General features: G+C 64.2%; 55 protein-coding genes and 2 pseudogenes (1 of these 57 cut by a window edge). 33 read left to right on the top strand and 24 right to left on the bottom strand.

Annotated features, from left to right (window positions below; genetic code table 11):
- From FG93_RS09105 to FG93_RS09080, 6 genes are all read right to left on the bottom strand, one after another.
- Positions 1-217 carry the 5' end (the start) of an aspartate/glutamate racemase family protein gene (locus FG93_RS09105; RefSeq protein ID WP_043233837.1) on the bottom strand. Its footprint begins 554 nt before the window's first position, so only the first 217 of its 771 coding nucleotides appear in the window; the start codon lies at positions 215-217; its stop codon lies beyond the left edge, outside the window.
- A 17-nt stretch (positions 218-234) separates the two neighbouring features.
- Complete coding sequence (locus tag FG93_RS09100) at positions 235-957, bottom strand: ABC transporter ATP-binding protein (RefSeq protein ID WP_043233836.1); 723 nt, start codon at positions 955-957, stop codon at positions 235-237.
- Complete coding sequence (locus FG93_RS09095; RefSeq protein ID WP_043234025.1) at positions 954-1,739, bottom strand: ABC transporter ATP-binding protein; 786 nt, start codon at positions 1,737-1,739, stop codon at positions 954-956. Before FG93_RS09095 ends, FG93_RS09100 begins: the two co-directional genes overlap by 4 nt.
- Positions 1,740-1,743: 4 nt before the next feature.
- The gene (locus FG93_RS09090; RefSeq protein WP_043233834.1) at positions 1,744-2,718 is read right to left on the bottom strand and encodes a branched-chain amino acid ABC transporter permease; all 975 of its coding nucleotides are present in this window, start codon (positions 2,716-2,718) and stop codon (positions 1,744-1,746) included.
- A gap of 6 nt (positions 2,719-2,724) precedes the next feature.
- Complete coding sequence (locus tag FG93_RS09085; protein WP_043233833.1) at positions 2,725-3,591, bottom strand: branched-chain amino acid ABC transporter permease; 867 nt, start codon at positions 3,589-3,591, stop codon at positions 2,725-2,727.
- Between the two features lie 75 nt (positions 3,592-3,666).
- On the bottom strand, positions 3,667-4,866 hold the full coding sequence (locus tag FG93_RS09080) for an ABC transporter substrate-binding protein (protein ID WP_043234023.1): 1,200 nt from the start codon (positions 4,864-4,866) through the stop codon (positions 3,667-3,669).
- A gap of 325 nt (positions 4,867-5,191) precedes the next feature.
- On the opposite strand from FG93_RS09080, the gene FG93_RS33155 reads away from it, so the two are divergent.
- The 4 genes from FG93_RS33155 to FG93_RS09065 all read left to right on the top strand — a co-directional run bounded on the left by FG93_RS33155 (position 5,192) and on the right by FG93_RS09065 (position 8,922).
- Positions 5,192-5,347 (top strand): hypothetical protein, encoded by a 156-nt coding sequence (locus FG93_RS33155; protein ID WP_162531537.1) that lies wholly within the window; start codon positions 5,192-5,194, stop codon positions 5,345-5,347.
- Between the two features lie 76 nt (positions 5,348-5,423).
- The gene (gcl, locus tag FG93_RS09075) at positions 5,424-7,199 is read left to right on the top strand and encodes a glyoxylate carboligase (RefSeq protein WP_043233831.1); all 1,776 of its coding nucleotides are present in this window, start codon (positions 5,424-5,426) and stop codon (positions 7,197-7,199) included.
- Positions 7,200-7,217: 18 nt separating this feature from the next.
- Positions 7,218-8,096, top strand: a complete 879-nt coding sequence (gene hyi / locus FG93_RS09070; protein ID WP_081881427.1) for a hydroxypyruvate isomerase — start codon at positions 7,218-7,220, stop codon at positions 8,094-8,096.
- Positions 8,023-8,922 carry a 2-hydroxy-3-oxopropionate reductase gene (locus FG93_RS09065; RefSeq protein ID WP_043233830.1) on the top strand — a complete coding sequence of 300 codons (900 nt, stop codon included), beginning with the start codon at positions 8,023-8,025 and terminating at the stop codon, positions 8,920-8,922. Before hyi ends, FG93_RS09065 begins: the two co-directional genes overlap by 74 nt.
- A 70-nt stretch (positions 8,923-8,992) precedes the next feature.
- Here the strand turns inward: FG93_RS09065 and FG93_RS09060 are convergent, their stop codons facing one another.
- Positions 8,993-9,721, bottom strand: coding sequence for a GntR family transcriptional regulator (locus FG93_RS09060; RefSeq protein ID WP_081881404.1), 729 nt, complete (start codon positions 9,719-9,721; stop codon positions 8,993-8,995).
- 200 nt (positions 9,722-9,921) lie between these two features.
- On the opposite strand from FG93_RS09060, the gene FG93_RS09055 reads away from it, so the two are divergent.
- From FG93_RS09055 to FG93_RS08985, 15 genes are all read left to right on the top strand, one after another.
- Entirely contained in the window at positions 9,922-11,112 is a 1,191-nt protein-coding gene (locus FG93_RS09055; RefSeq protein ID WP_043233828.1) for an alanine--glyoxylate aminotransferase family protein, read from the top strand.
- Positions 11,113-11,172: 60 nt separating this feature from the next.
- Complete coding sequence (locus FG93_RS09050; RefSeq protein ID WP_043233827.1) at positions 11,173-12,207, top strand: TRAP transporter substrate-binding protein; 1,035 nt, start codon at positions 11,173-11,175, stop codon at positions 12,205-12,207.
- A 115-nt stretch (positions 12,208-12,322) separates the two neighbouring features.
- Entirely contained in the window at positions 12,323-12,913 is a 591-nt protein-coding gene (locus FG93_RS09045; RefSeq protein ID WP_052513539.1) for a TRAP transporter small permease subunit, read from the top strand.
- 25 nt (positions 12,914-12,938) lie between these two features.
- Positions 12,939-14,231: a TRAP transporter large permease gene (locus tag FG93_RS09040; RefSeq protein WP_043233826.1), complete on the top strand. Its 1,293-nt coding sequence runs from the start codon at positions 12,939-12,941 to the stop codon at positions 14,229-14,231.
- Between the two features lie 68 nt (positions 14,232-14,299).
- Complete coding sequence (locus FG93_RS09035) at positions 14,300-15,655, top strand: amidase (protein WP_244448541.1); 1,356 nt, start codon at positions 14,300-14,302, stop codon at positions 15,653-15,655.
- A 7-nt stretch (positions 15,656-15,662) separates the two neighbouring features.
- Positions 15,663-16,412: a 2-keto-4-pentenoate hydratase gene (locus tag FG93_RS09030; RefSeq protein WP_043233824.1), complete on the top strand. Its 750-nt coding sequence runs from the start codon at positions 15,663-15,665 to the stop codon at positions 16,410-16,412.
- Positions 16,413-16,696: 284 nt separating this feature from the next.
- A complete protein-coding gene (locus FG93_RS09025; RefSeq protein WP_043233823.1) occupies positions 16,697-17,998 on the top strand; it encodes an MFS transporter in 1,302 nt (433 codons plus the stop codon).
- Positions 17,999-18,066: 68 nt separating this feature from the next.
- Positions 18,067-18,837: an aspartate/glutamate racemase family protein gene (locus FG93_RS09020; RefSeq protein ID WP_244448540.1), complete on the top strand. Its 771-nt coding sequence runs from the start codon at positions 18,067-18,069 to the stop codon at positions 18,835-18,837.
- A complete protein-coding gene (locus FG93_RS09015) occupies positions 18,834-19,859 on the top strand; it encodes a LysR family transcriptional regulator (RefSeq protein ID WP_052513537.1) in 1,026 nt (341 codons plus the stop codon). Before FG93_RS09020 ends, FG93_RS09015 begins: the two co-directional genes overlap by 4 nt.
- A gap of 73 nt (positions 19,860-19,932) precedes the next feature.
- Positions 19,933-20,691 (top strand): GntR family transcriptional regulator, encoded by a 759-nt coding sequence (locus FG93_RS09010; RefSeq protein ID WP_081881425.1) that lies wholly within the window; start codon positions 19,933-19,935, stop codon positions 20,689-20,691.
- Positions 20,692-20,716: 25 nt separating this feature from the next.
- Positions 20,717-21,499 carry an aspartate/glutamate racemase family protein gene (locus FG93_RS09005; RefSeq protein WP_043233821.1) on the top strand — a complete coding sequence of 261 codons (783 nt, stop codon included), beginning with the start codon at positions 20,717-20,719 and terminating at the stop codon, positions 21,497-21,499.
- On the top strand, positions 21,496-22,920 hold the full coding sequence (gene hydA, locus FG93_RS09000) for a dihydropyrimidinase (RefSeq protein WP_043233820.1): 1,425 nt from the start codon (positions 21,496-21,498) through the stop codon (positions 22,918-22,920). The genes FG93_RS09005 and hydA overlap by 4 nt, the downstream gene beginning before the upstream one ends.
- 21 nt (positions 22,921-22,941) lie before the next feature.
- Positions 22,942-23,850 (top strand): LysR family transcriptional regulator, encoded by a 909-nt coding sequence (locus FG93_RS08995; protein ID WP_043233818.1) that lies wholly within the window; start codon positions 22,942-22,944, stop codon positions 23,848-23,850.
- A gap of 291 nt (positions 23,851-24,141) precedes the next feature.
- Positions 24,142-24,765 carry a hypothetical protein gene (locus FG93_RS08990; protein WP_043233817.1) on the top strand — a complete coding sequence of 208 codons (624 nt, stop codon included), beginning with the start codon at positions 24,142-24,144 and terminating at the stop codon, positions 24,763-24,765.
- Positions 24,762-25,271: a hypothetical protein gene (locus FG93_RS08985; protein ID WP_043233815.1), complete on the top strand. Its 510-nt coding sequence runs from the start codon at positions 24,762-24,764 to the stop codon at positions 25,269-25,271. Before FG93_RS08990 ends, FG93_RS08985 begins: the two co-directional genes overlap by 4 nt.
- A gap of 199 nt (positions 25,272-25,470) precedes the next feature.
- Here FG93_RS08985 and FG93_RS08980 read toward each other — a convergent pair whose 3' ends face one another.
- On the bottom strand, positions 25,471-25,956 hold the full coding sequence (locus FG93_RS08980; protein WP_081881401.1) for a methyltransferase: 486 nt from the start codon (positions 25,954-25,956) through the stop codon (positions 25,471-25,473).
- Between the two features lie 322 nt (positions 25,957-26,278).
- Here FG93_RS08980 and FG93_RS31715 point away from each other — a divergent pair, with 322 nt between their 5' ends.
- Complete coding sequence (locus FG93_RS31715) at positions 26,279-26,485, top strand: hypothetical protein (protein WP_152579366.1); 207 nt, start codon at positions 26,279-26,281, stop codon at positions 26,483-26,485.
- A 110-nt stretch (positions 26,486-26,595) separates the two neighbouring features.
- Here FG93_RS31715 and FG93_RS08975 read toward each other — a convergent pair whose 3' ends face one another.
- Positions 26,596-27,921: an MFS transporter gene (locus FG93_RS08975; RefSeq protein WP_043233813.1), complete on the bottom strand. Its 1,326-nt coding sequence runs from the start codon at positions 27,919-27,921 to the stop codon at positions 26,596-26,598.
- Between the two features lie 189 nt (positions 27,922-28,110).
- Between FG93_RS08975 and cyoA the strand changes: the two genes are divergently transcribed.
- Genes cyoA through FG93_RS08950 form a run of 5 tightly spaced genes read left to right on the top strand, consistent with a single transcriptional unit; the run spans position 28,111 to position 33,017 of the window.
- Positions 28,111-29,187: a ubiquinol oxidase subunit II gene (cyoA, locus tag FG93_RS08970; protein WP_200878090.1), complete on the top strand. Its 1,077-nt coding sequence runs from the start codon at positions 28,111-28,113 to the stop codon at positions 29,185-29,187.
- Positions 29,188-29,228: 41 nt separating this feature from the next.
- A complete protein-coding gene (gene cyoB / locus FG93_RS08965) occupies positions 29,229-31,229 on the top strand; it encodes a cytochrome o ubiquinol oxidase subunit I (protein WP_043233812.1) in 2,001 nt (666 codons plus the stop codon).
- Positions 31,230-31,238: 9 nt separating this feature from the next.
- On the top strand, positions 31,239-31,874 hold the full coding sequence (gene cyoC / locus FG93_RS08960; RefSeq protein WP_043233811.1) for a cytochrome o ubiquinol oxidase subunit III: 636 nt from the start codon (positions 31,239-31,241) through the stop codon (positions 31,872-31,874).
- Entirely contained in the window at positions 31,871-32,257 is a 387-nt protein-coding gene (cyoD, locus tag FG93_RS08955; protein ID WP_043233809.1) for a cytochrome o ubiquinol oxidase subunit IV, read from the top strand. Before cyoC ends, cyoD begins: the two co-directional genes overlap by 4 nt.
- A 25-nt stretch (positions 32,258-32,282) precedes the next feature.
- Positions 32,283-33,017 (top strand): SURF1 family protein, encoded by a 735-nt coding sequence (locus FG93_RS08950; protein WP_052513536.1) that lies wholly within the window; start codon positions 32,283-32,285, stop codon positions 33,015-33,017.
- Positions 33,018-33,074: 57 nt separating this feature from the next.
- Here the strand turns inward: FG93_RS08950 and FG93_RS08945 are convergent, their stop codons facing one another.
- The 9 genes from FG93_RS08945 to FG93_RS08905 all read right to left on the bottom strand — a co-directional run bounded on the left by FG93_RS08945 (position 33,075) and on the right by FG93_RS08905 (position 42,151).
- Positions 33,075-33,851, bottom strand: coding sequence for an enoyl-CoA hydratase/isomerase family protein (locus FG93_RS08945; protein WP_043233808.1), 777 nt, complete (start codon positions 33,849-33,851; stop codon positions 33,075-33,077).
- Between the two features lie 117 nt (positions 33,852-33,968).
- The gene (locus FG93_RS08940; RefSeq protein WP_052513535.1) at positions 33,969-34,742 is read right to left on the bottom strand and encodes a sulfite exporter TauE/SafE family protein; all 774 of its coding nucleotides are present in this window, start codon (positions 34,740-34,742) and stop codon (positions 33,969-33,971) included.
- The gene (locus tag FG93_RS08935; protein WP_043233807.1) at positions 34,739-35,488 is read right to left on the bottom strand and encodes an SDR family NAD(P)-dependent oxidoreductase; all 750 of its coding nucleotides are present in this window, start codon (positions 35,486-35,488) and stop codon (positions 34,739-34,741) included. Before FG93_RS08935 ends, FG93_RS08940 begins: the two co-directional genes overlap by 4 nt.
- A gap of 3 nt (positions 35,489-35,491) precedes the next feature.
- The gene (locus FG93_RS08930) at positions 35,492-36,865 is read right to left on the bottom strand and encodes an MmgE/PrpD family protein (RefSeq protein WP_043233805.1); all 1,374 of its coding nucleotides are present in this window, start codon (positions 36,863-36,865) and stop codon (positions 35,492-35,494) included.
- On the bottom strand, positions 36,862-38,358 hold the full coding sequence (locus FG93_RS08925) for a tripartite tricarboxylate transporter permease (protein WP_043233804.1): 1,497 nt from the start codon (positions 38,356-38,358) through the stop codon (positions 36,862-36,864). Before FG93_RS08925 ends, FG93_RS08930 begins: the two co-directional genes overlap by 4 nt.
- A 10-nt stretch (positions 38,359-38,368) precedes the next feature.
- Positions 38,369-38,866, bottom strand: a complete 498-nt coding sequence (locus tag FG93_RS08920) for a tripartite tricarboxylate transporter TctB family protein (RefSeq protein WP_052513579.1) — start codon at positions 38,864-38,866, stop codon at positions 38,369-38,371.
- A 50-nt stretch (positions 38,867-38,916) separates the two neighbouring features.
- Positions 38,917-39,879 (bottom strand): tripartite tricarboxylate transporter substrate binding protein, encoded by a 963-nt coding sequence (locus FG93_RS08915; protein ID WP_043233801.1) that lies wholly within the window; start codon positions 39,877-39,879, stop codon positions 38,917-38,919.
- 95 nt (positions 39,880-39,974) lie between these two features.
- On the bottom strand, positions 39,975-41,417 hold the full coding sequence (locus FG93_RS08910) for an MmgE/PrpD family protein (protein WP_052513534.1): 1,443 nt from the start codon (positions 41,415-41,417) through the stop codon (positions 39,975-39,977).
- Between the two features lie 32 nt (positions 41,418-41,449).
- Positions 41,450-42,151: an FCD domain-containing protein gene (locus FG93_RS08905; protein ID WP_043233800.1), complete on the bottom strand. Its 702-nt coding sequence runs from the start codon at positions 42,149-42,151 to the stop codon at positions 41,450-41,452.
- Between the two features lie 286 nt (positions 42,152-42,437).
- Here FG93_RS08905 and FG93_RS08900 point away from each other — a divergent pair, with 286 nt between their 5' ends.
- From FG93_RS08900 to FG93_RS08890, 3 genes are all read left to right on the top strand, one after another.
- A complete protein-coding gene (locus tag FG93_RS08900; protein ID WP_052513533.1) occupies positions 42,438-43,532 on the top strand; it encodes an ABC transporter ATP-binding protein in 1,095 nt (364 codons plus the stop codon).
- Between the two features lie 56 nt (positions 43,533-43,588).
- Positions 43,589-44,650 (top strand): ABC transporter substrate-binding protein, encoded by a 1,062-nt coding sequence (locus FG93_RS08895; RefSeq protein ID WP_043233798.1) that lies wholly within the window; start codon positions 43,589-43,591, stop codon positions 44,648-44,650.
- Positions 44,651-44,762: 112 nt separating this feature from the next.
- Entirely contained in the window at positions 44,763-46,493 is a 1,731-nt protein-coding gene (locus FG93_RS08890) for an iron ABC transporter permease (protein ID WP_052513532.1), read from the top strand.
- On the opposite strand, the gene FG93_RS08885 is transcribed toward FG93_RS08890, so the two are convergent.
- Entirely contained in the window at positions 46,494-47,180 is a 687-nt protein-coding gene (locus FG93_RS08885) for an FCD domain-containing protein (protein ID WP_052513531.1), read from the bottom strand.
- A gap of 122 nt (positions 47,181-47,302) precedes the next feature.
- Between FG93_RS08885 and FG93_RS08880 the strand changes: the two genes are divergently transcribed.
- Positions 47,303-48,721 (top strand): MmgE/PrpD family protein, encoded by a 1,419-nt coding sequence (locus FG93_RS08880; RefSeq protein WP_043233797.1) that lies wholly within the window; start codon positions 47,303-47,305, stop codon positions 48,719-48,721.
- Between the two features lie 2 nt (positions 48,722-48,723).
- The gene (locus tag FG93_RS08875; protein WP_043233796.1) at positions 48,724-49,791 is read left to right on the top strand and encodes an isocitrate/isopropylmalate dehydrogenase family protein; all 1,068 of its coding nucleotides are present in this window, start codon (positions 48,724-48,726) and stop codon (positions 49,789-49,791) included.
- 118 nt (positions 49,792-49,909) lie between these two features.
- Here the strand turns inward: FG93_RS08875 and FG93_RS08870 are convergent, their stop codons facing one another.
- Positions 49,910-51,475, bottom strand: a complete 1,566-nt coding sequence (locus FG93_RS08870) for a rhodanese-like domain-containing protein (RefSeq protein ID WP_043233794.1) — start codon at positions 51,473-51,475, stop codon at positions 49,910-49,912.
- A complete protein-coding gene (locus tag FG93_RS08865) occupies positions 51,475-52,440 on the bottom strand; it encodes an alpha/beta fold hydrolase (protein WP_244448539.1) in 966 nt (321 codons plus the stop codon). The genes FG93_RS08870 and FG93_RS08865 overlap by 1 nt, the downstream gene beginning before the upstream one ends.
- A 77-nt stretch (positions 52,441-52,517) precedes the next feature.
- On the opposite strand from FG93_RS08865, the gene FG93_RS08860 reads away from it, so the two are divergent.
- Together FG93_RS08860 and FG93_RS08855 are read left to right on the top strand one after the other, a co-directional pair.
- Positions 52,518-53,534 carry a PdxA family protein gene (locus FG93_RS08860; RefSeq protein WP_052513578.1) on the top strand — a complete coding sequence of 339 codons (1,017 nt, stop codon included), beginning with the start codon at positions 52,518-52,520 and terminating at the stop codon, positions 53,532-53,534.
- 26 nt (positions 53,535-53,560) lie between these two features.
- Positions 53,561-53,848 (top strand): annotated as a pseudogene (locus FG93_RS08855) (HlyD family secretion protein); the annotation flags it as partial.
- A 144-nt stretch (positions 53,849-53,992) separates the two neighbouring features.
- On the opposite strand, the gene FG93_RS08850 reads toward FG93_RS08855, so the two are convergent.
- The 3 genes from FG93_RS08850 to FG93_RS08840 form a co-directional block, all read right to left on the bottom strand.
- Positions 53,993-54,469 carry a MucR family transcriptional regulator gene (locus tag FG93_RS08850; RefSeq protein WP_043233791.1) on the bottom strand — a complete coding sequence of 159 codons (477 nt, stop codon included), beginning with the start codon at positions 54,467-54,469 and terminating at the stop codon, positions 53,993-53,995.
- 138 nt (positions 54,470-54,607) lie between these two features.
- Positions 54,608-54,817, bottom strand: a complete 210-nt coding sequence (locus tag FG93_RS08845) for a hypothetical protein (RefSeq protein WP_043233790.1) — start codon at positions 54,815-54,817, stop codon at positions 54,608-54,610.
- 232 nt (positions 54,818-55,049) lie between these two features.
- Positions 55,050-55,268, bottom strand: a complete 219-nt coding sequence (locus FG93_RS08840) for a hypothetical protein (RefSeq protein WP_043233788.1) — start codon at positions 55,266-55,268, stop codon at positions 55,050-55,052.
- 366 nt (positions 55,269-55,634) lie between these two features.
- Here FG93_RS08840 and FG93_RS31125 point away from each other — a divergent pair.
- A pseudogene (locus FG93_RS31125) lies at positions 55,635-55,928 on the top strand (YbaK/EbsC family protein); the annotation flags it as partial.
- Between the last annotated feature and the right edge of the window lie 119 nt (positions 55,929-56,047).

Here is a 56,047-nt window from a genome sequence, read left to right as displayed (position 1 = left end):
CCACCACATAGGCGTCCATGTCCGGAGCCTTCCTGATCTCTGCGATCAAGCCGGGCACCGAGAAAGCCTCGTCGAAATAGCCCTCAATGCTGGCCGGGCCGGACTCCGGGTTGACGGCGATGATCTCGGTCCCCGCGGACGCGGCGGCGACGGCCGCCACGCCGATCTTGCGTGTCATCGAAGCGGTGGTGTTCGGATTGATCACGAGAATGCGCATGGCCGTGTTCGCCGATCTCAAAGCTCGCCGCCGAGGTAAAGTTGCTTCACGCGCTCGTCGTCGAGGAGTTCGGCGGAACGTCCCGACAAGGCGACCGAGCCGGTCGTGAGCGCATAGGCGCGCTGCGAAATTCTCAGCGCCATGCGGGAGTTCTGCTCGACCAGGAGGACGCTCACTTTCTCGTCCCGGTTGATGGCGACGATCGAACGGGCGATGTCCTGCACCAGCTTGGGAGCGATGCCGAGGGACGGTTCGTCGAGCAGCAGCAGCCGGGGCTTGGCCATCAGCGCCCGGCTGATGACGAGCATCTGCTGCTCTCCGCCGCTCATGGTGCCGGCGGTCTGGGAATAGCGCTCCTTCAGACGCGGAAATCGAGAGAGAACCATCTCCAGAGTCAGATCGATCCCCGCCTTGTCGGATCGGGTGAAGGCGCCCATCAGGAGATTGTCCTTCACCGACATATAGGGAAAGACGCGCCGGCCCTCGGGCACCATGGCGAGGCCCATCCTGACGATCTCGTCGGGGTCAAGCCCGTCGATCCGCCGGCCCGCAAAATGGATCTCTCCCGCCTTCACACGCTTGAGCCCGGTAATGGCGCGCAGGATCGACGACTTGCCGGCTCCGTTGGCGCCGATCAGCGCCACGGTTTCGCCCTCATGGACTTCCAGCGTTACGCCTTTCAGCGCGTAGACGTGATCGTAGTAAAGTTCGACGTCCGAAAACGCGAGCAACGGGGTCATGGCAATAGTCCGATCGTCTCGTCTTCGCTGCCGAGATAAGCCTCGATTACCTTGGGGTTGCATTGGATTTCGGCCGGCGTCCCTTCCGCGATCTTCAAGCCGAAGTTGAGGACGACGATGCGGTCGGAAATCCGCATCACGGCCACCATGTCGTGTTCGACCAGGAGGACCGTGACGCCGCGCTCGCGCACGGCCCGTACCAGCTCGACCGCCCGTTTCGTCTCGGCATGGTTCATTCCCGCGAAGGGTTCGTCGAGCAGCAGGACCGTGGGATCGGTTGCAAGGCCGATGGCGATGCCAAGGGCACGCAGCAAACCATGCGGCAGGGTGCTTGCAACCTCATTCTTGATGGCTCCGAGGTCGAGGAAGTTCAGGATCTGGTCCGCCGAGCGGCCGAACTCCGCCTCGTCGCGACGCGCGGTGGCCGAGCCGACGAAGAAGCCGGCGAGGTTGGCCTTGGAGCGCAGGTGGTGCGCGATGATGACGTTGTCGCGCACCGTCATGCCCCTGAAGATCGTCGTTTCCTGAAACGTCCGGACGACGCCCTTGCGTGCGACGATGTGGGGAGCGAGGCCTGAAATGCGCTCGCCGCGGAAGCGGACCTCTCCGGCCGTCGGCTTCAGGAAGGACGAGATGACTTTGAAGAGCGTGGATTTGCCCGCCCCGTTCGGGCCGATCACCGAGACGATCTCGCCCTCCGCGACGCTGAAGGAGACATCGTTGACTGCGACCAGGCCGCCGAAGCGCTTGGTCACCTGGGACACCTGCAGGAGTTGCGTCATCGTCTTACCCTCGCTTCTTCGCGGCGGGGCGCAGGCTGAGAAGCCCATTCGGCAGGAACAGCATCAGCGCGATCAGGAGGGATGAATAGATGAGCAACTGGTACTCGCCGGTCTGGAAGAGGAAATCCCAGCCGAAATAGAGAACGAAGGTGCCGATCATCGGACCGAAGACATAGCCGAGCCCGCCGAGGAAGCAGTTCAGCATGAAGTTGACCGAGTCGGTGACGGTGAAGCTTGAGGGGTAGATCGATTGTGCGATCGCAGCGAACATCGCGCCGCCGATGCCGCCGAGAAAGGAGGAGATCGCATAGGCTACGACACGGAGCCACGCGATGTTGACGCCGATCGAGGAGGCCAGTTCCTCGTTCTGCTGGAGAGACAGGCACAGCCGGCCCATCCGCGAATGGACCAGCCTGTAGAGGCCCGCATAGCACAGTGCCATCAGGACGACCGAGACGATGTAGAAGGCAAGGCGCGGGTTCTGGAGCGTGGCGAAGTCCGGGACGAGGGTGACGCCGAACAGCCGGATCGCACCGGGCGCTGGGATGCTCACCATTCCCGAGGCGCCATGGGTGATCGGCAGCGCCAGCGCCAGAAGCCGTGCGACCTCGGTCAGAACCAGCGTGACCATGGCGAAGTAGACGCCGCGCAGCCTCAGGATCGGCAAGCCGATCAGGACGCTCGCTGCCGCGCAGAACAGCCCGGCGATCGGCAGCGTCAGCCAGAAGGAGACGCCATAGTCGACGACGAGGATGGCGGACGTGTAGCCGCCGATCAGCGCATAGGCGCCCTGGCCGATGTTGATGCGGCCGATATAAAAGGTCAGCCATACTCCGGCGCTGGCGATGCTGAGCAGCGCGACCGAGGTCAAGGTGTAGTAGAGGTCATTACGCCCCGTCGCCGCGATCGCCCACGGCACGGCGACGAGGACGCTGGCGAGAAACGCCGCCGTCGCGGCGAGTTTTTTCGTCGGCGACATGCAAGCTTATCCCCAGGGCTTGCCCATGAGCCCGTTCGGACGCAGGCTGAGAAAGACCATCAGTGCGGCGAAAATCACCAGATAGGTGATGTCGCCATAGTCGTGCAGTGCGGAAAGGCCGACCGATTCCAGCATTCCCAAGATGAAGCCGCCGGCGATGGCACCGCCAACGACGCCCGCGCCGCCGATCATCACCATCATGAACGCTTTGATCGAGATTGGGCCGCCAATGCCGGAACTGATGCCGGTGATCGCAACGAGCAATCCGCCGACGACGCCCGCCAGCATCGCACCCAGCGCGAAGCCGATCATCGAATAGCGATCGACCCTGACCCCCATGAGCTGGGCGGCGACCCGGTCCTGGGCGAGCGCCCGCATGGCGCGGCCGGGCTTGCTGTATTGCATGAAGAGCACGAAGGCCGCGATGAAAGCGATGGCCAATATGCCGACCAGTATGCGGTCATAGGGCATGATCAGCGCATCGGAGGTGAACACGCCTTTGACGATCTTCGGCACGCCGCGCTGCTTTTCCCCGAAGAGCAGCAGGATCAGCGCATCGAGGAGGAAGGCGATCGCGGCGGCGAGCAGCATGGTGCTCTCTTCGCGGACGCTCCGCCGGATGACCGGCCGGAACAGGAATTTTTCGATGAGGGCCCCGACGGTCGCCAGCGTCACGCCCGATGCGAACAATGCCACCACGAACGGCAATCCGAGGCGCGCATAGACGGTATAGGTTATGAATCCCCCGAGGACGTACATCTGTCCATGAGCGAAGTTGAGGACATTCATCAGAGCGAAGATCAGCGTGAGTCCGAGGGCGATCAGGGCGTATTGCGCGCCGAGATAGAGCCCGTTGGCGAAAACCTGTTCCATCGAGTCCGCGCCCGGTCAGCGAGGGGGCCAAGACCTAAAGGTTAGGCCCCCGTGCTCCAAAGAATTAGCGACCGTTCAGTCGACTTCCCCAACGAACAGCGTTTCGAACTTGCCGTCCTTGTACGTGTTGACGACCATCGGCACTGCGATTTGTCGCTTCTGTCCGAAGGATGCCGTACCGACATATTTCAGTTTGCCTTCGCCCTTCACATAGGGGTTGGGCGCTGAAAAGGTGTCCACGGTCCTCTTGAATTCCTCGACATTGTTGATGGCCGCCGGATTGGCCTTCAGCGTCTCGAGAATATAGTCGAGGGCATAGACCTTGGTGTTCGACTCGTCATTGTATTCGCCGAACTTCTTGGTGTAGCGCCGGACGAATTCCTTCATCATGTCCGAGGCGATTTCCGGCGTTGATGCGCCGCCGACCGAGATGAAGCCGTCGGCGAGTTCGCCGGCGCCTTCCTGCAGAACCTTCGCGTCATGCGCCGTTTCCGTTGAGATCAGCCCTTTATAGCCGAGTTCCCGAGCGGCACGGATGAGCAGCGGCGCATTGCCGGGCGCCACGCCCGAGAGCACGAGGAGATCGGGCTTCAGCTTCACGACAGGGGTCAGCACCGGCGTGAAGTCGCGCGTGTCATTCTGATAGGTATCCTTTTCCGCCACCACTTGCAGCCCGAGCGCTTTGGCTGCCGCGACTCCACCTTCACGCTGGCTTAGCGGATCGGATTCGTTGGCCGCGACGAAGGCAATCGTCTTCACGCCCTTCTTCTCCTTGAGGAATTTATAGATCGCAGGGCCAGACTGGTAGTTGGCGATCATGCCGAGAATGGCGTTCGAGGCGGGGGCGACGTAGAGCGGTTTGGGAAAGGCGTAAGGAAAGTAGATGATGCCCTTCGCTTCGGCCACCGGGCGCACGGCGGCCGCACCGTCGTCGACATTGGGGCCGACAACGTAATGGATGCCCTCCTGCGCCATCTTTTCCATACCGGCGATCGCGCGCTTCGGATCCTTTTGATCATCGAAGGTGATGATGTTGATGTCGTAGGTCTCGCCGCCGATCTTCACGCCGCCCATCTCGTTGATCCATTCGGCGCGGGTCTGCATCGAACGGACGTTGGAGGTGCCCCAGGCGGCGGCGGGACCGCTGGTCACGCCGACAAATCCGATCTTGAGTTCCTTGTTGGCTGCATTCGCGGAGAATGCGCCTGCCATGATGGACAGCACGGAAGCGGTGCCAAGCGCCATGAATGTCACTGCAGAGCGTCGGTTGATCATGGTGTTCCCCATTGGAAGCGGGCGCTTTAGCGCCCTGTCGTCAGATCACGCCGCGGACGGGGAAGTGAAATCCTGAATCGTTTCATTGTCAACAATGCGGTCTTCAATTGTTGACAATGAACTTGAGCATGCCGTTTGCGATTGAACGTCTAGCCGTGACTAGATTGCAGAAGAGCCGTTTGCGTTCTCTGGGCACGCTGGGATCTGCGGAGAGAGTGGGAAGGACAGGGATCGTGTCCCGTAAGGTGGTGTAGCTGAGGTGGTCATCGGCGATTGCCGGTTAGGTTTGGGTTGCGAGATCCACTCCTGACCCGAGAGACCCCCGATGACCGACGAGATGATGAACCTGCGTGGGCTGCTGGAGAAGAGCCCTGATGCGGATTTGCTGCGTGAGATGATCGGCTTTGCCGCGCCCGCCTGGAATCCGGCTCCACTTGACAGTGGTACACAGATCTGGAGCGGCCATTACTGGTTCGAATAAGTCTTATCTTTGGCGCGATAATTCTCGTTGCAGCGCTCACGACCTAGAAAGTCGGAAACGTTGAAGGGGAAGGTCGATGGCGAAGATGACGGCGGCGCAAGCCGCGGTGATGATCATGGAGATCGAGGGCGTAACCTGCGCCTTCGGCGTTCCCGGCGCCGCCATCAACCCATTCTACGCAGCGATGCGGCCGCGCAACTCCATCAGGCACACGCTCGCCAGGCATGTTGAAGCCGCGGCACATATGGCCGAGGGCTACACCCGGGCCAAGGCCGGCAATATCGGGGTTTGCATCGGCACGTCCGGCCCTGCCGGAACTGACATGATCACCGGCCTTTATTCAGCGATCGCGGATTCGATCCCGATCCTGTGCATCACCGGCCAGGCGCCGCGCGCCCGATTGCACAAGGAGGATTTCCAGGCGGTCGACATCGCGTCGATCGCCAAGCCGGTGACGAAGCTGGCGACCACCGTGCTGGAGCCGGCCCAGGTGCCGGGCGTGTTTCAACAGGCGTTTCATCTCATGCGGTCGGGGCGTCCCGGTCCGGTCCTGATCGACCTGCCGGTCGACGTGCAAACGGCGGAAATCGAATTCGATCCCGAGACTTATCAGCCGCTGCCGGTCTACAAGCCTGGCGCCTCGCGCGCGCAGATCGAGAAAGCGCTCGGCATGCTCATGACGGCTGAGCGGCCGCTGATCGTTGCTGGCGGCGGCGTGATCAATGCGGATGCCTGCTCGCTGCTCGTCGAATTTGCCGAGATCGTCGAGACGCCGGTGATTCCGACGCTGATGGGTTGGGGTTCGATCGCCGACGATCATCCGCTGATGGCCGGAATGGCCGGCCTCCAGACGAGCCAGCGCTATGGAAACGCCACGCTGCTCGCGTCCGATTTCGTGCTTGGTCTTGGCAACAGGTGGGCCAATCGCCACACCGGGTCGGTCGAGGTCTACACCAGAGGCCGAAGGTTCATTCATGTCGACATCGAGCCGACGCAGATCGGCCGCGTGCTCGCACCCGACTACGGGATCGTTTCGGACGCGAAAGCTGCGCTGGCTCTTTTCGTCGAGGTAGCACGTGAATGGCGAGCAGCGGGAAAGCTGCGTAGCCGAACCGACTGGGTGAACGAATGTCGCGAGCGCAAGCGAACGATGCTGCGCCGCACGCATTTCGATACGGTGCCTATTAAACCGCAGCGCGTCTATGAAGAGATGAACAGAGCCTTCGGCTGCGATGTCTGTTACGTCTCAACAATCGGTTTGTCGCAGATCGCTGCGGCGCAGTTCCTCCACGTCTACAAGCCGCGCCATTGGATCAATTGCGGCCAAGCGGGGCCGCTTGGCTGGACTGTACCAGCGGCGCTGGGCGTGGTTGCTGCCGACCCGACGCGCGAGGTGGTCGGTGTGTCGGGCGATTACGACTTTCAGTTCCTGATCGAAGAGCTCGCGGTCGGCGCCCAGTTCAATCTCGCCTACATCCATGTCGTCGTGAACAACTCCTATCTCGGGTTGATCAGGCAGGCGCAGCGCGGATTCAACATGGACTACTGCGTCCAGCTCGGCTTCGACAATATCAATGCGCCGGAGTTGGCCGGATATGGCGTCGACCATGTCAAGGTCGTCGAAGGGCTTGGCTGCAAGGCGCTCCGCGTCGTTGAGCCGGAGGCGATCCGCCCGGCGCTCGAGGAAGCCAGAAAGCTGAGGGACGAACATCGGGTTCCCGTCGTTGTCGAGATCATGCTCGAGCGCGTCACGAACATCGCGATGGGAACGGAAATCGACAATGTCACGGAGTTCGAAGACCTGGCGCAGAGCGTTGAAGACGCGCCGACGGCGATCGCGTTGGTCGCGTGAGCGTCAGGGATCATGACGATGCTGAATTTCGCCGCCAATCTCTCGATGCTGTTCACCGAGCTCCGGTTCATGGACCGCTTCGCTGCCGCCGCAAAGGCGGATTTTGCGGGAGTGGAATATCTCTTCCCCTATGACTACGAGAAGGCTGAGCTTGCGGACCGGCTACACGCGCACGGGCTGAGACAGGTCCTGTTCAATCTGCCCGCCGGAAAATGGGATGCGGGCGAGCGCGGGATCGCCTGTCATCCGGATCGCGTTGATGAATTTCGCGCCGGCGTCGAAGTGGCGATCGACTACGCCATCGCCCTTGGTGCGCCGCAGATCAATTGTCTCGCCGGAATCTCGCCTCTTGACGTGCCGCAGGCGGCCGCGCGCGAGACCTTGGTCGCAAACCTCCGTTTCGCTGCGGACAGGCTGGAACAGATCGGCGTCGGTTTATTGCTCGAGCCGATCAACACCTACGATATTCCCGGCTTCTTCGTGAGCCGCTCGGAAGCCGCGATCGGAATTATTCGGGATACAGGATCGGAGAACATCAAGCTGCAATACGATATCTATCATATGCAGCGCATGGAAGGAGAGCTCGCCAACACGCTCTCAAAGCTCTTCTCCGCAATCGGACACATCCAGCTTGCCGACAATCCCGGACGCAATGAGCCCGGAACGGGCGAGATCAACTATCCATTTCTTATCAAGCACCTTCAGATGATTGAGTATAGCGGCTGGATCGGCTGCGAATACAGGCCAAAGGCCGACACGGTACGCGGCCTCGATTGGCTCGCGTCGGCGCGAACGCAAGCGCACGCAAAATGGGAGAAGAAGCATGAAGGTGGGGTTCGTCGGCCTCGGCACCATGGGCGCGCCGATGGCCGGCCATTTGATCAAGGCCGGTCATGAATTGTCCCTCTACACCGCCTCGCGGGTGCCGGAGCATCTGATCGCCGCCGGCGGGCATGCTTGCGCCTCGGGCAGGGAAGCCGCGCAACGGTCGGATGTCGTCATCCTCATGGTTCCGGATACGCCGCATGTCGAGGATGCGCTCTTCCATCCGGATGGCGTTGCGTCCGGGTTGTCGCAGGGCAAGGTTGTCGTCGATATGAGCTCGATATCGCCGATCGCCACAAAGGATTTCGCCAGGCGGATCAACGCGCTCGGTTGCGAGTATCTCGATGCGCCAGTCTCGGGTGGAGAGGTCGGCGCGAAGAACGCTACCTTGTCGATCATGGTGGGAGGGTCTGCTGAGACATTTGCTGCAATCAGGCCGCTTTTCGACCTGATGGGCAAGAACATCACGCTGGTCGGCGACAATGGCGACGGCCAAGTCGCCAAGGTCGCAAATCAGATCATCGTCGCCCTGACGATCGAAGCGGTCGGCGAAGCGCTGCTATTGGCGGCCAAGGCCGGCGCCGATCCTGCAAAGGTGAGAAGCGCCTTGATGGGTGGATTCGCAGCTTCGAAGATCCTGGAGATTCACGGTGAGCGCATGGTGAAGCGGACCTTCGATCCTGGCTTCAGGATCGAGCTCCATCAGAAGGACCTCAATCTCGCTTTGTCGACGGCTCGCCAACTCGGCATGTCGCTGCCCAACACGGCGACAACGCAGGAATTGTTCAACGCCTGCGCTGCGCACGGCGGGGCGGCGTGGGATCACTCAGCGATGGTCAAGGCGCTGGAACTGCTGGCCGGACATGAGATCGGCGCTGCGTTGCGCCGAGCGCAATGACGAGATCGCGTAACCAATTGTCGATCGCTCGCGCGCCTGTCGTCGGCTTTCCGACGGCGGTTGCAGGCTTTCATTGTCCATTGTCGTCAGCGGAGCGGCGAAGGGTCTGCGAGGCGGCCTCGAACTTCTTCAGGAGATGATCGAAGAGAATTGATCCCAGCTCCTCGCTGCTGCGCCTGCGCAGGGCGTCGAGCATCAACTCATGTTCGCGCATCGCCTCGCCCCAGCGGTCGCGGGCGATGGTGTTGGCGGAATAGCGGAACTGGCGCATCCGCGCCGTGAAGCCCTCATAGGTCTCCTTCAGCGCGGGATTTCTCGCGGCATCGACGATGCCGAGATGGATCGCCTGGTTGAGGCGGAAATAGGCGGGTAGCTCACGCCTCATATAGTGGCCGTACATCTCATAGTGCAGGCGCTCGATCGCGGCGATCTCGGCGTTCGTGATGCGCGTGCAAGCCAGTCTCCCGGCTGCCGATTCCAGCGCGGCGAGAATCTCGAAGAGGTTCCGCACGTCCTGTTCGGTGAAGCGGCGGACGCGCGCGCCCCTGTTCGGCAGAAGCTCCACCAGGCCCTCGGCTGCGAGGACCTTGAGCGCCTCCCGGAGGGGTGTACGCGAGACTCCGAATTCGGCGCACAACTCCTTTTCCGGAACGCGCGCTCCTGGTGCCAACTGCCCTTCGACGATGACGTTGCGCAGGCGCGTCAGCACCTCGTCGTGAAGACTTTCGGCCTCGCGCTCCCGCGAATTAACGTCCGAGGGTTCTGCCCCCTCATTGTAATGCAAAATGACTCCCGTCACTGGGCAGAACTCCGCGGCTGAATTTCAAAATTACCCGTAAAGCGCCAATATGCCACGGCCAGAGGCGTCGGACATTAGACAATTTGGCGATAATCAGCAAGTTTATCATCAATTTGTATTCTATTTTTCTGTTTTGATACAAAAAAATGCATGCAAAACTTCAAAGGAGTAAAACGTCGCCGACTGGAGGGGTATTCCCAATGAACCATCAGGCTGGTCGCCATTTCCTGCAGATCCCAGGCCCGACGAATACGCCCCTGGCGGTGCTCGCAGCCATCGCCAGGCCGACCATCGACCATCGCGGACCGGAGTTCGGGAAGCTAGGCCGGGAAGTGCTTTCGGGCGTCAGGACGATCTTCAAAACCGCGAATCCGGTGGTGATCTATCCCGCCTCGGGAACCGGGGCCTGGGAGGCGGCGCTGGTCAACACGCTGTCCGCCGGGGACAAGGTCCTGATGTTCGAGACGGGCTGGTTCGCCACGCTCTGGAACCGAATGGCAACGAGGCTCGGCGTGGTGCCGGAATTCATCAAGGGCGATTGGCGCTCCGGCGTGACTGCAGATGCGATCGAGGCGCGCCTGCGGGAAGACCGGACGCACGAGATCAAGGCGGTCGCCGTCGTGCATAACGAGACCTCCACGGGCGTCACTTCGGACATCGCCGCCGTACGGCGCGCGATCGACAGCGCAGGCCACCCGGCGCTCCTCCTCGTCGACACCATCTCCTCGCTCGGCTCGATCGACTACCGCCACGACGAGTGGGGCGTCGACGTCACCGTCGGCGGTTCGCAGAAAGGCTTGATGCTGCCGCCGGGCCTCTCCTTCAACGCCGTTTCCGACAAGGCGCTCGCCGTCTCGAAGGCGGCGAGGCTGCCGCGGTCGTTCTGGGATTGGGAGGACATGCTGGCGAGCAACGAGAAGGGCTATTTTCCCTACACCCCTTCGACCAATCTGCTGCAGGGACTCAAGGTCGCGATCGAGATGCTGCACGCGGAAGGGCTGGACAACGTCTTCCGCAGGCATCAGCGCGCGGCTGAGGCGACGCGACGCGCGATACGTCACTGGGGCTTCGAAATCCAGTGCGCCAATGAGGACGAGTACTCCTCATCGCTGACGGCCGTTCGTCTGCCGGACGGCCACTCGGCCGATGCGCTGCGCAGCGAGATCCTCGCGCGATGCAACATGTCGCTCGGCAATGGGCTCGGTCCCCTGGCCGACAAGGTGTTCCGTATCGGCCATCTCGGTGACTTCCATGATCTCATGGTGACTGGGACGCTATCGGGCGTCGAGATCGGCCTGAAAGCGTGCGGCGTTCCCTATCGCGCCGGCGGGGTCGAGGCCGCCACCAATTATCTCGCCGGAAACGCGGGACCGCTCGCGGAGGCTGCCTGACAACCGCAACCCGAACGACGCGACCGATCAATCACTTGCAAGGGGAGCTGAGGAGAGCACATGCGCAACGTTCTAGCGGCCACTGCCGTCCTGGCCTTTTCCGTGGCGGCCCATGCCCAGGAGCCGATCAAGCTCCGCGTCGCCGGTAACCTCCTCGCGACAGGGCTGATCCAGCAGAACAAGGAGCAGCCCTTCTTCGAGAATCTCGCGAAGAAGTCGGGTCTGCCGCTCGATGTCGACTACAAGCCGATGGACGTTGTCGGCATCAAGGATGCGGAGGGGCTGCGCGTCCTGAAGTCCGGCCTCTTTGACGTCGTGACCTTGCGCATCGCGCAGGTATCGCGCGACGAGCCTTTTCTGCTCGGCGCCGATCTCGTCGGGTTGAATCCGAATTACGATGTCGCGCGCAAGGTCGTCGACGCTTATCGCGAGGCTTTCGACAAGCGCCTCCAGGAGCGGTTCAACGGCAAGCTCCTTGGCATCTGGCCCTTCGGCCCGCAGGTGCTGTTCTGCAACGCCACGATCGGCAGTCTCGCCGATCTGAAGGGCAAGAAGGTCCGCGTCTATGATCAGTCGCTGGCGAAGTTCATCGAACAGATCGGCGGCATCCCGGTCTCGATCTCCTTCGGTGAAACGCAGCAGTCGCTTCAACGCGGGGTGGTCGATTGCGCCATCACCGGTCCGAGCTCGGCCAATTCTGCCGGCTGGCCGGAGGTGACGACGCATTTCATGCCGATCGGTTTCCAGATCGCGCTCAACGCCTATGCGATGAACCTCAACAGCTGGAAGAAGCTGACGCCCGAACAGCAGGGCAAGTTGACCGCGGCTTTCGACGAGCTCGAGCGCGATACCTGGGCCTATTCGAAGGAGCTGTTCGACGATGCTGTCCGTTGCAATGTCGGCAAGGAGCCGTGCACGACCGTGAAGAAGTTCAAGATGACCGAGGTTCCGGTCAAGGAGGCGGACCTCAAGACGGTGCAGGACGCCATCGCCGCCGTTTCGCTGCCCGCCTGGTCGGAGGTTTGCAATAAATCTTACGCGGGCTGCAGCGACGCCTGGAAAAAACTCCTTGGCCCGATCACCGGCGTGAAGTGAGACGACCCGGCGGCGGCCTCCGATCGAGGCCGCCGTTTGTTTCCAAACCTCAGGGAACGCTCGCAACCGGAGCCCGGCAATGTCGAACTCGACTTCATCAACGCGCGAGGACACCATGCCGACGTCGAGGAATTGGAGCCTGACGGGAACTCTTCAAAGGCTGAGCGCGCTGCTCGCCAACATCTGCGGCTATGTCCTGCTTGCACTTGCGGTGCTCGTCACAGCGGAAACGCTCGGACGCAAGTTCTTCAACATCTCGCTTCAGGGCGTCGACGAGCTTGGCGGCTACGCGCTGGCGGTCGGATCGGCGCTCGCTTTCACGACCGCGCTCGTCGATCGCGCCCATATCCGCATCGAACTCTTTCACGTCATGCTGCCGATGCCGCTGCAGATGGCGCTCAACTGGTTCGCGATTACGTCGATCGCGGCGTTCGGCGGGCTGCTGGCTTATGTCTGCTTCACCATCCTGTGGGATTCCTTTGCCTACAACAGCACCGCACCGACGCCATGGGCGACGCCGCTGATCTATCCGCAGAGCCTCTGGTATGGCGGCGTCGTCATTTTCGCGCTCGTCTCCGCCGTCATGGCGCTGCACGCGACCTATCTTCTCGTCACCGGGAACGGGAAGGCGCTGAACAAGGCATACGGTCCGAAAGAGGCCGCCGAAGAAGTCAAGGAAGAGCTCGAGGATCTGGCGCGCCGTTGAGCGGCCCGCAAGGGGAGGAGTGGGTATGGCAATTTCTACGATCTCAATCTCGTTCCTTGTCGCCATCGCGGTCCTGATGATCGGCGTGCCGGTCGCCGTGGTCATGGCCGGAATGGGCGTCGCAGGGGGGCTCGCCACCGTCGGCCTCCCGATGATCGAGTCGATGGGCAGCGTCATTTGGAGCGTGCAGAACGAGAATATCCTGACCGCGATTCCGCTGTTCATTCTCCTCGGCGAGATCCTTCTGCGCAGCGGCTTGGCGGACAAGATGTATGTCTCGCTCTCCGCCTGGCTCGGACGCCTGCCTGGCGGCCTGCTGCATGCGAATATGTCCTCCTGCGCGCTGTTTGCAGCGACATGCGGGTCGTCAGTCGCGACTGCGGCCACCATCGGCACGGTCGCCATCCCGGCGTTGAAGAGCCGCGGCTACGACATGCGGCAGGCTCTCGGCTCGCTGGCTGCCGGCGGCACGCTCGGCATCCTGATCCCGCCCAGCGTCGCCATGCTCGTCTATGGCTCGATCACCAACAACTCGATCGGGCAGCTCTTCATCGCCGGCGTGATCCCCGGCATTCTGCTCACGCTCTCCTTCATGGCCTATATCGTCTACGCCAACTGGAACCGCTCCGGCATGGTGGAAAAGCCGATGTCGTTCCGAGAGCGCCTGGAGCTCTCGCGCTTCCTCGTGCCGCCCTTCATCATCTTCGCAGTCGTGATGGGCAGCCTTTATATGGGCTGGGCGACCCCGACCGAATCCGCATCGCTCGGCGTGATCATCGCGCTCGGATTTGCGGTGACCGTCGGGCGGTTCGACATGTCGATCCTGCACCATTGCTTCCGACAGACGGCGGCGATCACCGGCATGATCATCCTGATCATCTGCGGATCGTTTATCCTCAACGTGACGCTCAACTTCCTGAGCATTCCACAGGTGCTGACGAAATTCGTGACTGCGCTCGGCGTCGGCCCGACCGAGATCATCATGATCCTGATCGTCTTCTACCTGATCCTCGGCTGCTTCCTCGAGGTGCTGTCGATGCAGGTGACGACGATCCCGATCGCGTATCCGATCGTCACCGCGCTTGGGGTCGATCCGATCTGGTTTGGTGTCTTCATCGTGCTGATGAGCGAAATCGCGCTGATCACGCCACCGGTCGGCATGAATCTCTACGTCGTGCAAAGCATCCGCAGCGACGGCGGCCCGATCAGTGACGTCATCAACGGCGTGTGGCCCTATGTCCTGATCATGCTCGGCTTCACGGTTTTCCTATGGTACGTGCCGGAGGTGGTGCTGTGGTTGCCGCGCCAAATGTTCTGAAGCCTGCGACGGACGAACTCTGGTCGCGGAGCGCTCTTGCCCTCGGGCGCGCCTACCAAGCGCGGGAGTTGTCGCCGGTCGAGGTCCTCGACGCGATCCTGGCCCGTTGCCAAGCTATCAATCCGCAGCTCAACGCGATCGTGACGCTCGACGCCGCCGGAGCGCGGCAGGCGGCTCGCGACAGCGAAACGCGATGGCGCCGGGGCGAAGCGCTGGGGGCCCTCGACGGAGTGCCGCTGACGGTCAAGGATAACATTCCCGTTCGCGGCTTGCGCACGACCTGGGGCAGTCGGTTGCTGGCAGACTACACGCCAGTGCGGGACGAATTGCCGGTTGCGCGGTTGCGTGCGCAGGGCGCCGTCATCCTCGGCAAAACCAATGTCCCCGAATTCACCCTACAGGGCTACACGCACAATGAACTCTTCGGGACGACTGGCAATCCGTGGAACCCGCGCCTGACGCCTGGCGGGTCGAGCGGCGGCGCGGTTGCTGCCGTTGCTGCGGGGCTTGGTCCGTTGGCCGTTGGCACCGACGGCGGCGGATCGATCCGCCGTCCCGCCGGCCATACGGGGCTCGTTGGCCTCAAGCCGTCGACAGGGCGCGTGGCGCGGGTGAGCGGCCTGCCGGCGATCCTGCACGATTTCGAGGTTATCGGCCCGATCGCGCGGACCACGGCCGACGCTGCGCTGCTCTTTGCGGCGATCGCGGGACCTGATCTGCAGGATCGCACCTCCCTCGCATTTCCTACCGGAGCGGGCACGATCGAGCCCGCGCTGGGGCGGCAACGGATCCTCTACGTGCCGCGCTTCGGCGCGTCTCCGGTCGATCCCGAGATCGCGGCCCATGTCGCCGACGCTGCGCGCGCGTTCGAGGCGCTCGGCCATATGGTAGAGGAGGGGGAGGCGCCTTTCGACATCCCGACTCTCGATCGCATCTGGTCCATCGTCGGTCCCGCTGGCCTCGCCTGGTTCCTGCGCGATCATCCGGGCTGGGAGGGGGAGGTGCAGCCGGCGTTGCGTCGAGTCGCCGAGCAGGGCGCCGCGCTGCAGGCGGCGGATTATGCGGATGCGCTTGAGAAGTCGGTGCGCATGCGCGCGGGCTTCGCGGAAACGTTCACGGCGTTCGATGCGATCCTCACGCCATGCTTTGCGGCACTGCCGTGGAGCGCCGATGCCACGCATCCTGAATTCATTGACGGCCGGCAGGCAGGCCCGCGTGGCCATGCCGTCTTCACCGCGTTCGCCAACGCTGCCGGACTGCCGGGGATCAGCATTCCGTGCACGCCTTCGAGCGGCGGACTCCCGATCGCGATCCAGCTGGTTGGCGCGTTCGGGGCCGACGAACTGCTGCTGAGCCTCGCGGCGCAATACGAACAGGCGCACCCCTGGGCCGACCGGTGGCCGGCGCTCGACGCATCGAAATAGGCGCATCATGACATTCGACATCGAACGCGCTGCGGCGCTCCTGATCGAGGCGCGCTCGCAGGCGCGGCAAGTCACGCCTTTCTCGCCGGCTCCATCAACATCCGACGAGGCCTATGCGGTGCAGGACGTGGTCGCGTCACGCATCGGCGCCATCGGCGCCTGGAAGGTCGGCGCCAAGGCTGCGGGCCAAACACCCAATGCAGCCCCGGTCCCTTCCCGGCTCGTACGGCCAGGCCCGACCGACTGGCCGTCCTCGTCGCTTCACATGATCGGCGTCGAGGCGGAGCTCGCCTTCCGTCTCGGCCGCGACATCCCAGCGCGCAGCGAGCCCGTTTCGCGCGACGAGATCTGGGCCTCGATCGAGTCCGTTCATGCGGCGATCGAGGTCGTGGATACGCGCCTCGCCGATTGGCGGAACGCCGATCGCCTGTGGGTGCTCGCCGACAATCAGAGCAATGGTGGCTTCGTCTACGATCCAAAGGGAGCGTCGCTTTCCGCCGCGTCCTTCGCGGATGCTGCCGTGCGCCTTGTCGTCAACGGACGCGCGATCGTCGATCGGCGCGGCGGCAATCCCGCAGGCGATCCGCGCTGGCTGGTCGAGTGGCTCGTCGATCATTGCGCGCGGCGGCGCGGCGGAATGCGCGCTGGCATGTTTGTGACCACGGGGTCGTATACCGGTATGGAGTTCGTCGAACCGGGCGCTTCCGTACAGGCAGTCTTCGACGGGATCGGCGCGGTCGACCTCCGCTTCCCCTAACGCGGGAGACCGGTCTGAAGGCTTGCGCCAAGCCGCGCCGTCGATGACGGCGCAGGTGCGCATCTCCGTCGTTTCGTTGGCAGTTTTGGAGATTTTAGAAATAAATTTATCATGTAAAAACAAGTAGATAATGTAATTTTGCATACTAAATGCAAAAAACTGTTGTGCTTCGGACGGGGCATGTTCATAAAAGTGTCGAGAATGCCGGGAGCTGGCGCGCGACGCGCCTCAGGCCGCAGAAGCATTCCAAAAACATCTGGTGGAGACGGTTCAAGGAGGCTCATGTGAGCTCGCAAGCTGCCGCGCTCGGCGGGTCGATGGCGCACGCCAGAAGTGGCGTTCGCTGGAAGATCTTCCTGCTGATGCTGTTCCTCATCGCGATCAACTACATCGATCGCGCGTCGCTATCCGTCGCGATGCCGATCATCGCAAAGGAATTCAACCTTGATCCGGCGGTGCAGGGCCTGATCCTGAGTTCATTCTTCTGGACCTACGCATTGATGCAGGTGCCGGGCGGCCTGCTCGCCGATCGCTACAAGCCGCGTATCGTTATCGCTGCGGCGACCATCGGGTGGGGCTTCTTCCAGGCCATTGCCGCAGGAGCGACCAGCTGGGTCGTGCTGCTGCTGACGCGCCTCGGGCTCGGCGCCTCGGAGGCGCCGATCTATCCGGCCGGCGGCAAGCTCAATGCGATATGGATGACGCGCAGCGAACGCGCCCGCGGCGCGACGCTCCTCGATGGCGGCGCGCCGCTCGGCGCCGCTCTCGGCGCGATCGTCATCACCTGGCTCATCGCGGTTTTCGACTCCTGGCGCATCGCCTTCGTCGTCGCGGGCATCGGCACGATGGTGTGCGGCCTGTGGGCCTGGCGGTACATCCGCAATACGCCGCGCGAGCACCCGTCCGTCAACGAGGCGGAGGCACAGTACATCGAAGAGTCGCACGCACTTGAGGACGCCGAGTCGCCCGCAGGGAGTGGGAAGTGGACGGCTTATTTCCGTCACCGGTCCGTCTGGTGCATGTGCTTCGGCTGGATGTTTTTCAACACGGTCTTTTATGGCCTGCTGACCTGGATGCCGAACTACCTGTTCAAGGTGCACGGCTTCGATATCAAGACGCTCGGCGGCGCAACCTTCCTGATCTTCTTTGCCGGCTTCGTCGGCGAGTTGGCGGGCGGATGGATCGGTGATTCCTGGCAAGCACGCGGCGGCAGCCCGAACCTAGTCTTCCGCACGCTGTTCGGCATCGCTGCGGCGCTCGCGACCGTGTCGATCTTCTCGGTCGCCTATGTGAAGGATCCGGTCGTGGTCGTCGCGCTGTTGTCGACCACGCTGTTCTTCCTGCGTTGGTGCGGAATGTATTGGGCCATTCCCTCGATCCTTGCCGGGCGCGAGCGCGCGGGCTTCCTTGGCGGCTGCATGAATCTCGGCGGCAACATCGCCGGCATCACGGTGCCGCTCATCGTCGGCTTCATCGTGCAGATCACGGGCTCCTACTTCCTGGCGCTCATGTTCTTCGCAGCCGCCGGTGTCGCCCTGTTCGCCTGCTCGACGGCGATCGACTACAGCCGGAAGCTCGCGGTCTGAGCATGTCGATCGAGCCTCCGCTTGCATGAGCGGAGGTCTGCAATGTTCGTGCGACGATGGAGAAGAAGATGACCAGGCTCGGAATGCTGACGCCGTCCTCCAACACGGTGCTCGAACCCGTGACGGGCGCGATGCTGAGGAATCTTCCTGACGTCACGGCTCACTTCTCGCGCTTCAAGGTCACGGAGATCGCCTTGACGCAGGAAGCGCTCGGGCAGTTCGACGACAGCGAAATCCTGCGGGCAGCGGAGCTCCTTGCCCATGCCAAGGTCGATGCCATCGCCTGGAACGGCACGTCGGCGAGTTGGCTCGGCTTTGATCGCGATGAGCGGCTATGCGAGCGGATCGAGGCGGCAACTGGCATTGCTGCCTGCACCTCCGTTCTGGCCTTCCGCGAAATCTTCGAGCGCACGGCCGCGCGGAGGATCGGGTTGGTCACGCCCTATCGCAGTGACGTGCAGGAGAAGATCAAGACCAATTGGCGCGCCGCCGGTTTTGACTGCGTGGCGGAGCGTCATCTGCAGCTTCGGGACAATTTCGCTTTCGCAGCGATCACCGAGGCGCAGATCGATCAGCTCGTTCGTGAGGTTGTGCGCGAAGGGTGCGATGCCGTGGCGATCGTGTGCACCAACATGCGTGGCGCGGCGGTCGCGGCCGCTGTCGAGCGCGACCTCGGCACCCCGGTCTACGACTCGATCGCGACGACGCTCTGGAAAAGCCTTTCGGTGACAGGCGTCGATACGCGACGCGTGCAAGGTTGGGGCGGCGTCTTCGAGATGGGGACGCGGCCGCAGGATGCGGTACCGGCGCCCGCCGCTGTCGAACGGGGCGCGCCATGAACCTCGCCTCCGTCAAGAACCGCCGGCGCGCAAGTGCTGACAAGACAACCAATCTCGGCGACATCGAAACCTTCGCGCGCGTCGTCGCCGCCTCCAGCATGACGATCGCCGCTGCCGAACTCGGGATCGCCGTCGGCGTGGTATCGAAGCGCATTCAGCGGCTCGAAGCGAAGCTCGGCGCGCGGCTGATCGAACGGACGACGCGGCGGCTGATCCTGACCGAAGCAGGCGAGGGCTTTCATCAGCGCGTGAATCGAATCCTCGAAGCCTTCGAGGAGGCAATCGAGTTCACGGCGGAAATCTCCACCTCCCTTCGCGGCGTCCTGCGTGTGACGGCGCCCACCTCTTTTGGCCGCATGCATATCGCGCCGCATCTGCCGCGCTTCCTGGAGGCGCATCCCTCGCTTGAGATCGAGCTCGATCTCTCGGACGATTATGTCGATATTGTCGGACGCAGTTTCCATGCCGCGATCCGCATCGGCGAACTGGCTGATTCTTCGCTGATTTCCCGCAAGCTCGCGCCGATTCATCGCGTCCTGTGTGCTGCCCCCTCCTACATCGCTCGCTTCGGCGAGCCCGCCACCATTGCGGACCTTTCCGCGCACAGTCTGCTTGCCGCCAGCAATCAGGATTGCTGGTCGCTCGAAGGGCCGGAAGGTGCCGTCGCGCTACCGGTGCGCGGCCGCCTGCGCACGAATTCGAGCGAGGTGGTCAGGGAGGCCGTGATGGCCGGGTTTGGAATCGCGTTGAGATCGAGCTGGGATATCGGAGCGGAACTCGCCTCGGGCAAGCTTCGGGTGGTCCTACCGGGCTACAGGTCGCCCGGGCGCGTCGGCCTGTTCGCGCTGTATCCGAGCAAGGAGCTGATGCCCACCAAGGTTCGCATGTTCGTGGATTTCATGGCCAGCCTCTATGGACCGAGGCCCTACTGGGACCGAGGCTTGTGGAGCGATGAAGCCGGCCCTGCGTTGGCGACGCTATCCTGCGGCGCCGACGGGCCTAACAGTGTTCGCACGCCATGAGCATATCCTGTGGCGTCCTGAGTCGGCGGTCCCGGAAGAAGCGAAGCATGACCAAGAAGCGGAGCAAAGCAGGATGAAGCCTGCCCGAGACATCGGCAAAAAGCCTCGCAAGGAGCGCAACTCGCTCAGCGATCGGCGTATTCGAGTCAGTCGCGCGGGTTTGCACGACCAGGCGGCGAACCGCCTGCGGACCTTGATCGTCCGCGGCGACCTGGAGCCCGGTGAGCAGATCAACGAGGCGGAGCTCTCCGAGGCGCTCGGCGTTTCGCGCACCCCTTTGCGGGAGGCGTTGAAGCTCCTTGCGGCCGAGGGCCTGGTAGAGCTGAGGCTCAACCGCAGCGGGATCGTGACACCTCTTCGCCGCAGCGAGATCAATGACCTTTTTGAAGCGGTAAGCGGGATCGAGCGCGTCGCGGCCGAGCTTGCGGCGGCGCGCATGAGCAGCCGGGATCTTCAGAAACTCAAATCGCTGCAGAATCGCATGGAGCGCCACCATGGCGCCGGCCAACTGCGGGACTATTTCGAGCTCAATCAGCAGATTCACAATTTCATCGTCGCGTCGTCCCGCAACAACACGCTGAAAGCTGCCCACCAATGGCTGTTGGCCCGCGTCGAGCGGGCGCGCTTCTTCGCGCTGTCTTCCCATAACCGGTGGGACGAGTCGGTGCAGGAGCACAGGGACATTCTCGACGCGCTCGAGCGCCGCGACATCGAAAAGGCCGGAAAACTGCTGGCCGATCACGTTCTGCGCACTGGCCAGGTCGTGAATGAACTTCTGCATGCTGATCGTGACGAAGAGCGCGGGGAGATGCGCGCCGCGCCGAGCGAGTGATCAGCGAACGAATAAGAGGTCGATCTTGAATATTCTGTTGCTGAACCCGAACACCACGCGGGACGTCACGGAACGTCTCCATGCGGTCGGACAGAGCGTGGCGTCGCCTAGTGTAAAGCTCGTTCCAGTCACTGCCGGCAAGGGGGTGCCATATATCGCGACCCGTGCCGAGGCGCAGATCGGCGGGGCGGTAGCACTCGAAATGCTCGCGGAGGCGCATCGCAACGTCGACGCCGCGATCATCGCAGCCTTCGGAGATCCGGGCCTGCTCGGTGCGCGCGAACTCTTCGATATCCCGATCGTCGGCATGGCCGAGGCCGCGATGCTGACCGCCTGCATGCTGGGGCGCAATTTCTCGATCGTGACCTTCGCGAGAGCCCTGGAGCCCTGGTATCGCGAATGCGTCGAGATGCACGGACTCCGCGGGCGCTGCGCGAGCATCCGCATGCTCGAGGGCCCGTTCCGCTCCATTTCCGACGTTCAGGAGGAAAAGGAGCATCTTCTCGTCGAGCTGGCGAACCGCGCGATTCGCGAGGACGAAGCCGACGTGATCATACTGGGCGGCGCGCCGCTTGCCGGCTTGGCAGGCAAAGTGAAAGACCGCGTTCCTGTTCCTCTCGTGGATCCGATTGCGGCAGCGGTGAAGCAGGCGGAGGCGCTGGTGAGCCTTGCGCCTCGCAAGGCTGTCACTGGCACATTCCGCCGCCCGGACGCCAAATCAACCAAGGGCCTGGCGGAAGCGCTGGCAAAGCGGATCGAGCACCGACCGGTGGGGAACGGCGCTGTAGCGGCGGGGGCGCATCCATGAGCGGCTACGATGTCATCATCCGCGGCGGCACGATTGCCACCGCCTCCGACACTTTCGCGTGCGATGCCGGGATCAGCGATGGCCGCATCGCCGCGCTCGGACGCGATCTGGCATCCGCGGGGGAGGTGATCGATGCGACAGGAAAGCTGGTCCTTCCCGGTGGCATCGACAGCCATGTTCACTTCTCCCAGCCATCCGGGCCCGATGTCGTCATGGCCGATGATTTCGAGAGCGGCACGCGCTCGGCGGCTTTCGGTGGCAATACGACGGTCCTGCCGTTCTGCCTGCAGCAGAAGGGCCAGTCGCTGCGCGAGGCGGTGAAGGCCTATCATGCCGAGGCCGCCGGCCGCTGCTATATCGACGTCGCCTTCCATCTCATCGTCGCCGATCCGACGGAGCAGGTGCTTGGCCAGGAGCTCCCGGCCCTGATCGAGAACGGCTACACCTCCTTCAAGGTGTTCATGACCTATGAAGGGCTTGCCCTATCCGACCATGAGATGCTCGAGGTGATGGCGGTCGCGCGCGAAACCGGCGCACTGGTGATGGTGCATGCCGAGAACTACGATGCGATCCGCTTCCTGACGGAGCGTTTGGAGCGCTTGGGGAAAAACGCTCCCCTCTATCACGCGCGCTCGCGCCCCATTCCTGTCGAGCGGGAAGCCACGCATCGCGCGATCTCGCTGGCCGAAATCATCAATGTGCCCGTGATGATCGTCCATGTCTCCAATCGCGAGTCGATGGAGGAGATCAGGCGCGCCCAGATGAAGGGGCTCAAGGTCTACGGAGAGACCTGCCCGCAATATCTCGTTCTCACGGAGCGCGATCTCGATGGCCTTAACATGGAGGGCACGAAATATGTCTGCTCGCCGCCGCCGCGCGATAACGAAAGCCAGCTAGCCTGCTGGGAAGGCCTGCAACAGGGCGTCTTCTCGGTCTTCTCCTCCGATCACTGCCCGTTCCGATACGACGATCCGCAAGGCAAGCTCACGCCGAAGGGGCGCACGAGCTTCCGCTGGGTGCCGAACGGCATCCCGGGCGTGGCGACGCGCCTGCCGATCCTGTTCTCGGAAGGTGTGGTCAAAGGCCGGATCGACCTCAACCGTTTTGTCGCCCTGACATCGACGAACCACGCCAAGACCTATGGCCTCTACCCCAGAAAGGGAACGATCGCCGTCGGCGCGGATGCCGACATCGCCATCTGGGATCCCGAACGTCGCGTCACCATCACGCATGATCGTCTCGCCGACGGATCCGACTATACCCCCTATGAGGGGATGGAAATCACCGGTTGGCCGGTCCTGACCATGGTGCGCGGACGCGTCGTCGTTCGCGACGGCGAGCTCGTCGGGGACAAAGGCTTTGGAATTTACCTCCCGCGCGAGAAATCTCCGCTCGCGAAGGCAACTGTGTCAGGTTGGTAGAGTGCGAGTGAGGAGCGCACCTTGGACCGGTTGACTGGAATCCAAATCTTTGCCCGCTGCGTTGAGACCGGCAGCCTCTCAAAAACCGCGCGCGATCTCAATATGAGCCAGCCGAGTGTCACGAAACACATGGCGTCGCTCGAGCGGACACTCGGCGCGCGGCTGCTCAACCGCAACACCCGCGGCATCAGCGTCACCGAGATCGGCGCACTCTATTACGAGAAGTGCAAAACAATCTTGCGGCAGCTCGAGGAGGCGGACGGGATCATCAGCGCGACGCAAGGCCGGCTCGTGGGAGCCCTGCGGGTCGGCACCTCCGTCGCTTTCGGCCGCCGCGTCCTTGCGCCGCTTCTCATCGAATTCAGCGAAAGGAACCCAGATCTGCGCGTCGACCTCAGCTGCGAGGACACCTATGTCGATCTCGTTGCGCAAGGAGTCGATGTTGCGGTTCGACTCGGCAAGCTCGCGGATTCTTCGCTTGGCGGGCGCTATATCGGCGTCAATCCCTGGGTGATGATCGCATCTCCGCAGTACCTGGCTCGGAGCGGCATCGTCCGGACGCCAGAGGAGCTGTCCGCGCGAGACTGTCTCGTGTATTCGAGCGTACAGGGCGATGACATCTGGCGCCTGTGCTCCCCCTCGGGCGAGCGGTACTCCATTCCGGTCAGGGGACGACTGCGATCGAATAATCTCAGCACGATCCTGGCGGCGGCGACGGCGAATCTCGGCGTTGCGATCCTGCCCCGCTATGTCGTCTCTGCTTCGCTCCGCACCGGGCGTGTTGTGGAGATAATGACTGACTACGCGCTTCAGGAGCAGGAAATCCACGCGGTCTATCCGTCTCCTAAGCTCGTACCGGCCAAGGTCGTGTCCTTTATCGACTTCATCCGCAGCCGCTTACGGCGCGATTGGTGGCTTGATATCGCCTGATTCGAACTATCAGGGCTCATTTGAAGTTCGACGGGCCTGAAGCGATCGGTCGCGTGCTCAAGCTGAGCCATAATCTCCGCGTCACTGGCCCAGGCTTCCGCCAGTTCGACCCCTCTGGCGTGACGAAGCCCGTGGAGAAGACAGCCCGGGGCGCATTTTGCCGAGGGCAGCCAGGCGCGTGTTAAGTCGCTCGACAGCTTGCGATGGCGCCCACCGACGCGCTGGAAATTGGCTTGGCGTCACATCCTTGACAGGGAGCTGCGATTTCATGTCCCCGACAGGGGGTTCCGGATGCATCTCTCCCAAGCAAGCAAGTGCGGCTTCAACGGCAGGATCGCGATCCTTCGCCATATCGCTCTCACCGGCAGGACGATTGCAGGATATCCTGTCTGGACGGTTGAGGAATTCGATGCGCTTCGGGGCCTCTATCCAGACAGGCAGGCCATTGCGTTGGCACTGGTCCGGAGAAGCAAGGTGGCGATCCAGCACAAGGCGCGCTCCCTCGGCTTGATCACACCGCGACGGATCTGGTCAGAGCAGGAAGTGGAACTCCTGCGCACGCTATACCGGACACCTGTCACCACGGCTGGCCTCGTCGAAGGCTTTCCCGGTAGAACCAAGCAGCAGATCTGGCGGAAGGCCGGCCGCCTTCGAATCCGGCGACCGCGACGGCCGCTCCGGATGACCGGCCTTCCTTTCGTCGACAGCGTTCGCCAATACGCGTTCGCGCAGGGGCACTCGATGACGGACATGGATGCTTGGACAGGGGCGAAGGGCTATTTCCGCTCTCCTCGTTACTGCAACTGGCGAGCTCTCACGCGCGCGGTCGAACTTTTGGGCTGCGAACCAACGGTGAGCTGGCGACATGACAGAGCCGATCTGGATCACCTATCACCGCAAACGAGCAGATCATGACGAACGGTTGCGCTGCATGGCAGGGCATCGAAGATTTCGCGGTCATTCTGCTCTATCCCAACTACGAGGCCATCCGGCAGCTTCTTCCGTGGAGGAGTTATTCCGCCATCCGCCACCGCGTGCGTCGGCTTGACATCGCTCGACGTCGTCACATTTGGACGGCACCGGAGATTTCACGGCTGACTGCCGCCTTCCGGGACGGAGCCTCGAATGATGAACTCACGAGGCTTTTTCCCGATCTGAGGCCAGGCCAATACCTCGGTAAGGCGCAGCATATAGGGTTGCCCAAACGTCGTCCCAAGTTGATCGCCTTCGACTGCCTCGCCCTGCGCGACATTCGTTCTCGGGCTGCCGAAGTCGGCTTCTCGCTTCGCGATCTCGATAGAAAGGCCGGGACGGGGCAATATTTTCAGCGCTCCACCCGCCGCATCTGTTTAAGGAGTATCGTGCGGGCGGTGGCTCTTCTTGGCGGAGAAGTTGCTCTGCGACAGCCGGGCAGCAAATGACCGTCTGGCTTTGATATGAGCGGAGAGAGGCCTCTTTCATGCAGCCCAGCAAACTATACTTTACCTTTGATCCTCTCGCTGGCGCCGAATCTCCTAACGATTACAGTGCCCATCAATATCCCGAGTGGCGCGCCACTCCTGGGCTCCTGTTGGAGCTTCGATTTTACAGCTTTCTTAGAGCCGATTTTGCAATGGGCCTTCAGGCTTTGGAACCTTGGAACAGGGTCGTGTCCCAACTCGTGGTGTAGCTGACGGTAGGGACCGTCGAGCGCCGGCGTTGGCCGGGCGGGTTGCAGACGATGACGTCGATCGAACCCTCGAGCCTCAAGCCTGAAAGGGCACCGAACGTGTCGCCCTGAAATACCGACACTCGGTCGGCCAGGCCAAGATGAGCGACGTTGCAGCGTGCGACCTCGACGCATCCATCGGTGAGATCGCTCGCCCAGACACGCGCACCGGACACGCGGCGCGCGATCGCGCATGCGAGATTGCCCGCCCCGCAGCACATGTCGACCACTCGCGGCGCCGGCAAGTCCATTCGACGCAGAAGATCGACCGCGGTCGTGCCGAGCAACTCCGTCTCCGGTCGCGGTACGAGTGCGCCGGGGGCGACGAGCAACTCCACCCCCATGAACACTGTGCGGCCCCTGCGGTATGCGTCGGCGATGCTGATTTCTTCCCTCATGACGCGCCCGCTTTCTTGTTGCCGGCCTGGATATCAGGTGGATCGCTACCTCGCGTAGAATGTTGCCATCATGGCAGCATCGAGCCGCTCCTTCGAGATCTGTTGGGAAATCGAATGGGTGCAGAAGAACGGCAGCGCAAAGGCGCGCCGGGCCAGGAGCTCCCTCAACGCGTTGCAGACTTCACGCGACCGATGGACTGTCGATCCCTCGTGGCGACGCCGAGGAAGTGCCGTCGGTGTACTCCCGCTAATTCCACCCGGATAGCCCGGGGGAGTGGAACGGCCGCCGTCTACGGACGTTGCACACTCAGGAGGACGCGCGATGAAGGTTTCAGTGATGACGCTGTTGGTTCTCACCGCACTGGCGACGGGCGCTTGCAACACGACCGGGCAGCGGATCGGCGGGGCTGCCGCCGGAGCGGGAACGGGGGCACTTGTTGGTGGCCCGGTTGGCGCGGTCGTTGGTGGGGCGGCCGGCGCGGTAACGGCTCCGACCGTGGTGCGCGCGACACGTCGCGCGACACGTTAGCCGCGAGCCCGAACGGCTGCCCCCGTTCGGGATCATTCAAGGTCGGTACCGAAATTGCGAGTGACAGAATTCCTTCTCGGAAGGCAAACGTCGTTCGCGCCGCAACTGGTTCAGCTGTAACGCCCCTCAAGCCGTCGATCGATCCCCAGTGCGGCGAGCGTGCAGAGCGCGCCCGAGAGCAGATAGACGCCGACCCAGGCCAGCCCGAACTGGCTCGACACGGTCAGCGCCACGAGTGGCGCGAAGCCGGCGCCGAGCAACCAGGCAAGATCCGAGGTCAGCGCTGCGCCGGTGTAGCGGTACTGCGTCCCGAAGCTCGAAGCCACGGCGCCGGCAGTCTGGCCGTAGGAAAGTCCAAGCAGGCCAAAGCCGATGATCACGTAGATTGTCTGCCCCGCCAGGCTGTCGCCGAAGAGCAGGGGGGCGATGATGCTCGACAGGCTGAAGAGGGCGATCATCCCGCCGGAGACAAGGAGCGTGTTGCGGCGACCGATCTGGTCGGCGATCAAACCGGAGGTGACGATCGCGCCGAAGCCAACCACGGCGCCGGCTGCCTGCACCATCAGGAATTCCGAAACCGAGCGTTCGGTGAAGAGGTTGATCCAGCTCACCGGGAAGATGGTGACGAGGTGGAAGAGCGCAAAGCTCGCCAATGGCACGAAGGCGCCCAGGATAAGCGTGCTGCCGCGTGCCCTGACCAATTCGAGGACCGGCATGGGCATGAGTTCGCGGGTTTCCATGAGCTCGGCGAACTCGTGGGTTGCGACCATCCGCAGCCGCGCGAACAACGCCACGACATTGATCGTCAGCGCGACGAAGAAGGGGTAGCGCCAGCCCCAGTCGAGGAAATCTCCCCTCGACAGCAAGCCTTCGAAATAGGCGAACAACCCGGCGGCAAGGATGAAGCCAAGCGGTGCACCGAGCTGCGGCAGCATGGCGTACCAGCCGCGGCGGCCGGCGGGCGCATTGAGGGCGAGCAGGGAGGACAGCCCGTCCCAGGCCCCACCGAGTGCGATGCCCTGCAGGAGGCGGAAGATCGCGAGAATGATGCCGGACCAGATGCCGATCGTGGCATAGCCGGGCAGGAAGGCGATGGCGGCTGTCGAGCCGCCGAGGAGGAAGAGCGCAACGGTCAGCTTGGCTGCCCTGCCGTGGCGACGGTCGATCGCCATGAACAGCACTGTGCCGATCGGGCGCGTAACGAAAGCGAGCGCGAAGATCGCGAAGGCATAGAGCGTCGCGGTCAGTCGGTCGGCGAAGGGGAACACCAGCTCGGGAAAGACCAGAACGCAGCCGAGGCCGAAGACGAAGAAGTCGAAATATTCGGAGGTACGGCCGATGATCACGCCAATCGCGATCTCGCCGGGCGAGACATGGTCGCGCCCATGCTCGTCTGTCAGGTGACCCGATGTATGGTTCGCTGCCTCAGCGCTCATGACCGGGAACCCCTCGCTATCGGGCAGGTCGGATCGTACGGGCTTGCCCGCACCTCATGCAAATGGATACGGTGGATCGAAGATACCCGTCAAACCTTCGCAATGGGACAGATTGCCTGATGGGTGGCGGGAAGGAACGGGAATAGAGAAGGTTGTTCCGGCGGCAGGGAGGTCTCGAGTCTCTTGCGGATCCTTCGGTTTCTAACGATTCTGCCTGTTCTTGCCGTGCTCGGCGGCTGCCAGATGGTGCTCTTGTCGCCCTCGGGCGATGTCGCGGTGCAGCAGCGAAACCTCCTGCTGACCTCCACGGCGCTGATGCTCCTCATCATCGTGCCGGTGATGGCGCTGACGGTGTTCTTCGCCTGGCGCTATCGCGCTTCGGCCAATGCGACCTATGATCCCGACTGGCATCATTCGCTGCCGCTCGAAGTGGTGATCTGGGCCGTGCCGCTGCTGATCGTCATCGTCATCGGCGCGATCACCTGGATGGCCACCCATCTGCTCGATCCCTACCGACCGCTCGGGCGCATCAGCGCGGCGAAGCCGGCTGCCGCTGCAAGGATGAGCGAGAACGCACCGCCGCAAAGGCCGCTGGTCATCCAGGTCGTGGCGCTCGATTGGAAGTGGCTGTTCCTTTACCCGGAGCAGGGCATCGCCTCGCTCAACGAGGTCGTCGCGCCGGTCGATCAGCCGATCGAGTTCCGGATCACGTCCTCCACGGTCATGAACTCCCTCTTCATCCCGGCGTTGGCCGGGCAGATCTACGCCATGCCGGGCATGCAGACGAAGCTCAACGCCGTGATCAATCATCCCGGCGATTTCGAAGGCTTCTCGGCCAATTACAGCGGCGCCGGCTTCTCCGACATGCGCTTCCGATTCCATGGCGTTGACGGCCAGGGCTTCGAGGACTGGACCCGGGCCGCGCGCGAGAAGGGCGGGCCACTCGGGCGTGATGAGTATCTCGTGCTGGAGCGCCCCAGCGAGCGCGAGGCGGCGCGGCAGTTCCGCGATGTCGCGCCGGATCTCTTCGAAGCGATTCTCAATAGGTGTGTCGATCGCGCCAGGATGTGCACGCGCGACATGATGGCGATGGATGCCAAGGGCGGCGGCGGCAAGGAGGGTATCTCGACCGTCATGGCGCTCGAATACGACAAGAGCCTACGTCGGGGCGGGCAGCCGATGCCGCCGCGCCCCTTCGTCACGGCGATCTGCACGCCCGCCGACGTCTACGGCACCGCGGGCGCCGTCGCCCGCGTCGCCAACTGAACCGCGTCCGTGATGGTCGCCGCTAGCGAGACGAGGGATCCATGACCTCCTATCCCGAATGGTGGAAGCTGGTGTTCGGCCGTTTCACCTTCGAAGCGCTGCCGCTGCATGAGCCGATCCTGGTTGCGACCTTTGGTGTCGTGGTGCTGGGCGGCCTTGCGCTCCTCGTGCTGATCACGCGGATGAAGGCCTGGGGCTATCTCTGGAACGAGTGGTTCACCAGCGTCGACCACAAGAAGATCGGGATCATGTACATGATCCTGGGCGTCATCATGCTGCTGCGCGGCTTCGCTGACGCGCTGATGATGCGCGGCCAGCAGGCGATCGCCTTTGCCGGCAGCGAGGGATACCTGCCGCCGCATCATTATGACCAGATCTTCACCGCCCATGGCGTCATCATGATCTTCTTCGTGGCGATGCCCTTTGTCACGGGACTGATGAACTTTGTCGTGCCGTTGCAGATCGGCGCACGGGACGTCGCCTTCCCCTTCCTCAATAATTTCAGCTTCTGGATGACGGTGGGTGGCGCCGTGCTGGTGATGACTTCGCTCTTCATCGGCGAATTCGCCACGACCGGCTGGCTTGCCTATCCCCCCCTCTCAGGCGCCGCCTACTCGCCCGGGGTGGGCATGGACTACTACCTCTGGGGGCTGCAGGTCGCGGGCGTGGGCACCACGCTCTCCGGCGTCAATCTGGTGGCGACCATCGTCAAGATGCGCGCGCCCGGCATGGACATGATGAAGATGCCCGTCTTCACCTGGACGTCGCTGTGCACCAATGTCCTCATCGTCGCGACCTTCCCGATCCTGGCGGCGACGCTCGCGCTGCTGACGCTTGATCGCTATGTCGGCACCAATTTCTTCACGAACGATCTCGGCGGCAACCCGATGATGTACGTGAACCTGATCTGGATCTGGGGCCATCCCGAGGTCTACATTCTGATCCTGCCGGCCTTCGGCATCTTCTCGGAAGTGGCCTCGACCTTCTGCGGCAAGCGGCTCTTCGGCTATGCCTCGATGGTCTATGCGACGGTGGTCATCACCATCCTGTCCTATCTCGTCTGGCTGCACCATTTCTTCACAATGGGCTCGGGCGCCAGCGTGAATTCCTTTTTCGGCATCACGACGATGATCATCTCGATCCCGACGGGCGCGAAGATCTTCAATTGGCTGTTCACGATGTATCGCGGACGCATCCGCTTCGAACTGCCGATGATGTGGCTCGTCGCCTTCATGCTGACCTTTGTCATCGGCGGTATGACCGGCGTGATGCTCGCGGTGCCGCCGGCCGATTTCGTGCTGCACAACAGCCTGTTCCTGGTTGCGCATTTCCACAACGTCATCATCGGTGGCGTCGTCTTCGGCATCTTCGCCGGCATTGCCTACTGGTTTCCGAAGGCCTTCGGCTTCAGGCTCGAGCCGTTCTGGGGCAAGCTCTCCTTCTGGTTCTGGGTCGTCGGCTTCTACGTCGCCTTCATGCCGCTCTATGTGCTCGGCCTGATGGGCGTGACGCGGCGATTGAACCGCTTCGAGGACCCTTCGCTGCAGATCTGGTTCGTAATCGCGGCAATCGGCGCGGTGCTGATCCTGTTCGGCATCCTTTGCTTCCTCATCCAGATCGCGGTCAGCATCATCCGTCGCGACGAGTTGCGCGACACGACCGGCGACCCCTGGGACGGGCGCACGCTGGAATGGTCGACCTCCTCGCCACCGCCGGATTACAATTTCGCCTTCACCCCGGTGATCCACGATCATGACTCGTGGTCCGACATGAAGAAGCGCGGGTATCAGCGCCCGCTCGCCGGTTTCCGGCCGATCCACATGCCGAGGAACACCGGGGCCGGGGTCATCATCGCGGGATTGGCGACGCTTTGCGGCTTCGCGCTGATCTGGCACGTCTGGTGGCTCGCGGCCCTGACCTTCGTGGGCGTGGTGGCGAGCGTGATTACGCACAGCTTCAATTACGACCGCGACTTTCACATCCCGGCAGAGACCGTTCTGCGCGAGGAGGATTCGCGTAGCAAGCTGCTGGCCCGGGCCTGAGGAACGATGATGGAGAAGGCGGCAGCACAGGTCCAGGTCTCGAACGGCGCCCCGACGTTCTACGTCACGGAAGAGGAGCACGAGCACTCCGGCGGCTCGACCATGCTCGGCTTCTGGATCTACCTGATGAGCGATTGCCTCGTCTTCGCGGTGCTGTTCGCGACGTTCGGGGTGCTGGGACGCAACTACGCGGCGGGGCCGTCCGGCGCCGACCTGTTCGATCTCAGGCTGGTGGCGGTCAATACCGGCCTGCTGCTGCTCTCCTCGATCACCTATGGCTTCGCCATGCTGGCGATGGACAAGGGCCGGCAGGCCGCGATGCAGGCCTGGCTTGTCGTGACAGGCCTGTTTGGCCTCGGCTTCATCGCGATCGAACTCTATGAGTTCGCGCATCTGATCCATGAGGGCGCGACGCCGATGCGCAGCGCGTTCCTCTCCTCCTTCTTCACGCTGGTCGGCACGCACGGGCTGCATGTCACTTTCGGCCTGATCTGGCTGGTCGTGCTGATGAGGCAGGTCGCAAGACGCGGGCTGATCGAGGCCAATTGCCGCCGGCTGATGTGCCTGAGCATGTTCTGGCACTTCCTCGACATCGTCTGGATCGGCGTCTTCACCTTCGTCTACCTGATGGGCGTGCTGAAATGAGCGGAAGCCAGAACCACGCCGAGCCCCACGCCGAGCACGGCGACCACGGCGACGCCCATGGCGCTCCCCATGGCAGCCTGCGCGGCTACGTCACCGGCTTCGTGCTTTCGGTCATCCTGACGGCGATCCCGTTCTGGCTCGTCATGAACGACGTGCTCGGTCACGCGACCCTGACCGCGCTCGTGATCATGGGTTTCGCGGCCGTGCAGATCGTCGTCCACATGGTCTATTTTCTGCACATGAACAGCCGCTCCGAAGGCGGCTGGACGATGATGGCGCTGATCTTCACCATCATCATCGTGGTGATCGCGCTCTCGGGCTCGCTGTGGGTCATGTTCCACCTCAACGCCAACATGATGCCGAGCGACATGCACCGGATGTGAGGCGGGCGTCGTGACCTTCCCGGAAATGGGGCAGGGGCGCCGACCGCACACGGCGCATGTCATCTTTGTTGCCGCGGCCTGCCTGTTCACGCTCATCTTCGCAGGGCTCGGCATCTGGCAGATGCAGCGGCGGGCCTGGAAGCTCGACCTGATCGCCCGTGTCGAGGCACGCATCCACGCGCCGCCATCTGCCGCGCCAGGGCCGGCGGAGTGGGGCAAGCTCAGCGCCGCCACGGATGAATACCGTCGCGTTAGCCTGCAGGGGCGCTATCTCCCTCTGCCGGAAACGCTGACGATGGCGGTGACGGAGCGGGGTCCCGGCTTCTGGGTGCTGGCGGCGTTTCGAACGGACGCCGGTTTTACCGTTCTCGTCAATCGCGGCTTCCTGCCGGAAGGGCGGCGAGGGGCCGACGAGCGGCGCAAGGTTGCCGGCGAAGCGGCGAGTCTGGTCGGGTTGCTGCGGCTGAGCGAGCCGGGCGGCGGCTTCCTGCGTGCGAATGATCCTGCGGCCGGGCGCTGGTATTCCCGCGACGCCGCGCAGATCGCGCGGGCGCAGGGCGTCGGAGAGGTCGCGCCCTATTTCGTCGATGCCGACGCCGTCTCCGAGCCTGGCCCGCTGCCGCAGGGCGGGATGACTCAGGTCAGCTTCCGCAACACGCATCTCGTCTACGCGCTGACCTGGTTCTGCCTTGCATTGATGAGCGCCGGGGCGGCGGCGTATCTGATCCGGGGCAAGGCCGAGGGGCCGCCGCCGGCGTAGACGCAGTTTTGTCACCAACCCGGCGGCTTCGGCCAACAATCCGAACTCCACCCAGCTTCATCGCCCTTGCCAGTTCGGCGCACGCTTGGCGAGGAAGGCCTCCATACCCTCGCGAAAATCGGCGCTCATGTAGCACATCAAGACGAGATCGCTTTCCCTCGTCCGGTCGGACCGGGTGATCCGCCGCATCGCCTCCTTGGTCGCGCGCAAGGTCAGTGGCGCGTGCCGAGCAATGGTCGTCGCCAACTCCTTCGCCCGCTCCATCAGCGCGGCGTGGTCGAAGACGAGTTCAGTGTAGAGGCCGATGCGTTGGCCCTCGTCGGCATCCATCAGCCGCGCGGTAAAGACGATGTCCTTGACCCGCGCCGGTCCGAGCAGGGTGGCCAGCCTGGCATAATTGGCCATGGACAGGCAGTTGCCGAGGGTGCGCGCCACCGGGAAGCCGAAGCGGGCGTCGCACGTCGCAATCCTGAGATCGCAGGCGCAAGCGATGCTGGCACCTCCGCCCGTTGCGGCTCCCGAGATCGCCGCGATGGTCGGAACCTGGCACCCCTCGATCTTCTGCAGGGCACCGTCGATTCGTGCCTCATAAGCCAGCGCATCCTCCGGCTTGTTGAAGGCACGGAACTGCGAGATGTCCGTGCCGGCCGCGAAGGCCTTCTCTCCCGCCCCGGTCAGAACCAGCACCTTCGGGGAGCCATGGGCTTCGATATCCGAGCAAATCTCGGCGACGCGGTCATACATTGCGAATGTCAGCGCGTTGCGCGCCTGCGGCCGGTTGAGCGTAATCCAGCCGATCCCGCCGTCGACCTCGTAGCAGATCTCGTCACTCATCGACGCATCCTCTCCCTCATGCAACGGGCATCAGTGAAACCGCTATCGCCGGCGCCCGGCGAGAGCGCAGCGTCGGATCGGCTTGCGCCAGAGCCTGAGTTGCATCTCGTTTCAAGCTCATCTTCGCAGGGCCTGGGCCACGAAAGAGACGCCGCCGAGCAGAACGACGGCGTCGAGCAGCAGCGCGTGGACCTTGAGCGGGATGCGGGCGAGCAGTGCCCTGGCAAGCCAGGCGCCCGGGGCCATGCAGAGGCCGATCACCGCGCCGAGCCAGACCTGCGGGCTGGTCAGGACCGCCGCCTGCCCGAAGACCAGAGTCTTGGTGAGGTGCATGGTGAGACCGACGATCGCATCGGTCGCAACCAGTGCTGCCCCCGCAAGCCCGGCACCGAGCAGGATCGGGATCATCAGCAGTCCGCCGCCGATCGTCGTGCCCGAGAGGAAGCCGAAGATGGCTGACGCGACCAGCACTCCGATCGGCCCGATCTCGAAGCGCCGACCGGCGAGCAGGCGCTTGAGCACCACCACCGCGATCAGGAAAATCCCAAGCACCAGCCCGATCGTCGCCTCGTCAAGCCTGGTATAGAGCACCGCGCCGGCAAGGCAGCCAGGGATCGCCGCCATCAGGATGCGCCCTGTGACGGGCCAGTCGATCAGTGTCCGGAAGGCGCCGACGCGCGCGACATGGCTGAGCAGCATCGCAACGCTGATCGTCTGTACGACCGAGGCGACGCCGATGATCGGGGCCAGCACCAGCGAGAGAACGATCGCACCGCCCGAGCCAGTGAGCGCGCTCAGCAGCGATCCGATCAAGGCGGCCGCGCCGACGGCAAGCGCCGTCGCCACCTGCACGGCCGATCCGAGCAAAGCCGGGTCGGCCACGAGGCTCATGGCAGATAGGCCCCGCCATTCACATGCAGGGTCTGGCCGGTGAGGTAGCGTCCGTTCGGCCCGGCAAGGTAGCGCACCATCGCCGCGACCTCCTGCGGCCGGCCGCGGCGTCCGACCAGGGTGGTGCGGTGCTTGTGATGGTCCGGCTCCGCCGCCGAATGGCCGCCGCGCACGGTATCGATCAGCCCCGGCGAGACGAGGTTGACCGTGATCTCGCGCTCGGCCAGTTCTTGCGCCAGCGCCTTGGTGAGGCCGTCGAGCCCCGCCTTGGCGGTGACGACATGGGCGCGTTGCTTCGCGCCGGTATAGGCTGTGAGACCGCCAATGTTGATGATGGCGCCTGCGCCGCTCGCGGTCAGCGCGTCAAGCGCCGCCTGCGAGCACAGGAACGGGCCGTCGAGCGTGACGCCGAGCACCTGATGCCATTGCGCCAGCGTCATCGCGTCGAAGGCCACTTCGCCGCGGATCGCGGCATTGTTGACAAGGATGTCGATCCGGCCGAAGCGCTCGAGCGTGGCCTCGACCGCGGCGCGGACCGAGACGGGGTTGGTGACATCGGCCAGTTGCCAGGCTGCGCGGCCGCCCTCGGCCTCGACGGCGGCGACCATTTCGCCTAGCCCCGCCTCGTCCGAGAGCGCCAGCCCCATCACCGCTGCCCCGCCGGAGGCGAGCTCGAGCGCGATGGCGCGGCCGATATTGCGGGCTGCTCCTGTGACCAGCGCAACCTTGCCATCGAGTTCAGCCATCGCTCAGCCCCGTGCCGCCGAGAGGTCGACGCTTCCGCCGGCGACGAGCTTGTCGAGCGCGGCAGCGACCTGCTCGGAGCGCTCGCGAGCCCAGCCGCCGAAAGCGGCGTTGTCGCGGAATTTCTGCAGGATATCGGCGGCGGAAAGTGGCTCATGCGCTCCGCCGCGCATGTGCGGCTGACGCATCTCGCGCACCGAGCCATCCTTGAGGGTCGCCCTGATATGGCCGCTGAAATTGCGCGGGTATTCGTCGGTGGGATTGATGACATAGGAGACCCTGGCGGCCAGCGCCCTGACGCTCGCCTCCGCCACGCGTTCCTCGGTGAACTGCCCGAGCCCGGCGCCGCCATCCATGAAGCCGATGGCAACGCAATAGGGCGTCGAGAACTTCGCCGCATAGGCGTTGGGCGGCGCCTGCTTTTGCTCCAGCGGCTCCCAGAGGCGATGTACCGTGCCTTCCCCGACCTCGCATTCCAGGCTGACGATGTCCTCGGCCGTCACACCCTGCTTCGCCAGCGCAATCGCGCAGTCGACGAAGGGCTGGGTCATCGTCCCGCAGGCATAGGGTTTGAAGGCGAGCGTCTCGAGGACCCAAGTTCCACCCAACCCGTCGAGCAGCGGCATGAAATCCGGCGCCTTCGACGGTGCGAAGGCGCGATAGAAGCCATGATGGCCCTCGATCACCGTCGCCGGCCCGAGGAAGCCGGCCTCGGCCAGCAAGGCGGCGCGGATGCCGGCCTGCGCCGCCGCGCCGGCATGGAGCCGTTTGGTCCAACTGCCGTCGGCGAGATATTCAATGATGCCGGAGGCCAGGCTGCCAGCGACGCCGATGGCATGCGCGATCAGCTTCGGTGGCAGGCCGAGCGCGCTCGCAACTGCGGCAGCAGCAGCAGGGGCGCCGATCACAGCGGTCGGGTGGAAGCAGGCCTTGTGGATCGCCTGCGGCGTCACCAGGCTCATCCGGCACATCAGCTCGGTGCCGACTGCGACGCCGCGCAGCACCGCTTCGCCAGAGAGCCCGCGATGCTCCGCCGCCGCCAGCACGGCCGGCACGATCACCGCGCCGGCATGGATCGGCCCGCCCTCGAACGTATCGTCGAAATCCTCGCCATGCGCCGCCGTGCCGTTGACCAGCGCAGCGTCATAAGGGCCCAGGCCCCCTACGTGGCCGATCGCGGTTGCCTTGCCTGACGACGCGGTCGAAGCCAGAGCGGCGCGGACATAGTCGGTGCCACGCGCCGCAACGCAGAGCCCGGCGACGTCGAGCAGCAGCAGGCGGACGGTCTCCCGCGCCTTGGGGCTCACCGTCGCATGGGCGGCGAAGCTGCCGAGCCGCAGCGCGACCGGTTCACCGGCGATGGAAGTCTGGTGGTTCACGCGTGCGCATCCTTGAGCTTGGCATTGCGCGCGTCGCGGAATTCGCGGACGAGCGAGAGGGTGACGAAGACGGCCGATGCGAGCAGCAGGCCGACCGCGATCGGATCTTCGAGGAAGATGGAGTGGTCGCCGCCCGAGAGCAGCAGCGAGCGGCGATAGCTCGACTCGACCATGTGGCCGAGCACGACGCCGAGGATCAGCGGCAGGAACGGGTAGCCGGCACGGCGCATCAGGTAGCCGACGAGGCCCATGCCGAGCGCGATGCCGAGATCGGCGAGCGAGGTGTTGAGCGTGTAGATGCCCGACAGGATCAAGGCGAGGATGAAGCCGGCGAGATAGGCGCGTGGCCGGTTCACCAGCCAGACGCAGACCGGCAGCAGCAGGATGCCGACGACGATCTGCGCCAGGGTTGCGATGAACGAGCCGAGATAGAGCCCGACCACGACATCGGCGTTCTGCTCGAACAGACGGGGCCCCGGCAGCAGCCCGTGGATCAGCAGGCCGCCGAGCAGCACCGCGGTCGAGTTCGAGCTCGGGATGCCGAAAGAGAGCAGCGGGATCAGCGCGGTGCTGGCCACCGTGTTGTTGGCGGTCTCGGGCGCGGCGACACCCTCCTCGGACCCCTTGCCGAATTTCTCCGGTTCCTTCGACCAGCGCCTGGCCTCGTTATAGGAGAGGAAGGCCGCGATCGAGCCGCCGCCGCCCGGCGTCAGTCCCTCGAAGGTGCCGAGCAGGCAGCCGATGAACTGCGAACGCTTGAGCCTGTTCATCATGTTGAGGCTGGGCAGGCGGACCTTGACCTGCTCACGCAGGCCGCCAATGTCGCGCGAGCCCGATTGCATCATCAACTCGCTGACCGCGAAGATGCCGATCATGATCAGGACGGGCTCGACGCCGCCGAGCAGCTCCGGGCTCCCAAAGGTGAAGCGCGTCACGCCCGAGATCGGGTCGGTGCCGATCGTCGAGATCATCAGCCCGACGACCGCCGCGGCGAGGCCCTTGAGCAGCGAGCCGTTGGTCATGGAGGCGATGACGCTGAGGCCGAGGATGCCGAGCGCGAAATAGGATGTCGGCTTGAAGGCGAGTGCGACCCAGGAGAGCGGCTCGGTCAACGCGACGAGCATGACCAGGCCGAACAGGCTGCCGATGACGCCGGACCAGAGCGAGATGCCGAGCGCCTCGCCAGCCCGGCCTTGCTTCTTCATCTCATAGCCGTCGATCACGGTCGCGGCGGCCGAATTGGTGCCGGGTGTGCGGATCAGGATCGCCGGGATCGAGCCGCCGTATTCGGCGCCGATATAGGTGCAGGCCAGCATCACGATCGCCTGCACCGGCGCCATGCCGTAGGTGAAGGGCAGCAGCAGGGCCATGGTGATCGAAGCCGAGATACCGGGCAGCGAGCCGCCGATGATGCCCCAGATCAGGCCGGCGATCGAGAACAGGATGATCGGCGAGCCGAACAGGAGGTCGAATGCGATTCCGAGCGAATGCATCATCGTCCCCTTAGAAGAACCAGCCCGAGGGCTGACGCACGCCGAGCAGCTTGACGAAGATCGCCCAGTAGCCGACGGCCCCGCCGGCCGCGATCAGCGCGGTCTTCCAGTTCGCAGCCGCGCCCTCGAAGAGAGCGATCGCGCCGATCAAAAGCGCGATGGCGGGCAGGTAGCCGATGATCGGCACGAGCACGACATAGGCTGCGCCGAAGCCGAGAAAGCCGAGCGCGCGCGGCAGCGGCGCGATCGGGTCATCATCCCTGGATGGAGCGGTGGCCACGATTGGCTTCGGTGCTCGCGCCAGCGCGCCTTCGATGATGGCGCGCGCCACCAGGACCACGCCGAACCCAGCCAGGACGAAGGCCAAGATGCGGGGCAACCCGCCCGCGCCGACATCGTCGGCAAGCGAGCTCTCCGCAATGTCGCCGATGAAGAGGTAGTACAGGATCGCGATGGCGAGCACGGCGAGCCCGCCTGCCAGGTCCTTCGGAGCTGTTCGGTCGGTCATGCTACTGGTCTTTCCCGACGGGTTGCGCAGGTTGTCGCTGAAGCGCGGCGTCACTTCAGGACGCCGTTCTCCCTCAGGAAAGCTTCGGTGACGGTGCCGAAATTCTGGACGAAGCCCTGGTACTGGTCGTGCGGGATGAAGTTCGCGACCAGGCTCTCGGTCCTGTAGACCTTCTGGTACTCCGGATCGGCCAGGACCTTGGGCACCGCCTCGTCCCAGATCCTGGTGATTGCCGGCGGCAGACCCTTGGGGCCGGCAAGACCGCGGAACTTGTCCAGCGCGATGGCGTAGCCGGATTCCTTCACCGTCGGGACGTTGGGGAAGGCTTCCATGCGCTTGGCGTCGAAGGTCGCGAGCAGCCGGATCTTGCCGGCCTCGAGCTGCGGCCGCAGTTCCGGGATCTCGCCGATGCCGATATCGAGCGTGCCGTTGAGCACGTTGATCATCAGGTCGCCGCCGCCCTCATGCGAGACCACGGCGGGGGACACGCCTGCGGCCTTCTTGAGCTGCTCGGCCGCCTGGCGCTCCAGCGAGGCCGGGTTGGCCGCGCCCCAGCGCCCGCGCGAGCTCTGTGCCTTGTCGATCACGTCCTTGAGGGTTTTGTAGGGGCCGTCGACGCGGGTGTAGATCACCTCCGAGTCGGTGAAGAAGTTCACCAGCGGCTCGACGTCCTTGTAGCCGTGCTGCGTCTTCGAGAGCAGCGAGGTGTAGATGTAGGTCGGCGTCGTCGCGTAGAACACGCTGCCATCGGCCGGCGCCGTCGCCAGCCGCGAGATCGCGCGGGCACCGCTGCCTCCTTGCACGTTCTCGATGATGAAAGTCGCCTTGATGTATTTCGGCAGGTGCTTGGCCATCTCGCGCAGGAAGACGTCGCTGCCGCCCCCCGGGCTCGAATGGGTGACGAGCGTCACCACCTTGTGCGGGTAATCGACCGGCGTTTGCGCGGCGGCGCCGCTCGCCGACCAGGCCGAGAGGCTGGTGGCGACGGCTGTGGCGATGGCCAGATGTCGCATGGTTTCTCTCCCTGAGATCGATGAATGGGCCTCCCTGCTTCGGAGAGGCCTCGTTCGATTCGCGCGGCGGCGCAGAGTGTCCGCGCCGGGCCGTCTCACTGCGCGGCGTTGCGCAGCGGCCGGACCGCCGGGCTGGTGTCGAAGACGAGCTGTTCGACCAACATCTCCATCCGCGGCAGGGCGTCGACGCTCCAGGCCAATTCGAGCAGCCTGTCCTGGGCGGCGTCGGTGATCGCGCCCTCGGCGCACATCCGGAACTTGGCCTCGAGATCGGTGTCGCTGATCGGGTTGTCCGGGCCGCCGCGATAGCGCTCGTCGGCCCACTGCACGAGGGTACGGCCGTCTTTGGTCTCGACCTCGATGCGCGAGCGGATCTTGTCGTAGCCGCGCGCATCGATCTCGGGATCGTTGAGAACCTCGGTGCGCTTCTGCATGTCCTGCATCGCCGGCGAGGCCACGAATGCGTCGCTGAACTCGTGATGGCTGGCGCGGCGACAGAGCGCGATCATCGAGAGCAGCGCCGGCATCGAGAACTTGGCCTGGAGATGATTCTGCGCCAGCGGATAGCGGATCGGCTCAAGGATGTTCCTGCCGGCAAAGAAGCGGATGCGCTCGATCTGCTCGGGCTTGAGGTCATGCGTGAGTACCAGCGCCAGCATGGCGTCCATCGACTGGTGGGTCAGGATGCCCGAGGGGTAGGGTTTGATGCTGATGCCGGGCTCGGCAATCGTCAGCGTCTCGCCGAAGCCCTGCGGCAGCTTTTCTTCCGAAAGTCCCTCGCCCATCACCTGGAAGAAGCCCCAGGTGCCGTCGAGCGCAGCCGGGTCCGCGGTGAAGCCGCGCGCCGCCAGGAGCGCTGCGGTGACGCCGTTCTCCGCGGCGCGCCCGACATGAAGCGGCTTGGTCATCGTGCCGAAATTGCAGCGGATGCCGGCAGCGAAGCTCGCCGCGATGCCGAGCGCATGCGCCGCCTCCGCACCCTTGAGGCCGAGCAGCTTCGCGGTAGTGGCGGCGGCGCCGAAGGTGCCGACCGTACCGCTGCTGTGATGGCCGCGGCGATAATGGCGCGGCGTCATCCATTCCGAGATCTTGCATTCGACCTCGAACCCGGTCTGGAAGGCGAGCATAAGGCGCTTGCCGTCGACGCCGCCAAGGCGCTGCGACAGCACCAGAGCGGCGGTCAGCGGCGGCACCGAGGGGTGGGTCAGCAGGCCGTAGACATGGCGCGGGTCGTTCGAAACCTGGGTGTCGTCCCAGTCATGAGCATGGCCGGCGGTGCCGAGCACGCGCGCGGCCAGCGCTGCGGGAACGCGGGTATGGCCATGACCGATCAGCAGCGCCTCGGCCCTGCCGCCGGTTTCCGCCGCATCGGCGGCCAGCATGCGCACCGAGTCCTCGAGCCCACCTGCGAGGTAGAGCCCGAGCGTATCGAGGATGCAGCGCCGGCCGATCCGCAGCGCTTCGGCTGAGAGGTCGTCGTAGCTCGCGCTCTCGATGAATGTGACGGCGGAGGCGGTGACGTGGTTGAGCTCGGTCATGGCGTATCCGGCTTTCTCTTGAACGAAGATCGTCAGCTGGTCAGGCGCGAGGGCGGCGCCTCGGCCTTGCGATAGGCGGCGAGCAGGCGCGCCTTGGCGCGGGCGACATGGTCGGAATGGGCGCACTGGGCTCGCTCGGGATCGCGGGCGGCGATGGCCTCGACCATCTCGCGATGCTCCGAGTTGGAGACCTCCAGGCCACCGCCCTGAACCAGGCTGCGGGCACGGAACAGGTGCAGCTTCTTGACCAGCCCGCGATATTGCGCGGCGAGCGTGCCATTGCCGCAGGCATCGATGATGAATTCGTGAAAAGCGAGGTTGAGCGGGTAGTAGCGGTCGAAATCGCGGTGGCGCGCTGCCGCTTCCATCTGCTCCAGATAGTCCCTCAACCGTGCGACCTCAGCCTCGCTGACGCGCTCGGCCAGCAGCTTGCCGGCGAGGCCGAACAGCACCGTACGCACATCGTAGATCTCGATTGCCTCCTCGACCGCCGGCTGGCGGATGAAGACGCCGCGATTGGGGACGAGTTCGACCAGGCCGAGGCCTTCGAGGGCTCGCAGCGCCTCGCGCACCGGGCCGCGGCTGGTGCCGAAGCGGATCGCCAGGTGGTTCTCGTTGACGCGCTTCCCGGGCGGAATCTCGCCGCCAAGGATCGCCTTCTCGATTTCGCGTTCGAGCACGCCCGAAAGCGAGCGTGTCCTCAGAATGGTCAGGGCATCGTCTGGAATGGTCATAGGCTCTGATACCAGCGCTAATGGAAAACTGTCAACAGTTTGCAATTTGTAAATGATCGTGCTTCCATGAGCTGGTCGCGCTTCGGAGTCGGACCTGCCGACTGCCGGCAAGACGCAAAGATCAGGTCGGCCCCTGCGCAGCCGTTCAAGTGCATTTCAGGGCTGATCGTTAAATGCTTATTGTTGACAATCCTTAGGATTGGCCCTTAGCTCGATTGAAAATTGGGGTGGCGGAGCAGGAGCGCCTGCTCGCCGTCGACCCAGAAGAACAAAGCCCGGACCATGGATGTCCGGGCGATATCGCGTCTGGGAGGATGCATTGGCGTTTCTGGAACTTGCCGATCTGACGATGCGGTACGGTGCGATGACGGTGGTCGATCGCGTCGATCTGAATGTCGAGAAGGGCAATCTCGTCTGCCTGCTCGGGCCATCGGGCTGCGGCAAGACGACCACCTTGCGCCTCATCGCCGGCTTCATCACGCCCAAGGGCGGTGAGGTCCATGTCGGCGGGCGCACGATCTCATCGGCCGGCTGGAGCGAGCCACCCGAACGGCGGGGCATGTCGATGATCTTCCAGAGCTACGCGCTCTGGCCGCACATGACGGTTCGCGAGAATATCGGCTACGGCCTGTCCCTCCGGAAGATGCAGGCGGCTGAGATCGCGCGGCTTGTCGACAAGATCCTCGACGTCACGCGATTGAAGCCGCTGGCCGAGCGCTATCCGGGAGAGCTTTCCGGAGGGCAGCAGCAACGCGTTTCGCTTGCACGCGCGCTTGTCGTCGAGCCCGAGATCCTGCTGCTCGACGAGCCGCTCTCCAATCTCGACGCCAATCTCCGCGAGGAGATGCGCTTCGAGATCCGCCGCCTCCACGACGCCTATCGCTACACCACCGTCTATGTGACGCACGACCAGGCCGAGGCCATGACCACGGCCGATCTCATCGTGGTGATGAACCAGGGCCGGATCGAGCAGGTGGGGAGCCCGGAAGAGATCTATGAGCGGCCGCAATCGGAATTCGTGGCGCGCTTCCTCGGCGGCACCAACATCCTGAAGGGCCGTTGGCTCGATGTCGATACGGTGGAGTGCGGCCCGCTGAAGCTTCGCTGCGGCACCGGCGATTTCTCGGCCGGCGGGAACGGCGTGGTTTCCGTGCGCCACCATGACATCGTGCTGGACGCGAAGCCGCAGGGCGACGGACCCAATCGGGCTCAGGGCACCGTCCTGCGCCAGGTCTATCTCGGCTCGCATCGCGACTACCTGATCGAGCTTCCCGGCGGCGCGCAGATCCGCACGGTTGCCGAACCGCATCTTGCAATCGACCGCGGCCAGCCTGTCTGGCTGCACTTTCCACAGGAGCACTGCCGCGCTCTCGCCCGCTGAACCGGGGGGCGCCGAAAACAATCTCGCGAACATCATGACAATGAGGAGGAACGAGAATGACACGCCCAATGTTCGACAGACGATCCGTGATCGCCGGCCTTCTGCTCTCGAGCGCTCTCGGAAACATGCCCGCTCTGGCGCAGGCGCCGGCCCCCTATCAGGTCACGCCGGAGCTCATCGCGGCGGCGAAGAAGGAAGGCACGGTCACCTTCTATACCGCGACCGACGTGGCGGTCTCCGAAAAGGTCGGTAACGCCTTCGAAGCGAAATATCCCGGCGTCAAGGTGAAGGTTGAGCGTTCCGGCTCCGAGCGCGTGTTCCAGCGCCTCAGCCAGGAATATGGCAGCTCGATCCATAATGCCGACGTCGTCGAAACCTCCGACGCGGTGCATTTCGTCCTGTTCAAGCGCAATGGCTGGCTGGCCCAGGCCGTGCCGGCCGAGGTCGCCAAGGACTGGCCGAAGGAGGCCAAGGATGCCGACGGCTACTATGCGGCCTATCGCGCCCATCTCTCGGTCATCGGCTACAACAGCAAGCAGGTGAAGGCGGAGGATGCGCCGAAGAGCCATGCCGACCTGCTCGATCCGAAATGGCGCGGGCGCATCGTCAAGGCCCATCCCGGCTATTCCGGCACGGTGATGACCGGTACCGACGTCCTCAGTCAGGCGCTTGGCTGGGAGTTCTTCGAGAAGCTCGGCAAGCAGCGCATCATGCAGGTCCAGTCATCGACCGAGCCGCCGAAGAAACTCGCCCAGGGCGAGCGTTCCATCGAGGCCGACGGCAACGAGTACAATATGTTCATGCTCAAGGAGACCGGTGTTCCCGTCGAGATCGTCTATGCGACCGAAGGCACGCCGATCGCCATCGGTCATAGCGGGATCCTGAAGAGCGCGCCGCATCCCAATGCCGCGAAGCTGTTCTACTCCTTCCTGTTCGACCAGGAGACGCAGCAACTCAACAGCGATTCCGGCGGGCTGCGCTCGTTCCACCCGCGCGTCAAGGAGAAGGAGACGCGCACGCCGCTTTCCAAGATCAAGCTGCTCTATTCCGATCCGCTGAAGCTCGAGCCCAATATCGAGATGATCAAGAAGAAATACGAAGAGTATTTCGGCACCTGATCCGGTCCCGCGCGGAAGCCACGGCGCGGGGCTTCCGCGCCGTGCATCGCCCAACGACGAGAGCTGCACCCGGCGCTGGCGCGTCGCGCGCCGGCGGCGCACGGAGATCCTCATGACTGCGATAACCGGGATCGTGTCCGGAGTTCCGATACGCCGCGTCGCCATCGACTGGTCGCGGCCGATCTTCGTGCTGCTCACCGTCGTCCTCTCGGTGCTGGTCGTGCTGCCGCTTGCCTGGCTCGGCTACTACGCAGTGACCGATCAGTCCGGCAGCCTCAGCCTCGCCAATTTCAAGGCGCTGGTCAGCGATGCGACGCTGCGCCGGCCATTCATTGTCGCGATCACCATGGCGCTGAGCGTCGGGTTGCTCTCCTGCGCCATCGCCACGCCGCTCGCCTGGATCGTGGCCCGCACCGACATGCCGGGCCGCACGATCGTGCGCGGGCTCGTCATGGCGTCATTCGTGACGCCGCCCTTCCTCGGCGCCATCGCCTGGGAGATCCTGGCGGCGCCCAACAGCGGCATCATCAACGCCGTCTATCGTTGGCTGTTCGGTCTCGACCCGTACGAGTACCTCGTCGACATCTACACCCTGTCCGGCCTCGTCTTCGCGATCGCGTGCTACACGTTTCCCTATGTCTTCACCTTGGTGACGAACGCGCTCGAACGCGTTCCGACCGAACTCGAGGAGGCATCCGCCATCCTTGGCGGCGGCCTGTGGACGACCTTGCGCAAGGTGACGGTGCCGCTCGTCCTGCCGGCCATGCTCGCAGGCTCGCTCATCGCAGTGCTGCAGGCGCTGACCATGTTCGGCTCGCCGGCCATCCTCGCCCTGCCGGCGAATTTCCACGTCATCACCACCAAGATCTGGAGCCTGTTCCAATATCCGCCCAAGCCCGGGCTCGCGGCGGCGGCCGCGCTGCCGCTGCTCCTCGTCACCATCCTGTTGCTCTGGACGCAGCGGCGCATCCTCGGCCGGCGCGGATACACCACGGTCGGCGGCAAGAGCGGGAGTGCGCGGATCACGGTGCTCGGGCGCTGGAAATGGCTCGCGCTCGGCTTCACCTTCCTCGTCCTGTCGCTGACGGTGCTGATGCCCTATGCCGCGCTGGTGAAGACCGCGCTCACCCGCACGGTGGCCGAACCGCTGACCTTCGAGAGCTTCACGCTCCACCATATCTGGTTCGTGTTCTTCGAGTTCTCGGCGACGCAGCTGGCGCTGCGCAACACGTTCCTGCTCGGCTTCCTCACGGCGACCATCGGGACGGCAATCGCGCTCGTCGTGGCCTATCTCGTCACGCGCGGCAGTTCGCGCGGGGCCCCGCTGCTCGGCTATCTCGCCACCGCACCTGTCGCGATCCCCGGCATCGTGCTCGGCGTCGGCCTCTTCCTCAGCTATTCCAGTCCGATATTGCCGCTCTACGGCACGCTCTGGATCCTGCTGATCGCCTTCCTGACCATCGAGATGCCTGCGGGCTACCAACAGCTCTCGTCCGCCTTCAAGAGCGTGCATGTCGAACTCGAGGAGGCGGGGCGCATCCTCGGCGCGACGCGGATGACGACGCTGCGCACCATCACCGCGCCGCTGCTGCGCTCCAATGTCGTGGCGGCATGGTGCTTCGTGTTCATCGGCACGATCCGCGAGCTTTCGGCCACGATCCTGCTGACCACGGCCGACACCAAGCTCGTATCGGTCATCATCTACGACCTGAACGAATCCGGCGATCTCGGCGCGATTTCGGTGCTCGGGATCATGCTGCTGATGGTTTCGTTCGCGGTCGTCTTCCTCGCCAACCGCCTGCCGCTCCTGGGCGGAGCGAGGGTCGCGCCGGTCCGTGGTTGATCAGGCGTCCGGGTAATGGCCGAGCGGGCCGAACAATGCGGCGCGACTGATCAAGACATGTTCCTCCAGGGCAGCTCCGGCGCCGGCGGGGTCACGCGCCGCGATCCGCTCGAGGATCACGCGGTGCTCGTCATTCGAGGTCGCCATCCGGCCCGGCATATCGAGGGTGCGGCGGCGCAGGAGGTGCATCTCGCGGTGGATGGCGGCGCATTCGGCTGCGAGGCGGCCATTGCCACCGAATTCGACGATGGCTTCGTGAAAGCGCAGATTGCCGGGATAGAAGCTGTTGAGGTCCCCCGCTGCCATCGCGGCGTCCATCTCCGCGACATAGCCGGAGAGGATGGCGACCTGTTCGTCGGTGACGATGGACGCCAGCAGCCTGCCTGCCAGACCATAGAGCGCCGCCCGGATCTCGTAGAGCTCGGCCGCTTCACGCCCGTCGAGCGCGCGGATGAACACGCCACGGTTGACCACCACGTTCACCAGACCGCTCTGCTCCAGCCCCCTGCATGCCTCGCGGATCGGGCCCCGACTGACTCCCAGCCGGGCGGCGAGCGCGTTCTCGTTGAGGCGCTCGCCGGCGCTCAGTTCGCCACGCTCGATCATCTGCTCCAACTCGTGCCGGATGATCGAGGTCAGGGACTGGTTGCGGCGAAGCTGCAGGGCGGAATCGATATCGAGGCTCATGCACTGGGTTCCGTGTGATGGGCCCAATCTATCAGTCCGGGTCGGCCAATGCCATCGGATCTTAAACTGTTGACAATCAGCAAAAGACAATTAGAGGCTGATGGCCTAGCCTGGAGGACGCCATGAAGACGCCCGATAATTTTTCGCCCTCGGATAACGGCCTGACGCGCTATGTGGCGTCCTTCATCTGCGACGCATCGCCGACGGATTTGCCCGGCGATGTCGTCGCGCTCGGCAAGAAATCGATCCTCGACGGGCTCGGGCTGGCGCTGTCTGGCTCGGTCGCCCATAGCGGCGAATATGTCCGCCGCCACCTGGCCGATCTGAACCTCGCTGCCGGACCGGCCACGGTCATTGGCTCGGGGCTGAAGGTCGCGCCGCGCTTCGCGGCCTTCGCCAATGGCGTCGGTATTCACGCCGACGATTACGACGACACTCAGCTCGCCGTGGCCAAGGACCGGGTCTACGGGCTTCTCACCCATCCGACCGCACCTGCGCTGCCGGCGGCGCTCGCCATGGGCGAGGCGAAAGGCGCCAGCGGACGCGATGTGATGCTCGCCTACCATCTTGGCGTCGAGGTGGAGTGCAAGATCGCGGAGGCGATCAACCCGCGGCACTACCAGACCGGCTTCCACGCCACGGCCACCTGCGGCACCTTTGCCGCTGCAGCCGCCAGCGCCAGGCTGATGGGGCTCGACCTCGACCAGACCCTGCGCGCGCTGTCCATCGCCGGCAGCCAGTCGGCCGGGCTGCGCGAGAATTTCGGCACGATGACCAAGCCTTTCCATGCCGGGCGCTCGTCGGAGAGCGGCGTCGCGGCAGCGCAGTTCGCCGCATATGGCTGGAGCGCCACGGACAAGATCCTGGAGGCGCCGCGCGGCTTCTTCCGCGCCGCCGGCGGCGGCTATGACGAGGGCGCCATCCTGAACCAGCTCGGTGCGCCCTGGACCTTCGCGGCGCCCGGCATCTCGATCAAGCCGCATCCTTCAGGCTCGCTGACCCATCCCGGCATGACCGAGATGCTGCGTCTCATCCGTGAGAACAAGATCACGGCGGACGCGGTGGAGCGGGTCCGCGTCGGCACCAACCACAACATGCCCAATGCGCTGATCCACCATCGGCCGACCAACGAGCTCCAGGCCAAGTTCTCGATGGAGTTCTGCATGGCGATCCTCCTGATCGAGGGGAAAGCAGGCCTCGCCGAGTTCACCGACGAGGTGGTGAACCGCGCCGACGTCAAGGCGATGATCGAGCGGATCGATTTCGTGGTGGACGATGAGGCCGAGGCCGCAGGCTACGACAAGATGACGACCCTCATCGCCATCACGCTGAAAGATGGCCGGACAATCTCGGGCCGGGCCGATTTCGGCAAGGGAAGCCCGGCCAACCCGATGAGCTACGAGGAGGTCTCGGACAAGTTCCGCGAAACCGCAGGCTTCGCCAATCTCGGCCGGGAACGGATCGAGGAGGTGATCGCCATGGTGCGCGATCTGGAGACGCTGCCCTCGATCGAGCGCCTGATGGCGCCCTTGCGGCTCTGACCATGGCCCAGCTCACCATCGGCGTCCTCAACGGGGATGATATCGGCCATGAGATCGTCCCGGCTGCGGTCGAGGTGACGTGCGCAGCGGCTGCCCGGCACGGGCTCGCCATCGACTGGCGGCCCATGCCTATCGGCCGCGCCGCGCTGGACAGCCACGGCACGACAATGCCGGAGGGCACGCTGGGGACGCTCGCCACCTTCGACGGCTTCATCCTCGGCCCGATCGGTCATCAGGCCTATCCAAAAGGGCCGGGCGCGATCAATCCGCATCCGATCCTGCGCAAGCATTTCGACCTGTTCGCCAATGTCCGCCCGACACGATCCTATCCCGATATCGGCTGCATCTATGACGATGTCGACCTCGTTATCGTGCGCGAGAACAACGAGGGCTTCCAGCCGGACCGCAATGTCGTGATGGGCTCGGGCGAGTTCCGGCCCAATGACGACCTGACCATCTCGGTGCGCGTCATCTCGCGCAACGGCAGCCGCAAGGTCGCCCGTGCCGCGCTCGAGATCGCCCGGTCGCGGCGGAAGCGCCTGACGCTCGTGCACAAGAACACCGTGTTCAAGCTCGGCTGCGGCATGTTCGTGGAGAGCTGCTACGAAGCGGCGAAGGAGTACCCCGACGTCACGGTCGACGAGGTGATTGTCGATACCTTCGCCATGCGCCTGGTGCGCGATCCGCAGAGCTTCGACACCGTCGTGACGACGAACATGTTCGGCGACATCCTGACGGATGAAGCTGCGGGGCTGGTCGGCGGGCTCGGCATGGCGCCCGGCCTGTGCATCGGCGAGGGCGGTCTCGCCATGGCGCAAGCGACGCATGGCTCGGCGCCCGACATTGCCGGCAAGGGCGTCGCCAATCCCTATGCAATGATCGAGTCGACACGGATGCTGATCGAGCATCTCGGCCGGGTGCGATCGCTGCCGCAGGCGGTGGAGGTCGCGCGCACGACGGAAGCGGCGATCCGTTCCGCGCTCTCGGACCCGGAGACGCGCACGCGCGACATTCGCGGCACCACCGGTACCCGTGGCATGACCGACGCGATCATCAGGGCGATCGGCTAAAGCATCGGCCTGGAAAGTGGATGGCGGTTTTCGGGAAGGCCAAGGCAAGTACAGTTAGATCATCGCCCGGATACGGGATCCGGTCCGATGATCCAAAGCATGATGCCGAAACGTTGCATCAGGCTCTGAGGTTGAGCGTATCGAGCCGGTATTCGCCGCGTTCGTCTGCGTCGAGTTGGGCGACCAGCCCGAGCTCCCAGGCCAGATAGCGCCGCGCGGCATCGAGATTGCCGTCATGCCGGTCGTGCACGAAGAACAGATAGTCGATGGCGTCGGCGTCCGCGGGGGCGTCGGACGAGACGTCGAGGGCAAGTCCGGCAGCGCGCCATTCGCTTGCTTCGCCCGTGACCCGGCGAACCGATGTCGCGCCGAATTCTGCGAGGTCGCGGCTGGCGAGCGCGGTTGCTGTCTCGTCTCCCGCAAGCAGGACGCGCCGGCCTGCCATGGCCGGCAGGCGCGGCCGGATCGACCAGACGGCGCCTGGCAGATGGCCGGCGCGATAGGCGAGTGAGACGCGCAGGTCGAGCAGCAGGTCTCCGGCTTGCGCGCGCTCGATCGCCTCATCGGCGCTGATTGCAGGCAGCGCGACAAGGTCGGGAGGCGGCTCGCCCACAGGCAGGCGCCAGTCGGCCGGCCAGGTCTCGATATCCGGGAGTACATAGGTTTCGTAGCCGAGCTGGCGCAGCCAGAACGCTGCGAGCGCGGCGCGCAGCCCGGTATCGTCGGCCAGGATGACGCGGGCGCGGCGGACGCCGATCCACTGATCCGTGGCCTGCACGAGCTGGCCGCCAGGCGCGGAAGCGGCCGCGGCATGCGGCGCGGCAGCGTGTTCGGCCGGATCGCGCACATCAAGCAGATAGGTCGTGCGGCCGGGCTCGCCGGCGAGGTCTTCGGCTGCGACGCGGTCGATCCGCGGAATAGCGTGCGTGTGCATGAAGGCGTCGGCGCGCAGACTGCTCGCGGCTGGATCGGCCTGCGGCAGAGGGTCCGCGAGAGAGTTATGCGCGAGCGCACGGCCCGACAGCGTCCAGCCCTGCGTGCCGTTTTCGAGCGCGAGAACCACCGCGCCCGGCTGCATCAGCGCAAGGCCCGCGGCGCCGATGATGCTGCGCGTCCGCCCGGCGCAGTTGATGACGACGGGGGCTTCGGCCGCAGCGAGCGCGTCCCAGCGATGCGCCGCCTCGCCGTTCGGGAAGGAGCGCGAGCCCGGGATCGTCATCTTCGTGTATTCGGCGGCCGAGCGACCGTCGAGGAGGTGCAGTGGCCGGCCCCGCTCCCACCAGGCCTCCAGAATGTCCGGGCCTATCGCAGGCACGTGCCATTGCTCCTCGACCAGTTCGCCCAGCGTCTTGCTTGGCAGATTCACCCCCTTGAACAGCGTGTACCCGGCCGCAGCCCAGGCCGGCGCGCCGCCCTCGATCCAGTCGATACGGCCGTAACCCATCGCGGCGAGCCGCGTTGCTGCGCGCTGGGCCACCCCATCGCCCTCGTCGACCAGCATGAGCGGCACGCCGCGGCGGGGCACGAGCGCCCCGATCAGCGACTCCAGCCGGCTATAGGGGCAGGGCACGGCGAGGAAGGGGTGGCCTTCGCCGTACTGACCATGTTCGCGTATATCGAGACAGGCGATCTCACCGGAGGCATGCAGCCGCCGCTTCGCTTCGTGCGGACCGAGCGCCGGCATCAGGCGGCTTCTGCATAGGGCACGGGCTCGCGTCCCGAGAAAAAGTCATGGAAGGCGGCGTAGACGAGGTCGGGCCGGTGCTCGGCCGGATAGTGCCCGCTCGGAACCGCCCAGCCGCGCACGCCGTCCGCCCATTCCTGCCAGGCCTCGAGCGGCTTGAAATGCCGGCCGCAATGGCTGTTCGAACCCCACAGGACGAGGACGGGACAGGCGATCTTGCGCTTGCCGTAATCCGCCGTGTCCATGGCAAGGTCGAGGGTCACCGTGGCGCGATAATCTTCGCAGACGGCGTGGATCTGCTCCGGCGTCGTACAGCGCGCGTAGTCGGCCAGCGCCTCAGGTGTGAAGATCTCGAGCCCGACGCCCTTCTTGTTAAGCTTGTAGCGGATGTAATAGTCGAGATCGGCGCAGATCAGCCGCTCGGGAAAGGGCGCTTTTTGCGCCATGAAGAACCAGTGGTAGGATTCGAGCCCCCAGCCGAGGCTGACATGCGTCAGGACGTGATGGGTCGGCACAATGTCGAGCGCGGCCAGCGCCGTGACGCGCTCCGGCTGGTCGAGGGCCATGCGGAAGGCGACGCGCGCGCCCCGGTCATGCCCTGCAACCGCGAAACGGTCGAAGCCGAGCGCATCCATGACGTCGAAATTGTCCTCGCCCATGGCGCGGAAACTGTAGCCGGCATGGTCCTCGCCACCGTCGGGCTTGGAGCTGTCTCCGTAACCGCGCAGGTCGGTCGCGACCACGGTGAAGCTCTGAGCCAGCGATGGCGCGATCTTGTGCCAGCTCGACAGATTGAGCGGATTGCCGTGGATCAGCAGCAATGGCGGGCCGCTTCCGGCTACGGCCACCTCGATCTCGGCGCCGCGCGTGCGCAGCTTGCGTCGCTCGAAGCCTGCCATCAGCACGGGGCCGTGCGGCAGGAGTGGCGGCCGGTTCGCCCCGGGTTCTGATCGTTCCAGCATCATCGGCATTGCTCCTCATCGGGTCCCATGCGATGAATATCATATTGTCGACAATAAGCATCTTGAATCTGAGGAACGTCATGCCCGCCATCCAGGATAAGCCTCGCCTCGGCTTCCTCTTCGGAGACGCCACCGGCATCGGTCCCGAGATTGCGGCCAAGGTTCTGGCCGCGGGCGGCTATCGCGAGCATGCCCGGCTCGTTGCGATCGGCGATCATCGTGTGCTGGCGCAGGGCGCGCGCGATGCCGGTGTTCAGCTCCGCTGGACCGGCGTCACTGAAGGCGAACAGATCGACTGGGACGCGGCCGAAATCCCGCTCGTCGATCTCGGCAATGCTGATCCGGCCCAGCTTGGACGCGGGCAGATATCTGCGGAATCCGGCCGGATAACAGGCGAGACGCTGGCCCGTGCCATCGGCATGGCGCAGGCTGGGCAGCTTGATGCCATCACCTTCGCGCCGCTCAACAAGGCGGCGATGTTCGCGGGCGGCTGGCGCTTTCCCGACGAGCACAAGTTGTTCGCGCATCTGCTGAAGCATCACGGCTATTTCTCGGAAATGAACGTGCTCGACGGCCAGTGGATGTCGCGCGTGACCTCACATGTCTCGCTGCGCGAGGCGCTCGACCTGATCGATGCACGCGCGATCACCGATGCGGTCGAGCTCGTCGATCGCATGATGAAGCGCGCCGGGATCGCCAGCCCGCGCATCGCGGTTGCCGCACTCAACCCTCATGCCGGAGAGAACGGCCTGTTCGGCCGCGACGAGATCGAGTTGATCCGCCCGACCGTGGAGCGGATCGCGGCGGGCGGCATCGGCTGCTCCGGGCCCTATCCGGCCGACACGGTCTATATCCGTGCCTTCGCCGGCGAGTTCGACAGCGTCGTCGCCATGTACCACGACCAGGGGCAGATCGCGACGAAGCTCAGGGGCTTCAATCGCGGTGTCACGGTGACGGCCGGGCTTGACGTCGTCTTCACGACCCCAGCGCATGGCACAGCATTCGACATCGTCGGCAAGGGCGTGGCCTCGCCCGGCGCGCTTCAGAGCGCCATCGAACTCGCCGGGCGGCTGGCGACAGCACGGCCCGCGGCCTGAGCCACCCGACCGGGGTGGCGGCAGCTATGCCGCAGCCGGTGACCATTACGGTCGATGCGCTGCGTCACGTTCCCTTGACCGGGCATGTCCAGGAGCTCTCGCCAGCCACAGGCTCCGAGTTCAGCATCCTGAAGGCCGACAACGCGACAGGCAATTTTACCAAGATCGCGCAGCGGCTGCCGGTTCGGATCGCCATCGATCAGGACCAGCCCCTGGCCGAGGATCTGGCGCCAGGCATGTCGGTCATCGTCAGCATCGACACCGCCACGCCCGTTGATGCCTCAGTCAAACTATCCGGCGCCGACAGGCAATAGCAGCGGCGGCCCACCGACAGGCAGTACTTCCACCTCGGATTTCGGGCTCGTCCGTGCTCCAAAATGGCTGCGGTGATCCAGAAATCCCAACGCCTCGAAACGCCAAAATGGCAGGTGCCAACGGCGGACAGGTTCTCGGCCGGGTCAGGCGCTGGACCCCGATCGCGGGCCGCGCTTTGCCCGCGGCGGCTTCGCGACGACAGGCGCGGCCGGTGCCACCTTGGCCTTGCGCCCCAGGCCCGATGCCCTGGCAAGAGCGGCTCGAGCCTCGGAATAGTTCGGCGCCACCATCGGATAATCCGAAGGCAGGCCCCACTTGGTGCGATATTGCTCAGGAGTGAGATTGTAGGCCGTGCCCAGATGACGCCTGAGGGATTTGAACGCCTTGCCGTCTTCCAGGCAGATGATGGCGTCCGGCGTTACTGACTTCTTGATCGGAACGGCTGGAACGAGCACGACCGGTGCCGGCGCAGCTCCGGATTTGGCGTCGAGTTGCGCGAACGCGGAATATGTGCTCGCAATCAAGCCAACGAGATCGCCGCGCGGGACATTGTTATGTGCGACATAGGCTGAAATAACCATCGCCGTGAGATCAATATAATTTTCATCTTCGTTGGCCATGATTTTTCCCAAATCAGAATATTGCGCCTAGGCCCCATTTAACCTGTCGAACGTTCTGTTTGCAATACTCGTTGCGGTGGCTCGCCCAATTCCGATACTTGCGGCCCAGTTTATTCTGGTGAGACAGCATGCGACCGCCTACTGAACTGGGTGATGCCGCGCCTGTTCCAAGCTGGCCTTGGCCAACATGGCTTCCAATGAGGCGAGGACTTCTGGCACCATGAAGAGGGAGATTTCGTTCTTCCCATCGACTTCCAGGGCGATTACGGCGCCCAGCGTCGTGTCGGCGCTGACGGTAACGTGCTTCACCTTGATCACTGCAAACTCGCGTGTCGGCTTCTGCGCCATTCTCTCACCCCGTTCCTTGATCTGCAGTTGTCATTCGATGTCAGCTTGCGATGTCAGCTTGCAAGGGATTCACCGCGGTCTCACCACACGGCCTTGATGCCGTGGTCCTCGCGACCGGTTGATCCTTCGACGAGCCATCAACTCGCTCTCCTTGCCAGAATCCTTGATGCGCCCGGTCAAGCCCTGGAGGCGTTTGACGGCGAGGGCGATGTCCAGATAATTGCTGGGCCTGTCACGTCGCGACCGTCACTTTCGGTCCTTCAGCTCGCGATGCCTTGCGCGTCTCATAATCGACGATCGCGGCCCTGAGAGCCTGCAGTTCGACGGCCTTCGCCGAATCGGGCTTGGCATCTTCTATTTGGCCGATGCGCAGAAGCGCATGGCGATAATCCTCATGGCAGGTGATGCAGACACTCGGTGCTTCCGGTTTGAGTTCGGGGGCCGCGGTCATCGGATCTCTCCTTCCGTGGCTGATCCCCAGAGACCTAGTCTGGGCCGTGGGGGTTTCAAGAGGGGCGCCAGTCGATGAACCCGCCGCGCTGCCTCCAAAGGCGGCAGCCAAGGCCGCGGCTCGTCCGGATTTGCGAAGCAGAAGCGTGCATGTGAATGGCCGCTTCCAGGCAGGCCCGCGGCGCCGCATGGGCTCCTCTAAAAGCATGTCTCGTCAAAAAGCATGTCTCGCGCATCCCTGCATTCCTATATGGAGGTGGCGTTCCGGCGCCGCCGCCACGGCGGGCGCGGCTGCCAAATGTCGCTCGCCTTTGACCGTTCGTGCAGAATTTGTGTCCTGCGTATCGCAGCCAAAAGCACCCAGGGTTTGAAGGCTACGGGACAATCCACACCTGCCACGGCCGCGTTGAGAGCGGGTGGAGTTTCTTTCGAACTCCGAACCTACGAGTACGCCCCGAACAGCGACCGCGTCGGTCTTCGGGCGGCCCAGTCTCTGGGTGAACCGCCAAGTCGGGTCTTGAAGACGCTGATCGCGCAGGTCGACAACACACCGGTTTGCCTGGTTCTCCAATCAGACCGCGAGGCAAGCATGAAACGGGTGGCCGCGGCCCTTGGAGGCAAGAGCGCGCGGATGCTGGCGCCGAGCGATGCCGAGCGCCTTATACCGAGTCCCGGAGATCGTGACTCGGGCCGGCTTCTCAAATCAGCCCCGGCCTGATTCAACATGGCGAACGAGGGAGGTTCGCCATGGCTATTCCGCTTCGGGCTGATTTCGATGGG

The organism is Allobosea sp. LC85 (assembly GCF_000735605.1).
Lineage (GTDB): Bacteria > Pseudomonadota > Alphaproteobacteria > Rhizobiales > Beijerinckiaceae > Allobosea.
The sequence above is the reverse complement of the archived record's forward strand: the minus strand, read 5'-3'. Positions and strand labels throughout refer to the sequence as shown.

Coding starts and splice junctions, on each gene's coding strand:
- FG93_RS08940 (WP_052513535.1), bottom strand. CDS start 34,742: ATGAGCCTCGTGGCCGACCCGGCTTTGCTCGGATCGGCCGTGCAGGTG.
- FG93_RS08895 (WP_043233798.1), top strand. CDS start 43,589: ATGACACGCCCAATGTTCGACAGACGATCCGTGATCGCCGGCCTTCTG.
- FG93_RS09015 (WP_052513537.1), top strand. CDS start 18,834: ATGAACCTCGCCTCCGTCAAGAACCGCCGGCGCGCAAGTGCTGACAAG.
- FG93_RS08935 (WP_043233807.1), bottom strand. CDS start 35,488: ATGGCTGAACTCGATGGCAAGGTTGCGCTGGTCACAGGAGCAGCCCGC.
- FG93_RS08840 (WP_043233788.1), bottom strand. CDS start 55,268: ATGACCGCGGCCCCCGAACTCAAACCGGAAGCACCGAGTGTCTGCATC.
- FG93_RS09055 (WP_043233828.1), top strand. CDS start 9,922: ATGAACCATCAGGCTGGTCGCCATTTCCTGCAGATCCCAGGCCCGACG.
- FG93_RS09020 (WP_244448540.1), top strand. CDS start 18,067: ATGACCAGGCTCGGAATGCTGACGCCGTCCTCCAACACGGTGCTCGAA.
- FG93_RS08910 (WP_052513534.1), bottom strand. CDS start 41,417: ATGACCGAGCTCAACCACGTCACCGCCTCCGCCGTCACATTCATCGAG.
- FG93_RS08890 (WP_052513532.1), top strand. CDS start 44,763: ATGACTGCGATAACCGGGATCGTGTCCGGAGTTCCGATACGCCGCGTC.
- FG93_RS09040 (WP_043233826.1), top strand. CDS start 12,939: ATGGCAATTTCTACGATCTCAATCTCGTTCCTTGTCGCCATCGCGGTC.
- FG93_RS08880 (WP_043233797.1), top strand. CDS start 47,303: ATGAAGACGCCCGATAATTTTTCGCCCTCGGATAACGGCCTGACGCGC.
- FG93_RS09050 (WP_043233827.1), top strand. CDS start 11,173: ATGCGCAACGTTCTAGCGGCCACTGCCGTCCTGGCCTTTTCCGTGGCG.
- FG93_RS08975 (WP_043233813.1), bottom strand. CDS start 27,921: ATGAGCGCTGAGGCAGCGAACCATACATCGGGTCACCTGACAGACGAG.
- FG93_RS08870 (WP_043233794.1), bottom strand. CDS start 51,475: ATGCCGGCGCTCGGTCCGCACGAAGCGAAGCGGCGGCTGCATGCCTCC.
- FG93_RS08945 (WP_043233808.1), bottom strand. CDS start 33,851: ATGAGTGACGAGATCTGCTACGAGGTCGACGGCGGGATCGGCTGGATT.
- FG93_RS09010 (WP_081881425.1), top strand. CDS start 19,933: ATGAAGCCTGCCCGAGACATCGGCAAAAAGCCTCGCAAGGAGCGCAAC.
- FG93_RS31715 (WP_152579366.1), top strand. CDS start 26,279: ATGAAGGTTTCAGTGATGACGCTGTTGGTTCTCACCGCACTGGCGACG.
- FG93_RS09085 (WP_043233833.1), bottom strand. CDS start 3,591: ATGGAACAGGTTTTCGCCAACGGGCTCTATCTCGGCGCGCAATACGCC.
- FG93_RS09030 (WP_043233824.1), top strand. CDS start 15,663: ATGACATTCGACATCGAACGCGCTGCGGCGCTCCTGATCGAGGCGCGC.
- FG93_RS08885 (WP_052513531.1), bottom strand. CDS start 47,180: ATGAGCCTCGATATCGATTCCGCCCTGCAGCTTCGCCGCAACCAGTCC.
- FG93_RS09090 (WP_043233834.1), bottom strand. CDS start 2,718: ATGTCGCCGACGAAAAAACTCGCCGCGACGGCGGCGTTTCTCGCCAGC.
- FG93_RS33155 (WP_162531537.1), top strand. CDS start 5,192: ATGACCGACGAGATGATGAACCTGCGTGGGCTGCTGGAGAAGAGCCCT.
- FG93_RS08915 (WP_043233801.1), bottom strand. CDS start 39,879: ATGCGACATCTGGCCATCGCCACAGCCGTCGCCACCAGCCTCTCGGCC.
- FG93_RS08900 (WP_052513533.1), top strand. CDS start 42,438: ATGTCCGGGCGATATCGCGTCTGGGAGGATGCATTGGCGTTTCTGGAA.
- hydA (WP_043233820.1), top strand. CDS start 21,496: ATGAGCGGCTACGATGTCATCATCCGCGGCGGCACGATTGCCACCGCC.
- hyi (WP_081881427.1), top strand. CDS start 7,218: ATGCTGAATTTCGCCGCCAATCTCTCGATGCTGTTCACCGAGCTCCGG.
- FG93_RS08985 (WP_043233815.1), top strand. CDS start 24,762: ATGACGAACGGTTGCGCTGCATGGCAGGGCATCGAAGATTTCGCGGTC.
- FG93_RS08990 (WP_043233817.1), top strand. CDS start 24,142: ATGCATCTCTCCCAAGCAAGCAAGTGCGGCTTCAACGGCAGGATCGCG.
- FG93_RS08905 (WP_043233800.1), bottom strand. CDS start 42,151: ATGACCATTCCAGACGATGCCCTGACCATTCTGAGGACACGCTCGCTT.
- gcl (WP_043233831.1), top strand. CDS start 5,424: ATGGCGAAGATGACGGCGGCGCAAGCCGCGGTGATGATCATGGAGATC.
- FG93_RS08845 (WP_043233790.1), bottom strand. CDS start 54,817: ATGGCGCAGAAGCCGACACGCGAGTTTGCAGTGATCAAGGTGAAGCAC.
- FG93_RS09080 (WP_043234023.1), bottom strand. CDS start 4,866: ATGATCAACCGACGCTCTGCAGTGACATTCATGGCGCTTGGCACCGCT.
- cyoD (WP_043233809.1), top strand. CDS start 31,871: ATGAGCGGAAGCCAGAACCACGCCGAGCCCCACGCCGAGCACGGCGAC.
- FG93_RS08950 (WP_052513536.1), top strand. CDS start 32,283: ATGGGGCAGGGGCGCCGACCGCACACGGCGCATGTCATCTTTGTTGCC.
- FG93_RS09100 (WP_043233836.1), bottom strand. CDS start 957: ATGACCCCGTTGCTCGCGTTTTCGGACGTCGAACTTTACTACGATCAC.
- cyoC (WP_043233811.1), top strand. CDS start 31,239: ATGGAGAAGGCGGCAGCACAGGTCCAGGTCTCGAACGGCGCCCCGACG.
- FG93_RS09065 (WP_043233830.1), top strand. CDS start 8,023: ATGAAGGTGGGGTTCGTCGGCCTCGGCACCATGGGCGCGCCGATGGCC.
- FG93_RS09045 (WP_052513539.1), top strand. CDS start 12,323: ATGCCGACGTCGAGGAATTGGAGCCTGACGGGAACTCTTCAAAGGCTG.
- FG93_RS08850 (WP_043233791.1), bottom strand. CDS start 54,469: ATGGCCAACGAAGATGAAAATTATATTGATCTCACGGCGATGGTTATT.
- FG93_RS08980 (WP_081881401.1), bottom strand. CDS start 25,956: ATGAGGGAAGAAATCAGCATCGCCGACGCATACCGCAGGGGCCGCACA.
- FG93_RS08865 (WP_244448539.1), bottom strand. CDS start 52,440: ATGATGCTGGAACGATCAGAACCCGGGGCGAACCGGCCGCCACTCCTG.
- FG93_RS08920 (WP_052513579.1), bottom strand. CDS start 38,866: ATGACCGACCGAACAGCTCCGAAGGACCTGGCAGGCGGGCTCGCCGTG.
- FG93_RS08925 (WP_043233804.1), bottom strand. CDS start 38,358: ATGCATTCGCTCGGAATCGCATTCGACCTCCTGTTCGGCTCGCCGATC.
- FG93_RS09095 (WP_043234025.1), bottom strand. CDS start 1,739: ATGACGCAACTCCTGCAGGTGTCCCAGGTGACCAAGCGCTTCGGCGGC.
- FG93_RS08875 (WP_043233796.1), top strand. CDS start 48,724: ATGGCCCAGCTCACCATCGGCGTCCTCAACGGGGATGATATCGGCCAT.
- FG93_RS08860 (WP_052513578.1), top strand. CDS start 52,518: ATGCCCGCCATCCAGGATAAGCCTCGCCTCGGCTTCCTCTTCGGAGAC.
- cyoB (WP_043233812.1), top strand. CDS start 29,229: ATGACCTCCTATCCCGAATGGTGGAAGCTGGTGTTCGGCCGTTTCACC.